The sequence below is a fragment of the Ruminococcus sp. XPD3002 genome (genome assembly GCA_900119535.1).
Classification (GTDB): domain Bacteria; phylum Bacillota; class Clostridia; order Oscillospirales; family Ruminococcaceae; genus Ruminococcus; species Ruminococcus flavefaciens_H.
In genome coordinates this window covers 1-57671 of sequence record FPJT01000003.1, presented here as the reverse complement: position 1 = coordinate 57671, position 57671 = coordinate 1, and the positions used below count along the sequence as shown (strand labels likewise).

Sequence of the window (57671 nt, the reverse complement as noted above, 5' to 3'; positions counted from 1 at the left end):
GAACAGACAATAAAAAGTGATAAGAGTACGGAATCGGGAAACGTAATGTATGCTGTTGCCATGAGAGGACTTGTTGCCTTTCCGAAAATGGTCATGCATTTTGATGTAGCAAGGGATAAATCTGTTGCTTCCATAGAGAAGGCTCTTAAAAATGACGGAAAGCTTTTTCTCGTTACACAGCACGAGACGTATGTTGACACTCCGAAGGCATCAGATCTGTACAAGGTCGGTGTAGTTGCAGAGATAAAACAGGTGCTTAAGCTTCCTGATAATATTATGAAGGTCCTTGTAGAGGGTGTATACAAAGCAAATCTTGTCAGACTTATCGATGACGGAGATGCACTCAGGGCAGAGGTAAAGCGCACCCCAACTTATTCAAGGGCAAAATACGACATGGTAGAAGCGGAAGCACTCATGCGTTCGGTCAAGGACGTTTTTGAGAGATATTCCTCATACTTCCCGAGAATGCCGAAGGAGCTTCTTGTATCTGTAATGACGCAGGATGATCCCATAAAGCTTTTCGAGGCAGTAACATTCAACTGCAACCTGAATTACAGGGATAAGCAGACACTTCTTGAAGAATCCAATATAATAAATAAGCTTTCGGTTCTTTTTGCATGCCTTACATCAGAGGTAGAGATACTGGGACTTGAAAACCTCATCAACGAGCAGACAAAGAACAGCATCGACAAGGGACAGAAAGAGTATTACCTCCGTGAACAGCTGAGAGTTATACAGGAACAGCTTGGCGAGGACGAAGGTGACGAGGCTTTCAATTACATCAGTGATATAATGGCGCTTAAGCTTGATGACAAGAGTCAGGATAAGCTTCTTAAGGAAGCCGATAAGCTTACAAAGCTCCCGCCTTCATCACAGGAAGCCTTTGTTATTAAGAATTACCTTGACACAGTTCTTGACCTTCCGTGGGGCAAGTACACCAAGGCGAAAATGTCCATAGAGAAGGCTGAGAACATACTGAACAAGGATCACTACGGACTAAAAAAGGTCAAGGAACGCATACTCGAATTCCTTGCAGTACATATGCTGAATCCCGAGATAAAGGGACAGATAATCTGTCTCGCGGGCCCTCCCGGTATAGGTAAGACATCTATTGCGAAGTCTATCGCAAAGGCGATGGGTAGAAAGTACGCAAGAGTTTCTCTTGGCGGTGTTCGTGATGAGGCTGATATCAGAGGCCACAGAAAGACATACGTAGGAGCAATGCCTGGACGCGTTATTACAGCACTCCAGCAGGCAGGCTCAGCAAATCCGCTGATCCTTTTTGACGAGATAGACAAGCTTTGCAGTGATATAAAGGGCGATCCTTCATCGGCGATGCTGGAAGTTCTTGATAGTGAGCAGAACAATGCTTTCCGTGATCACTTTATCGAGATCCCGTTCGACCTCAGCAAGGCAGTTTTCATAACAACCGCAAATGACGTTTCAGCTATCCCGGGACCGCTTCTGGACCGTATGGAAGTCATCGAGCTTCCGAGCTATACAGCAGAGGAGAAGTTCCATATTGCAAAGGAGCATCTTATTCCCAAGCAGCTCAAGGAACACGGACTGAAGGCTTCACAGCTCAAGATAGATGACAAGGCTATACACAAGATCATACAGCTTTACACAAAGGAAGCCGGTGTAAGAACTCTTGAACGCTATATAGCTTCACTCTGCCGAAAGACAGCAAAGAAGATAGCTTCAGGTGAGGCAAAGCGCGTGACTATCAAGGAAAAGGACGTTCATACATATCTCGGTGTTGAGAAATATTCGCCTGATCTTTCATCTAAGCAGGATCAGGTTGGCGTAGTCAACGGACTTGCTTGGACTTCCGTAGGCGGTGTACTGATGCCGATTGAGGTAATGGTACTTGACGGAAGCGGCAAGATAGAGGTCACCGGTTCACTGGGCGATGTCATGAAGGAAAGCGCTAAGATAGCGGTAAGCTATGTAAGAAGCGTTGCGGATAAGTACGGCATTGATCCTAATTTCCACAAGGAAAAGGATATCCACATACACGCACCAGAGGGCGCTGTACCGAAGGACGGTCCTTCAGCAGGCGTTACCATGACAACAGCTCTTGTTTCTGCACTTTCAGGCAAGGCGGTAAGAGCTGACATAGCAATGACAGGTGAGATAACACTTCACGGCAAGGTACTTGCAATAGGCGGACTCAGGGAAAAAACAATGGCTGCATATAAGTCTGAGATAAAGACTGTCATAATCCCTTTCGCTAATAAGCCGGACCTTGAAGAAGTGGACGATGTAGTAAAGGATGCCATAGAGTTCGTATATGCTGAGGATCTCAGCACTGTACTCGATACGGCACTGATAAAATAAATACGGAAGGAAGTGCGGCAGGTGAAACTGAATTACAATAAAGCGGAATACATCGCATCCTACGGCAAGTTCTCACAGATCCCGCCGCAGGACAGGATAGAGATAGCCTTTGCGGGACACTCGAATGTGGGAAAATCCACGCTTATAAATAAACTTTTTAACAGGAAGAACCTTGCGAGAGTCAGCTCCGTTCCCGGAAAGACGGCAACTATCAACTTCTACGGACTTGAGCATATATATTTCGTGGACCTTCCCGGTTACGGATATGCAAAGGTTGCTAAGTCCGAGAAGGAGCGATGGGCAGGTCTTATAGAGGGCTACCTCAATTCCGAAAGAGATATACGTCTTGTGTTCATGCTGGTGGATATGCGCCATGCACCTACAAAGGACGATATCCACATGATAAATTACCTTATCGACGCTGAAATGCCCTTTGTACTCGTTCTCACCAAAGCCGACAAGCTGAAAAAGAACGAGCGCATAAAGAGAATGGAAGCTTTCTCTGAAGAGATACCATACTTTGATGAGATGCATGTTGTACCGTTCTCATCCCAGACATACGAGGGCGTGGAAGAACTGAGACAAATAGTTGAAGACATAGCTTTTGATGAAGAAGATGATACAAATACGATAAGTGAGGATGTGTAAATAATGTTATACGAGAATATGGGCGTTACTGCTGAGGGACATTTCACCTTTGGCGGCGCAGATACAACTGAACTTGCAGCAGAGTACGGAACCCCGTTATACGTAATGGACGAGAATATGGTCAGAAAGGCTGTACGCCGTTTTATGGACAGCATGGAGAAGTACTACGGCGGACGCGGTGAGGTTCACTATGCAAGCAAGGCGTTCTCATGCATGGAGATGTGCCGCATCATAAACAGCGAGGGGGCAGGTCTCGATGCTGTATCTATCGGTGAACTCTATACAGCAGTAAAGGCAGGTTTTGACGTTAAGAAGATAGGCTTCCACGGTAATAACAAGACAGATGAGGAGCTTCGCTACGCAGTAGAAGTCGGCGTCGGACACATTATAGTTGACAATATAAGCGAGCTGGAGCGTCTTGAAAAGATAGCTGCCGAGCTTGGAAAGAAGCCTTCTATAATGTTCAGGATAAAGCCCGGTATAGATGCTCATACACATGATTTCGTAAAGACGGGACAGATAGACAGCAAGTTTGGATTCGCACTTGAAACAGGAGAGGCTTTTGAAGCTGTAAAGCAGGCTGTAGCATGCAGCAATGTAGAGCTTACAGGTATCCACTGCCATATCGGTTCACAGATATTTGACATCGCACCTTTCGAGGAAGCTGCAAGAGTTATGATCGGCTTTATTTCCGAGATAAAGAACAAGCTTGATTATGAGATCAAGGGACTCAACCTCGGCGGCGGATTCGGCATCAAGTACCTTGACAGCGACGATCCTTCACCATTCGAGACGTATATGGAGCGCGTATCGAAGGTAGTTGCAGGGGAGTGCGAGAGACTTGGCATTGCACAGCCTTTCATCTACATCGAACCCGGACGTTCTATTGCAGCTCCGGCAGGTATAACACTTTACACAGTTGGTGCCCGCAAGGAGATACCGAATATCCGCACATATGTATCTGTTGACGGCGGTATGCCTGATAATCCGAGATATATACTCTATGGATCCGAGTATTCTGCACTCGTTGCTAATAAGGCGAACGAGGAACGCAGTGAGAAGGTTACTATCGCAGGAAAGTGCTGTGAAAGCGGAGACCTTATCGGCGAGAATATGCCCCTTCAGCATGCTGAAAGCGGCGATATAATAGCGGTACTTGCTACAGGCGCTTATAACTACTCTATGTCGTCGAATTACAACAGACTCCAGAAGCCTGCTGTAGTTTTCGTAAAGGACGGAGCTTCACGCGTTGCAGTAAAGAGAGAGACTCTCGACGATATAATCAGAAACGATATATAAAAGATAAGCCCGAAGGATATTTCCTTCGGGCATTTTGCTGCGTTTTTTTACCATATAAACGGTATAACTTTGTATCTGACCTTCTTTTTATATTCATCATAGCCTTTTAGTCCGTGGGACAGAACCTCTTCTTCGTTTTTAATACGCTTTGCAATGATAGGGATATAGGACAGAAGTATTATAAACGAAAACACCGAGCCGAGTACAAGTCCCATTGACAAAAACAGGATCAGTGTTGAACAGTACATAGGATGACGGACTATCCCGTATAACCCCGAGTCTATAACAGTCTGTTCTTCCTGAACCTCAACAGTTCTTGAAAGATAAACGTTTTCACGGAGAACTTCCGCATACATAAGATAGCCGAGGATGAACACTGCTGCGGAGATATAAAAAACAGCATCAGGCAGGATAAGCCATTGAAAGCGGTGATTCAGACCTGCTGCAACAAATGCAGCTGTGAACATTATGCCGCTCAGCGCTATAACGGACTTCTGCTCGGTTTCGTTTTCTTTTGCATTAAGACGCTTTTTCAGGAGCTCGGGCTGTTTGAACATCATTATGATACCGACGATAAGCATAGGCAGAAACAGAAGGAATATAAAGAGCCATCCGTTACGGTAATCCAGACCACCTGCGGGAATAAACAAAAGCAGAGCGATGATAAGAAAACCGAAGATAAATTTTGTAAATGCCTGTATAAATATTTTCTTGTTCATTATAAACCTCCTTAAATAAAAATGTAAATTAATTATATCATAAGTATACAACTTAGTCAATATAGGCTTTGTATATACTAACATCTATGAAGTATTTAATTTTGGATTTACTTTGTTTAAATCTTGACAAACATACTTTTATGTAGTAAAATAAAATATATATGTATTGAAAGGACTGATTTCATTGGGTTTAACACTTACTGAAAAAATACTCAAGGCACATCTCGTTGACGGCGAGTATGTCAAGGGTCAGGAGATCGGCATCCGTATCGATCAGACTCTCACACAGGACGCTACAGGTACAATGGCTTACCTCGAATTCGAGGCTATAGGTGTACCTCGTGTAAAGACAGAGCGTTCGGTAGCTTATATAGACCACAACACTCTTCAGAGCGGCTTCGAGAATGCCGACGATCACCGCTTCATAGGCAGCGTAGCAAAGAAGCACGGTATATACTTCTCACGTCCGGGCAACGGTATCTGCCATCAGGTACATCTTGAGCGTTTTGGTATCCCCGGTAAGACCCTTATCGGTTCTGACAGTCATACACCTACAGGCGGCGGTATCGGTATGATCGCTATCGGCGCAGGCGGACTTGATGTTGCTGTTGCTATGGGCGGCGGCGCATACTACATAACATGCCCTAAGGTCGTAAAGGTAAACCTCACAGGCAAGCTTCGTCCGTGGGTAGCTGCAAAGGACGTTATCCTTGAAGTTCTGAGAAGAATGTCAGTCAAGGGCGGCGTTGGCAAGGTAATAGAGTACTGCGGCGAAGGCGTAAAGACTCTTTCTGTACCTGAGAGAGCTACTATCACAAACATGGGAGCAGAACTTGGTGCAACTACATCCATATTCCCTTCAGACGAAGTAACAAAGCAGTTCCTTAAGGCACAGAAGCGTGAAGAGGTATGGACTCCTCTTGCAGCTGATCCTGATGCAGAGTACGATGAGGAACTGAATATTGACCTCAGCACACTTGTACCTCTTGCTGCATGTCCTCACTCTCCTGACAACGTAAAGAGCGTTGAAGAGATAGGCAAGCTTAAGATAGATCAGGTTTGTATCGGTTCATGCACGAATTCATCTCTCCTTGATATGCTCAAGGTAGCACATATCCTCAAGGGCAAGACAGTTCATCCCGATGTTTCACTCGCTATCGCACCCGGTTCAAAGCAGGTTCTCAACATGATGGCTGAGAACGGCGCACTTGCTATACTTATCGACGCAGGTGCAAGAATCCTCGAGAGTGCATGCGGTCCATGTATCGGTATGGGACAGTCGCCTAACTCAAAGGGAATCTCACTCCGTACATTCAACCGTAACTTTGAGGGACGTTCTGGAACAAAGGACGGACAGATCTACCTTGTATCTCCTGAAATGGCAGCTGCATCAGCACTTACAGGCTACCTTACAGATCCGAGAGATCTCGGTGATATGCCTGAATTCAAGCTTCCTGAGGAATTCACAATCAATGATAACATGATAGTACCTCCTGCACCTGCTGAGGAAATGGACAGCGTAGAGATCCTCCGCGGACCAAACATCAAGCCTTATCCGGAAACATCTCCGCTCCTTGAAACTATAGATGCACCTGTATCTCTCAAGGTTGGCGACAATATAACAACAGACCACATTATGCCTGCGGGAGCTAAGATACTTCCTCTCCGTTCAAATATCCCGAAGATCTCACAGCACTGCTTTGCTGTCTGTGACGAGAGCTTCCCTGAGAGAGCAAAGTCACTTGGCAAGAGCATAATCGTAGGCGGTTCAAACTACGGACAGGGTTCATCCCGTGAACATGCAGCACTTGCACCTCTTTACCTTGGCGTAAAGGCAGTTCTTGTGAAGTCATTTGCACGTATCCACAGAGCTAACTTAATCAATGCAGGAATCCTTCCTCTCACATTCGTGAACGAGGCTGACTATGACAAGATAGCACAGGGTGACGAGCTTGTGCTTGCCGACGTCAGAAAGGCAGTTGCAGAAGGAAAGTCGGAGCTTACTGTAGTCAACAAGACAAACGGCGCTGAGATCCCCGTACTCTGCGAGCTTTCAGGACGTACAAAGGATATCATGCTTGCAGGCGGACTCCTTGACTATACAAGAGAATCAATGAAGTGATCGGAGAGTGAACATATTGAATGCGGCAGAAGGTGCAGCTGAACTCATAGTATTCTTTATAGTACTTATACTTGCACTTCTCGGGATAAATACCTACAGACATATCAGAAACGGAGTCTGGAAGGGATTCCTGAAAGCAGCGGATATAATTGTTATACTTCTGTTCGCTGCGTTAGCTGTTGCATTTCTTATGCTTCTCCACCATACATAAAAAATGCTTGATTTAATGAACTATGCATTGCTGCGGCGTCACAGCTGGACAGCAAAGGATTATGCAATATCAGCGCTTGGCTTGGCGGTGTATCTGTTTATGAACTGGCTGCTGCCAAAGCTGATAAAGAACGTTGATACGAAGCTGCTGCAAACGATCTCTCTCGTTGCAGCTGCCATCGTTATTCTTGCGATCTATTTTATGACATAGCACCCGTTCGGGAAAAATTTTATTCAGGAGGTCTGAACCAATGGCTAAAATAACTATGAAAACTCCGCTGGTCGAAATGGACGGCGACGAGATGACCAGAATACTCTGGGCATGGATAAAAGAAACTCTTCTTGAACCATATGTAGAGCTGAATACCGAGTATTACGACCTCGGACTCAAACACCGTGAGGAGACCAAGGATCAGGTAACTATCGATTCAGCCGAAGCAACAAAGAAGTACGGCGTTGCAGTAAAGTGCGCAACTATCACTCCTAACGCTGCAAGAATGCCTGAGTATAATCTTACTCAGATGTGGAAGTCGCCAAACGGAACTATCCGTGCTGCACTTGACGGTACAGTATTCCGTACACCTATCATTGTAAAGGGAATAGAGCCATATATCCCTACATGGACAAAGCCCATAACTATCGCTCGTCACGCTTACGGCGATGTATATAAGAACACAGAGATGCGCGTTGAGAAGGGCTGCAAGGCTGAACTTGTTGTAACAGACAAGAACGGCAATGAAACTCGTGAACTCATCCATGATTTCACAAAGTGTGACGGTATAATCCAGGGACTTCATAACCTTGACGAATCTATCGCAGGTTTTGCAAGAGCGTGTCTTAACTACGGACTCGACCTTAAGCAGGACGTATGGTTCGCATCAAAGGATACTATCTCAAAGAAGTATGACCACAGATTCAAGGACATCTTCCAGGAGATCTACGATAACGAGTACAAGGAAAAGTACGAGGCAGCAGGCATCGAGTACTTCTATACTCTCATCGATGATGCAGTTGCAAGAGTTATCCGTTCAAACGGCGGTTATATCTGGGCTTGCAAGAACTATGACGGCGATGTTATGTCCGACATGGTATCTACAGCATACGGCAGCCTTGCTATGATGACTTCGGTACTTGTTTCTCCTGACGGAATTTACGAGTATGAAGCAGCACACGGTACAGTACAGCGTCACTACTACAAGTATCTTAAGGGCGAAGAGACTTCCACAAACTCTGTTGCAACAATATTTGCATGGAGCGGCGCTCTCAGAAAGAGGGGAGAGCTTGACGGAACTCCTGAGCTCTGCGAATTTGCAGATAAGCTTGAAAAGGCTACAATACAGACAATTGAGGACGGAGTAATGACAGGCGACCTCTATCTTATTTCAAAGCTTGATAACAAGAAGAAAGTCGACTCTAAGACATTCCTTGACGAGATAAAGGTGAGACTCGATAAAATGATGTAATACATCATGATAAGATTGAGAGGCGCTAAAAATGTCAAAAAACGCAATATCTAATTCAGTGATAAGACGTCTTCCGAGATACTACAGATTTCTTGGCGAACTTGAAAATAATGACTACATCCGCATTTCTTCAAGGGAACTTGCAGAGAAAATGGGACTTACCGCATCTCAGATCCGTCAGGATTTCAACTGTTTCGGCGAGTTCGGACAGCAGGGCTACGGATACAATGTGAGCGAACTCAGGACTGAGATAGGAAAGATACTCGGACTTGATTCACTTAAGCCTATGATACTTCTCGGCGCAGGAAACCTCGGCAGTGCGATCGCAGCACATCTTGATTTCAAGAACCGCGGTTTTGAGCTTATCGGCATATTTGATGCCAATAAGAGCCTTGTCGGTAAGGAGATAGGAGAACTCAAGGTCACGGATATCGAGGAGCTTGAGGATTTCTGCAAGGAGAGATCACCGGAGGCTGCAATTCTTTGTATACCGAAGGATGCTGCTGTTACGGAAGCGGAAATACTCATCAGCTACGGAATAAAGGCGTTCTGGAATTTCACACACTACGACCTGAAAATGGCTTATAAAGATGTAATAGTTGAAAACGTTCATCTTGGTGACAGCCTTACGACATTATCCTATTGCATTAATTCTCTGGATAAAAAGTAAAATAATAAACTGCACAGCGGTCAGTAACCTGACCGCTTTACAGGAAAAATGTGTGTGATTTTTTTATCAATCTTTTTGAACTGCATATTATTTTGGATATGCAGATATAACTTAAATTACATGTGTATAAATCAAAATGCGTTTTTTTGAAAGCTTGCAGGAAGATAATTCCAATTATTTCTTTTAGTTGTGACTAACAGTCAATTCGGTAGATTCAGTCTATTATTGCGCCTTTCCTGATACTGCTGAAGGCTTCGGCTATCAACTTATACAATTATATATTGATGATTCTCAAAAAATATATGTGATATATTATACTTTCTGAATTATAACAATAAATATATACCGAAGGAAAAAATGGCCTTAGTGCCACAAACATTGTTAATATTATATCAATACAAGAATAACTTTATTCTTAAAGAGCATTTGAAATTATCTCAATTTGCTGATATACTTATATTGTACGATTATAAATTGTTTCACAGAGGACCTTACGTCCTCTGTGACAGACTTTACAGGGGGAGATCAGAATGGATTACCGCATAGAACACGACTCGATGGGCGAGGTTAAAGTTCCTGCCGACAAATACTGGGCAGCTCAGACCGAGCGCAGCCATGAGAATTTCCTTATCGGAGTCGGTATCGAGACAATGCCGAGAGAGATCACACATGCTTTCGGCATACTGAAGAAGGCTGCTGCTATCGCGAATAATAAGCTTAAGCCGGAGAGAATGACAGAGCAGAAGCTTGCTGCTATATCTCAGGCATGCGACGAAGTCATAAGCGGAAGTCTCAACGACCATTTCCCTCTTGTAGTATGGCAGACGGGCAGCGGTACGCAGTCCAATATGAACGCCAATGAAGTTATTGCCAACAGGGGAAATGAGATAGCAGGAGAAAAGCTCCTTCACCCTAACGATGACATCAACATGAGCCAGTCGTCAAATGACACCTTCCCGACAGCTATGCATATTGCAGCTGTTGTTGCCCTTGAAGACAAGGTCATACCTGCCGTTGACACTCTGATAAGCACATTTATCAGACTTGAAGAAGAAAACGAGGGTATCGTCAAGAGCGGAAGAACACATCTTCAGGATGCTACTCCCATCAAGTTCTCACAGGAGATAAGCGGTTGGAGAGCTTCTCTGGAGAAGGACAGAAAGATGATACTCACAGCCTGCGAAGAACTTAAGGAACTCGCACTGGGCGGAACAGCAGTCGGCACAGGACTCAACGCTCCGAGCGGATTCGCAGAAAGTGCGGCAGAAGCTATAAGCGAACTTACAGGAAAGAAATTCATAACCTCTCCTAACAAGTTCCACTCTCTCACATCAAAGGACGAGATAGTATTTGCTCACGGCGCACTTAAAGCTCTTGCAGCAGACATGATGAAGATAGCCAACGATGTCCGCTGGCTGGCATCAGGTCCGAGAGACGGACTCGGAGAGATATTCATTCCCGAGAACGAACCCGGCTCATCGATAATGCCCGGCAAGGTCAACCCCACACAGTGCGAACAGGTAACTATGGTGGCTGTACAGGTAATGGGCAACGATGTCGCAGTCGGAATGGCTGCTTCACAGGGCAACTTCGAGCTTAACGTGTTCATGCCTGTTTGTGCATACAATTTCCTCCAGTCTGCAAGACTCCTTGCAGAGTCGATAACTTCGTTCAATAAGAACTGTGCTGTCGGAATAAAAGCAAATAAGGAAAAAATGCACCACAATCTCTACAACTCACTTATGCTGGTAACTGCACTTAATCCATACATCGGATACGAGAATGCAGCCAAGACAGCTAAGAAGGCTTTCAAGGAAAACAAGTCTCTGAAAGAAGCATGCACAGAGCTCGGATTCCTTACGGAAGAGAAATTCGACGAGGTTTTCCACCCCGAGGAAATGGTTTAAGATACAACGAAAGGAAGCGTACTTATGGAAACTTTCACTTACTATCCGGGCTGTACGCTGAGAACTAAAGCTAAGGACCTTGATACTTATGCAAGGTCCTCTGCCGAGGCTCTCGGGATAGCTCTTGAAGAACCCTCCGACTGGCAGTGCTGCGGCGGAGCTTATACTACTGCAAAGGACGAGATAGCGACCAAGCTTTCGGCAGTAAGAACGCTCAACGCTGCGAAGGAGCTTGACAGACCGCTCATCACAGTCTGTTCCGCCTGTCATAATGTGATCAAGCAGACAAACTATGATATTTCCCGTGATGAGGAAATGGCATCCAAGGTAAACAACTACCTCAAGCTCGCTGAACCGTATAACGGTGAGACAAAGGTTTATCACTACCTGGAGATGTTAAGGGATGTGATCGGATTCGATAACCTTGCTTCAAAGGTGACAAATCCCTTTAAGGGCAAGAAGATCGCAGCTTATTACGGATGCCTTCTTCTCCGTCCCAGCAAGGCGCTTGCAATGGACGATCCGGAGAATCCGACTATCATGGAGGATTTCATCAAGGCTATCGGAGGAACTCCTGTTATATACGCACAGAGGAACGAATGCTGCGGCGGATATATCACGATGGAGGACAAAGCACAGGCTGCAAAGCGCAGCGGAGCTGTTATGGATTCAGCAAAGGACCAGGGTGCAGATATGATAATAACCGCCTGTCCTCTTTGCCTGTACAATCTTAAAAAGAATTCAGGCTCTGATCTTCCCGTTTACTATTTCACCGAACTTCTTGCCGAGGCGCTTGGCTTAAAGGAGGATAACAATGGATAAGAATTTAAAAGAACAGATTCTCCGTGCCAGCGGTGTAAACGTGCTTAAGTGCATGAGATGCGGAAAGTGCTCGGGCACATGTCCTTCTTATGACGAGATGGAATATCATCCTCACCAGTTTGTATACATGGTCGAGAAAGGCGATATAGAAAAGCTGATGAATTCCGCTTCACTTTATAAGTGCCTTACATGCTTTGCATGTGTAGAGAGATGTCCGAGAAATGTTGAGCCTGCAAAGGTAGTTGAGGCTGTACGTCTTGCAGCAATACGTCAGCAGGGCAACAACCACCTCACACCTGCAATGATACCCGATATGATCGACGAAGACATCCCGCAGCAGGCATTAGTTACTGCATTCAGGAAATATACAAAGTAAGGAGGAGATACGATGCAGAGAATAGGAGTATTTGTCTGTCATTGCGGTACTAATATCGCCGCAACCGTGGACGTTAAAGCTGTTGCAGAGGCTCTTGGTCACGAACCGGGAGTAGTTATCTCTCAGGATTACCAGTATATGTGTTCCGAATCAGGACAGAACCTTGTCAAGGATGCTATAAAAGAGCATAATCTTACAGGAATAGTTATCTGTTCATGTTCACCTCGTATGCACGAGAATACATTCCGTAAGGCTGCTGCTTCAGTAGGTCTCAACCCGTATCTTGTTGAGATAGCAAATATACGCGAGCAGTGCTCATGGATACACAAAGAGATAGCAACAGCTACAGAGAAGGCAATAATTCTTGGTAAGGCTGCTGTTGCGAAGGTGCACCTCAACGCACCGCTCACAGCAGGTGAGAGTCCTGTGGTAAAGAGAGCGCTTGTTATCGGCGGAGGCATAGCAGGTATACAGACTGCACTTGATATAGCTGAGGCAGGCTTCGATGTTGATATCGTAGAGAAAGAGCCTACTATCGGCGGTAAAATGGCTCAGATCGATAAGACCTTCCCGACACTCGACTGTGCCGCTTGTATCCTTACACCTAAAATGGTTGAATGTTCACAGAATGAGAAGATACATATCCACTCATTCAGCGAAGTTTCGGACGTAAAGGGCTTCGTAGGTAATTTCACCGTTACAATAAAGAAAAAAGCTCGTTTCGTTGACGAGACAAAGTGTACAGGCTGCGGACTCTGTACCGAGAAATGTCCTATGAAGAAAGTCCCCAACGAGTTCAATATGGGACTTGATAACAGAACAGCTATCTACATCCCGTTCGCTCAGGCTGTACCAAAGGTAGCAACTATCGATCCGAACCACTGCATGATGCTTAAGACAGGCAAGTGCGGAGTCTGCTCAAAGGTATGCTCAGTTGGAGCTATCGATTACAAGCAGCAGGATCAGTTCATTGAGGAGAAGTACGGTGCTATCGTAGTAGCAACAGGCTTCAATCCTATAAAGCTTGATAAGTATGACGAATTCGCATACAATCAGTGTGCCGATGTAGTTACATCACTTGAACTTGAAAGACTTATGAATGCCGCAGGACCTAACGGCGGTACACTTCTTCGTCCTTCCGACAAGACTCATCCGCACAAGATCGTATTCGTTCAGTGTGTCGGTTCAAGATGCGATGACAGCAAGGGTAAGCCTTACTGCTCGAAGATATGCTGTATGTACACAGCTAAGCATGCGATGCTCATCCGTGAGAAATATCCCGATACAGAGGTCTATGTATTCTATATCGACGTTCGTACTCCCGGTAAGAACTTTGATGAATTCTACCGCCGTGCAGTTGAACAGTACAATGTTCACTACATAAAGGGCATGGTAGGAAAGGTAACTCCTAAGAGTGACGGAAAGATAGATGTTCAGGCGAGTGACCTTCTCTCAAACGAGCAGCTCCATATTGATGCTGACCTTGTAGTTCTTGCTGCTGCTATCGAGCCGGACAAGACTGCACGTCCGCTTGCTACGATGCTCACAACACAGATGGATACAAACGACTTCTTCACCGAGGCACACCCGAAGCTCCGTCCTGTAGAGAGTGCTACAGCAGGTATATTCCTCTCAGGTGCATGTCAGGGACCAAAGGATATCCCTGAAACAGTTGCACAGGGAAGTGCTGCTGCTGCAAAGGCTATCGGACTTCTCTGCAAGAACAGCATAACCTGCAATCCATGTGTTGCTCATTCGGACGAACTCATGTGCAACGGCTGTTCATCATGTGAAAAGGTCTGCCCATACGGTGCTATCACATATATCGACAAGGAATTCAGGATGCCTGACAGAACTACTGCAATACGCAGAGTTGCAAGCGTCAATCCTGCTGTATGTCAGGGATGCGGAGCTTGTACAGTTGCTTGTCCTTCAGGCGCTATGGACCTTAACGGATTCTCGAACAGTCAGATTATGGCGGAGGTAGACGCAATATGCAAGTAAATAATAATTTCGAGCCTGTTATCGTGGCTTTCTGCTGTAACTGGTGTTCATATGCAGGCGCTGACCTTTCAGGCACTAACAGACTTAATTACCCGACTAATGTAAAGATCATCAGAGTTCCCTGTTCATGCAGAGTAAACCCGATGTTCATACTCCGTGCATTCCAGAAGGGCGCAGACGGAGTTATAATATGCGGATGCCACCCAGGTGACTGCCACTACACTTCGGGCAACTACTTCACACGACGCAGGATAACGCTCCTTTACAGTATGCTTGATTTCCTCGGCATCGAGAGAAACAGAACGAGACTCGAATGGGTATCTGCCGCTGAGGGTGCGAAGTTCGCAGCGACTATGCAGCAGTTCACCGAGGATGTAAGAAAGCTTGGACCTAACCGCAGATTGGAGGACTTACGATGCAGGAAGCAATGATAAAAAGAGCAAAGGAGCTTCTGGCAGACGGTACGGTAAATCGTGTTATCGGCTGGAAGAAGGGTGAATTCTTCTACGATATAACACCTGCCGTTTTCGAGACTGCCGAAGAGATCGATGCTGATTTCGTATTTGATGATTTCACATCTGCAAATGTATCAAAGTATCTCGTAAAAGAGAGTAAGAAGGAGGGCAAGATACTTGCGTTCCTCAAGCCTTGTGATACATACAGCTTCAATCAGCTCATCAAGGAGCACAGAGTAGTCCGTGAGAACGTTTATATCATCGGCGTTCCGGGCGGTCCTAAGCTTGATATCGAGAAGATAAAGGCAAAGGGAATAACAGGTGTTCTTGGTGTTAAGAACGAGAATTTCACACTTAAGATAGATACACTCTACGGCGAGGAGACTATGCCTTTCTATGAGGCGATTTGCGGAAAGTGTGCAGACTGCAAGAGCAAGAAGCATGTTATCTACGATGAGCTTATCGGCGAGGACGGAGATGTACTCGATTCAAACCGCTTCGATATGGTCGAGAAGCTGGAGAACATGACAGCTCAGGAGAGATTTGAATTCTGGAGAGAGCAGCTCTCAAAGTGCATACGCTGCAATGCCTGCCGTAATGTCTGTCCTGCCTGCACTTGCGAAAAGTGCGTATTCGATAACCCGAATTCAGGTGTAGAGAACAAGGCTGCATCAGACAGCTTCGAGGAGAACATGTTCCATATTATCAGGGCATTCCACGTTGCAGGAAGATGTACAGATTGCGGCGAGTGTTCAAGAGTCTGCCCTCAGAACATACCGCTACACCTTCTCAACAGAAAGTTCATCAAGGACATCAATGCTCTTTACGGTGAATATCAGGCAGGTGCTGATACAACTTCAAGAGCACCTCTTAACACTTATGATACAGAAGATTGTGAGCCTTCGATCGTACATGAAAGGGGTGTTGAGTGATGCTTAAAATAGCTAAGAACAGACTGAATGAGCTTTTTGCTGCGATCGCAGAAAAGCAGACACTGTATATCCCCGTTGACCGTGAGGACGGTGCGGCTGAATACAGAAAGTGGGAAAACGGCTGTGAAATGAGCGGTGCTCTCAATACAGTACGCAGTGCAAAGGATTTCTTCTTCCCTCAGACCGAGAATCTTGTGGACTTCAAAATGGAGGGCAAGAATATCGAGGTCATCGATATACGCAAGGAGTCAGAGGACTTCGTTATATTCGGCGTTAAAGCCTGCGATGCAAGAAGCTTTACTATACTCGACAAGGTTTTCCTTGTTGATCCTGTGGATTCATACTACAAGACAAGACGTGACCACGGTACAGTTGTTACTATGGCTTGTACACGTCCATCCGAGACATGCTTCTGCGGAGTTTTCGGCATAGATGCTACTGCTCCCGAAGGTGATGCAGCATGCTTCAGTGACGGAGAGAATATCTTCTTCAAGGCAAACACTGAAAAAGGTCAGGCTTTCATCGATTCAATTTCCTCTATGCTTGAGGAAGGCGATACAGCTAAGCTTGACGAGGTTCAGGCAAAGACAAAGAGCATACTTGAAAAGCTCCCTCTTGCTAACCTCTCCACCGATTCATTCGGCGGCGCCAGACTTAAAGAGCACTTCAACTCTGATAAGTGGGGAGAGCTTTCCGAGGCTTGTCTCGGATGCGGTACATGTACCTTTGTATGCCCTACATGTCAGTGCTATGATATCAAGGATTTCAATACAGGTCACGGCATAAAGCGTTTCCGCTGCTGGGATTCCTGTATGTATTCAGACTTTACCAAAATGGCTCACGGAAATCCGCGTCTAACTCAGCTGGAGCGTTTCCGTCAGAGATTCATGCATAAGCTTGTATACTTCCCTGCAAACAACGAGGGAGAATTCGGCTGTGTAGGATGCGGAAGATGTCTTTCCAAGTGTCCTATATCCATGAATATAGTCAAGGTAATGAAAGCATTGGAGGTAAAGTGATGAATAACGATACATTGATACCTTACGTGGGAGTAGTTACCGACATCAGACAGGATACTCCCGATGTAAAGACTTTCAGAGTTGTTTCACCTGAAGGCGGAAAGGTCTTCGAGCATATGCCCGGTCAGTGTGCTATGCTTTCTGTACCGGGAGTAGGCGAGGGAATGTTCTCAATAACTTCATCTCCTACTAACAAGGAGTTTATGGAGTTCAGCATAAAGAAATGCGGATGCCTTACAACATGGCTCCACGCTATGGAGGTAGGACAGCAGATAACTATCCGCGGACCATACGGAAACCACTTCCCTGTTGAAACAGAACTCAAAGGCAAGGATCTTCTCTTTATCGCAGGCGGTATCGGTCTTGCACCGCTCCGTTCTGTTATAAACTACGTTCGCGACAAGCGTGAGAACTACGGCGATATCCAGATAGTATACGGTTCACGTTCCAAGGACGACCTCGTCGATTATCAGGAGATACTCGATGAGTGGATGAATGACGATGGCGTAGAGGTTAACCTCACCATCGATAACCCGCAGGAGGGATGGGACGGACATGTTGGATTTGTTCCTAATTACGTCAAAGAGCTCAATCCTTCCACCAACAAGACAGTTCTTGTCTGCGGACCGCCTATCATGATCAAGTTCACCCTTGCAGGTCTTAAGGAGCTTGGCTTCACAGAGACTCAGGTATATACTACTATGGAGCTTCGTATGAAGTGTGCTGTAGGAAAGTGCGGAAGATGCAATATCGGCAATAAGTATGTATGCAAGGACGGTCCCGTTTTCCGTTTCGACCAGCTTGACGAGCTGCCTGATGAATATTAAGGAGGAGAATTCGCATGGAAAATATGTTAAATGTATACCTGTTCGGCAAGAAGTATGAAGTGCCTGCAGGACTTACAATAATGACAGCAATGGAATATGCAGGCTATGAGCTTGTCCGCGGATGCGGATGCCGTAACGGTTTCTGCGGCGCATGTGCCACTATATACAGAATAAAGGGCGAGATAGAGCTTCACGGATGTCTTGCCTGTCAGACAGAAGTACAGGAGGGCATGTATGTTGCAACACTGCCTTTCTTCCCGCTTGAAAAGAGAGTTTACAACATCGAGGAGATAAAGCCGGATCAGCAGATAATGATGCAGCTTTACCCCGAGATATACAGCTGTATCGGATGCAATGCATGTACAAAAGCCTGCACACAGGAACTGAACGTTATGCAGTATATCGCATACGCTCAGAGAGGTGAATACGAGAAGTGTGCAGAGGAGAGCTTCGACTGCGTAATGTGCGGAGTATGTTCATCACGCTGTCCTGCAGGCATCTCACATCCACAGGTAGCAATGCTTGCAAGACGTCTTAACGGTAAGTATATCGCTCCCGAATGCGGACATCTCAATGACCGCGTAAACGAGATAAACGAGGGCATTTTCGATGAGAAAATGGCTGAGCTCATGTCCAAGGCAGTAACAAACGTTGAAGAGCTTAAGGACATGTACAACAACCGCGAGATCGAGAAGTAAGGGGGAGCAAAGTATGTATAAGATAGACAGACTCAATGAACTTGCAAAGGTCGTAGCTGCCAAGAGAGCAGAGAATACTCCCATGGAGCCGAGAAGAATGACTGCCGAGGAGAAGGACGAGCTTCTTGCAAAGTTCCATCCCGATTATAAGGAAGGGGAGTTCTCGATACTCTCAGCAGGCGTTAACAAGGGTTCAAAGGTGCCTACACAGCTTGCTGATCTGCTTCAGGGCAAGAGCCGTATCGCTCCTTCCGATGTTGACCTTTCTGCTCCTGATTATGATACTGATGTTCTCATCATCGGCGGAGGCGGTGCAGGTGCATCGGCTGCAATAGAGGCTGACGAGGCAGGAGTAAAGGCAATGATCGTTACAAAGCTCCGTATCGGCGATGCAAACACAATGATGGCAGAGGGCGGAATACAGGCAGCTGACAAGCCGAATGATTCTCCTGCTATCCACTTTATCGATGCATTCGGCGGCGGACACTTCGCAGCAAAGCCTGAGCTTGTAAAGAAGCTCGTTACAAAGGCTCCCGAAGCTATACAGTGGCTCAACAAGCTTGGTGTAGAGTTCGATAAGGAACCTGACGGCACAATGGTAACTACTCACGGCGGCGGTACTTCACGCAAGCGTATGCACGCTGCAAAGGACTACTCAGGTGCAGAGATCATGAGAACTCTCCGTGATGAGGTAATAAACAGAGGTATCCCTGTTATCGACTTCACCGCAGCTATCGAGATAATCCTTGACGAAAACGGCAAGGCAGCAGGTGCTGTACTTATGAACATGGAAACAAAGGAGCTTCTCGTAGCAAGAGCAAAGGTTGTTATCATTGCTACAGGCGGTGCAGGACGTCTTCACTATCAGGGCTTCCCTACATCCAACCACTACGGTGCAACTGCTGACGGACTTATTCTCGGATACAGAGTCGGCGCAAGCCTTCTTTACGCAGATACTCTTCAGTATCACCCGACAGGTACAGGCTATCCTGAGCAGATATTCGGTGCTCTCGTTACAGAGAAGGTACGTTCTCTCGGTGCTAAGCTGGTCAATATCGACGGTGATGTATTCATGCATCCTCTCGAGACTCGTGATGTTACAGCAGCTTCTATTATCCGTGAGTGTACAGCAAGGGATAAGGGCATCGAGACTAACCTCGGCAAGGCAGTATGGCTCGATACTCCAATGATAGAACTTAAGCACGGCGAGGGAACTATCGAAAAGAGGATCCCTGCAATGCTCAGAATGTTCGGCAAGTACGGCATAGATATCCGCAAGGAGCCTATCCTTGTTTATCCTACACTTCACTACCAGAATGGCGGTCTCAATATTACTGACGAGTGTGCTACCGATGTAGAGAACCTCTATGCAGCAGGAGAAGTTGCCGGCGGTATCCACGGACGCAACAGACTTATGGGCAATTCACTTCTTGACGTTATAGTATTCGGCAGAAATGCAGGCATATATGCGGCAGCAAAGGCAAAGGAAACAGCAGTTCCTTCAAAGCTCACACTGGAGCACATCAACTCCTTCAACAAGGAGCTTGAAGCTACTGGAGCAGCAACAGAGACAGTTTCACCAATGCTCCTTCCGCACTATGCAAGAAAGACAAAATAAGCATAATAAATATCGGGACGCAATTTGCGTCCCGAAGCTGTGTAAAAATTAAAAGAAAGTTAAGTGATTATAAATGGATTTTTTTAATGGGATACTATCTGTTCATGGTGTATCTTTTCTTATGATATCTGTTATCGCCATAGCTGCACTGGGCTATATTCTTGGACGTATAACCATTAAAGGCGTATCTCTCGGTACAGCAGGTGTATTCATCGTTGCACTTCTTTACGGATGTCTTTTCTACAAGCAGCTCTCTGACGAGATAAATACTGATTTCGTAGGAAATGCTCTGAAGATAGTCGATAACCTCGGACTTATCCTCTTTGTTACGGCGGTCGGATTTATTGCAGGTCCGAATTTCTTCGGCAACTTCAAGAAGAATTTTAAATCATACGTGCTTCTTGCAGTGATAATCATTCTCAGCGGCGGAATTACCTGTGCGGGATGTATCCTTGTTGGAAGAAACTTCACAGACCTCACTACAGAGGAGTTTACTGCAATGCTCACAGGAATCCTCTCAGGAGCCCTTACAAGTACCCCCGGATTCTCCGCAGCTAAGGACGCTGTAGCTAATGACCACTTACAGAGCATCGTATCTGTAGGCTATGCTATAGCTTATATATTCGGCGTTATCGGAGTTGTTCTCTTTGTACAGATCATACCTAAAATGCTCAAAGCTGATATGCCGAAGGAAAGAGAGCTTCTCGGAGCAACAGCAAAGAAGTCCGAGAAGGCAAAGGGAAAATCCACATTCATCGAAATGGACGATTTCGGTATAATGCCGTTTGCACTTGCAGCAGTTATCGGAATAATCGTAGGTTCATTCAAGTTCGGTAACTTCTCGCTCTCAACTACAGGCGGATGTCTGCTTGTGTCCCTTATTTTCGGACATTTCGGACACTTCGGAAAGCTTTCTGTAACTCCAAAGGATACTACACTTAAGGTGTTCCGCGAGCTGGGACTTATGTTCTTCCTTATCGGTGCAGGAGTTTCAGGCGGAGCGAAGTTCGTACAGTATTTCGATGCTGTATATTTCGTATACGGAATGGTAATGACAATAGTACCTATGATACTCGGATTTATTTTCGCAAAGTATGTGCTGAAACTGAGTCTTCTCAACAACCTCGGATCTATCACAGGAGGTATGACTTCAACTCCTGCGCTCGGAACTCTCATAAGTACAGCAGGTACAGAGAATGTTGCTTCTGCTTATGCGGCAACTTACCCTGTAGCTCTCATTTCTATCGTACTGGTGTCACAGTTCCTTATTATGTTATTCTCGTAAATGTAACTGACAATAAAAGGCTGTTGATTGCAGTACTGATACCCGTATAAAGGTTTTGCCCCGAAGCATTTAAAGTGCTTCGGGGCGTTGTGTTTAATTACAGCTACATCTATAACACACTCCATAGTCTGCACGGTCACCATTTACTAAACGGTTATCCTCTGCAAAAGCGCCCTTAAAGCGTTCCATTCTCATGCTGTAATCATATACGCCTCTGCCCGATATCCCAACAAAGGGCAGGGGTTCAATTCCCTTCGCCGACACCATAACCCATCTCCACCATTTCGCCATCAATTTCAAGAGAAAGTGTGCTCCTGAGAATAGGTATCATTTTAGGTAGGTCACGTTCATTTGCACGTTGAACCCGCAAACTTTTCATGCAAATCAAATCAAAAAAGAATCCCGATATACCGTTTAATCACAGTATATCGGGATTCTTGTAACCTTTTCGGTTACGAATTTTTGATTGGTGGAGGCGATGCACCTCCCTCTGGAGATGCGTATTTTTAAGATTTCCGAAGTGCGACACCTCGGTGTTTCGGCGTTTTTGGGGGGGTGTCAGAAGCGCTTCTTTGTCGTCACAGCGAAAGGGCAGGTACCGGTTTATTCTGTGTAAATCTCAACAATGATCTTCCTGGCATTATTGTCATTCAAGTATACGGGATTGATCTCTTTTTTCGCATATTGGAACGGTGTATCAACAGTTACTTCGATCAGATAATGCTCAAAGAAGTTTTCCCAGCTGAAGTATTCAGAGCATTCTATATATGAAGATGGGTTATCAAGGATCTCTGTCATGTTCTCTGATTTGATCAAGCCTGATCTCAGGATCAGCCATTCAAATGATTCCGGCAAACAAAGTCGAATATTCGCAGCCGAACGCATTTTCAGAATTCTGTCAATTTCAGAACCAAATGCAGCACCATCTGCGATCACAAAAACCTTCTTGTCTTCATGTTCAAGAAGCCATTTGAATATAGCGGAGTTGGACGAAGATGTGAAGCACTCGATGCTGCTGTCACGAAAGTAATGCTGATAAAACTGAAAACCCGATTTGGAATCCTCTGTCAGCAAAGCGTCAAATGTCAGTTTTGAGCCTGCCTTTTCCTTATAGTAGACGTGCTTGCTGTTTGATCTGTATATCTTCTTAAAGCTGTGATACTTTCCGCTTGCTTTGATCTCATATATCTCTTCAACGCTGTACGGAAGTTCATGCAGGCTCTCTCTGTTGAAGATCACATAGTAGTTATCCGTGGCTTTGATCGTATGTGCAAATTCTTTTGTTTTCAGAAATTCTGCACCTTCATCTATGAACACGATGCTGTCATGGATGCCAACAAGCTGATGTTTCCAGTCAAGGTCTATCAGCGCAGCACATGGCTTGTCACAGGATATATTGACACCGCTCGCTTCATGGAGTCTGGTATAGTCTGCGATCATATCATACAGAGTTGTCTTTCCGGTCCCACTGTCTCCACGGACGATTGTGATATTCCTATGCAGATCAAACTTGAAAACAGCGTCTCTGTTTTTTACTTCAACATGATGTGTTCCTGTCATAGCTGCCTCACACAAATTCTCCGGCTTCTGCAACGAGATCGCCCATATTCTTTACGATCTTACCGGTATTAAGCACTCTGATCTTAAACTCGCCCTTGCCGAAATCCATCAGATGACGCAGATTGATGATCACTTTCTTATCATCTGCGATTCTCAGTATCCACTCTGCACAGTTATCACCGCAGGTGGAAGCGTTGAAGACCTTTGTTTTGTCATAGGCGATCAGCAGAAGTGTCTTCACACCACCAGACAGTTTTTTAGGGCTCATATTTCCAAAAACAGGACTGGCAATGGTCTTTTCATCAATGACCTCAGAATGGTCTACGGCTTGTATGATCTCTCTTGACAGCGGTTTGGTGATCCAGCTGTCCTTATATGTGTTATTAAAGTAGATATTGGTATTGTAGATCGCATCAGGCATATCTCCGAAATAAACATTCAGCATTGCGTATCACCTCTGTATATACTATTGTCCTATATCGTCAAAGTATTCTAATGCTATTATACCACATCGTCCTCAGAAACGCAATATATTTGTAAAAGAATTATCAATGAACTTTTCGTAGGTTTTCCAGAATCAGAAAAAAGCACCTTTGTTAGTTTCGCAAATCTTCTTCAAAAGTAATTGCATTCCATACACCATGCTGATAAAATAATGATGACCGGTCCAAAAATGCGAAAGGAATGCAGACAATGGATAACAAACCGCTAAGAGTAGCCTGTTATGCAAGGTACTCAACAAGTATGCAGAGAGAGGAGTCGATATCAGCACAGCTCAGGGCAATCGTCTACCCATGTTCCGTCCTCCACTTTGATCTCGCAGCCGCAGATGTCGCAAACTCTTACGTTTTCTTCCATTTCAATTACCTCCAAATATATATTTGATAAGGTAGGAAACACCCTATCATGACTATAATACATATTTAGAGGACGGATTTGATTCGGTTCAATGCAAAAATCGCCCTATGAGATCAGTTCTCATAGGGTGTTGATCGTTTTTCGCCATTTCGCCATCAGTTTTTAATGAAAGAGTAATATATATATTCTTGATCTTATATAGGTTAATAAAAATATATAGTAATGTATAATATATAAATAAAATAGATTATATATAGTCGTGAGATTATTAGAAAAAACACTACAAAAATAAATACTCCCAATAATTGAACGCCCGTTAGGGCTGACACTGTGACGACCGCAAGGGAGGAACGGTGGCATAGCCCAGCGCAGCTGCCTGCACGGAGTGCCACTGCCCGTGTAGGGCGTTTATAGTTCTTCTTTTGCAATAGGAATGTAAACCATCTTCAACGGTATCATCTTCTTATATTTTTCACTAAGGCTATCATAATATTTCAATATGAGGTCTACAAGTTCTTTGCCGTTGATCCCACGAATAATAGGTGTATTATCAAGATATTTCTGAGCCTTCTTGGTGTAGTTGGATAATGTAACAAATAAGCCATAATCGCCTTCACGCATTGCGCCTTTCAGGGATTGTATAGTAGTCTCTTTTATATCACTATCCTGGCTTTTCACTTGTACAAGGATTCTTGGGGGCAACTCATCTTTGTAAGCAGTGATATCTATACCGCTATCGCCGCCATGAGCTGATACACTTGTTCTATATCCCATTGCATTTAGAAGGTCGGCAACAAATTCTTCAAGATCATATCCTTTAAGATTTCGGCTAAGTTCTTTAAGAATATAATCCTTGGTATTCTCAATAATCTCATCTGCTGTAGCGGCAACTGTTTCATCGTCCATATTATCAGCAGCTGATATTCCGTTAAAGTTGTTATCCAAAGCTGAAAGAAATTCATCAGCGTAGTTCTTTACTGAAAAGAAAGATAATGCTGAGCCAATTTCATATAAAGCTCCTTGTGAGAAAAAAGTTCGTGGGAAATGCTTGAGCCATTTTACCGTATGTTGTTGTACATATCTTTCTGAATCAGGATTATGATAATACTCGCCTGTTACTTTACCAATATAAATCTCTCTGTTTATTTTAGAGGGAAAAACAACGTAATCATCAATTTGAACTTCATGAGCAAATCTATAAAGCATACCTGCACAATTGGCAACTCTCATTTTTTTATCATTTGGAAATGTGTCGGCGTATTTTTTCTTGAAAGCATCACGATCGGGAGCAATCTTGTTGAGGTCGCCAATTTCTTTCCATCCAATAGCTATCACATTTTCTTTCAAGAACAGATTATCATCAAGTGTATGTATTCCCCATACTCTTTTTTCGTCGGTCATTACTCTAACTCCTTCCCACTAAAATTAAAATGGTACTTCGGTATCTGTGATAATATCTACTTCTTCATAGTTTTCATTTAGCTTTTCAGTTACAGTTTTTATGAGTGCTGAAAGATGCTCAGGGAAATTCGAGGATGTTTCTTTGTAAAGCTTATTAAGCTTTTCGATGATAGTTATATCTATTTTTCTATCGTTATAGATTCGGTTATCATTATCCAAAAACACAGATACCTTAATCTTATCACTAAAAATATGATCCTGTATTACATTCTCTAAGTTATCCATTATTGATTTGATGTAAATCTCATCGAACTGTATACTTGTTAAGAAACCTCTATAGTATTCTTCATCGCCATAATAATTATACTCTGTAGTCCAACAAATACTATCAAGTGTATCTCGTAATTGTTCCCTTATTTTTTCTATATTAGGGATCTCCTTTTTCGGAGTTGATTCTGTCGATTTCCTATTTTCTAAAAGAGTGCCGAACATCGAGTTTTCCATAATCTTTATCTTTTTCTTAGTGTATTCTTCAAATTCTTTATTTAATGCATCTGATTTTTCCGTGAAACATTTATCATTTGTCAAAAACACTATTTCATCTTCACCATTATTTTTAAAGAATTCAATTATAGACAGCCACATTAAGGTATCTTTAAATCCCTTATCACTTGCTTTATCGTTATCGTTAAAAGGAGGTATTTTATTGTATGCTCTTGTTAATATTCTATCGAATAATTCCGATGATGTTTCATAACCTATTATATGATTATTAAATAATGATTCGTAACAATGCTGAATGAATTCTTTGCGCTTGATTAATTCCGTTTCAAGATCATTATTGCTTTTTAGTGTGAGAAGCGATTTTATTTCTTTACGTAGTTTTAGAGCTTTTTCATAGGCTGTTTTCTTCACTGCACATTGTTGCGCTTTTCGTTCTTCAATTGATACCTGCGTAACATAGGGTATGTATTTCTTGTCTAATTTTTTTATTACTTCACTTAAGTTTTGATTCTGTACAATAAAATTTGTATCAAATACAAAAGCTAATTTTTCTTCCATAATATTACCTCGATTCTTAATTTTACAAAGCATCGTATATCAGGAGTAAAGAATCCCTACTTCGATATCTTCGGGGCGATCCTACTGAGATCATCTATCTCATCTCAACCGATAGCTATAATAATCCTTTCAAGAACAGAGTGTCGTCAAAGGTGCGTATTCCCATACTTATGTTTCCGCAGTTTTCTTAATCGCTACCTAAGCATTCTGCGATAAACAACTTAGGAAATTGTAATTATGTAACTTAGATTTGTCTGCTAAATATTTGATTTGGTGACCAATTGGTACTGAGTCTTTATGATCTGATGATTCTATATATGTATTTACAAACCAAGGCGTAGATAATGGAATTATTCTATTAATAGCCATAATATCATTATTTAAATCCGGTTTTATCGCATTCCACAAATCTATCTGCCATTTTTTAAAAGCAGTTACAAAATCCGCTGTAACATCATAAATGTTGACCTTTTCGACATTCATCTTAAGAAGTTCGTCTCTGAATTTTCCGTTTATACCACTATCCTTTGCTGTCAAGTCAGAGACTTTAGCCAAAACGTCTACCTTACCTTTTAATGCATCCGTCGTAATTAGCTTAATAGGAAGAGAGTTATGAGCAGTATAGGTTCTTATGTTATATAGGAATCTATAACAAAAATCTGTATCATAAAATCCGAATTTAAGTTTCTTAAAGACAGTAGCATAATGCCTTTCATTATAACTTATCCACATATAGAAAGAATTAACTAAATTGGAAAACAGTCTGTTTATATTTATAAAGTCGTTGTCACCCTGCTGGAGTGTAGTCTCACAGTAACGATTGAATTCTTGACAATTCATAAGGATCAAAGGATAATAGTCAATTTCATTAAGCAATTTTGAGATTTTCTTGGATTTATCTTCTATAATTAGGAACTCATTCTCTGTTATAGACTTGTTATCATATATGCCTCCGAAGCAAGAAATGTGATATCTTTTGTTGTCACTCATTATTTCCCCTCCGTGAGCCTCTGATACATCTTCATCAGCTCGGCAACGCACTCGCTCTCGGTGTTGAGCTTGCCCCAGAAGCCGTAAGCCTCCATGACGGCACGGTCGTTCGCCTGATGAGCCTTGCGAAGTTCGGGCGGCATAGTGAGTTCGTCGTAGAGGTCGGCGAGGGAACTGTCAGGGTAGAGAGCTCTTGCGTCGAGGATAGCTTGTGCAGTTTTCTCGATTTTAGCTTTCTGCTCTGGTGTAGGGGCACACCACGGGAAGTTGTTGTAGACTATATCCTTTGAATAACGGTAGTCGCTTTTGATTCTTCCGCAAACAGCTCTTGTCCATGCCATGTGAACATTTGACATTAAGATACCAAAATGATAAAGTTTCGCATTTGGGATAATCTGGACAGCGTCATTAACGATTATATCAGGCGACACAAAGCCAAAAGGAATGTACCGTCTTGTTTCGGATGAATGACGTGGAATAAGAATATATGTTGTGTTAGGTTGCCTTACTTCTTGGAATAGCATTGCTGTATCTGCACTACGTCTTGTAGCTTCTTTTGGACTGTTAAGTCTGAATTCTTTTACTCCTGCAACTCGTTCAGACAAAAATTTAGAGTTTCTAATATCAGAAGGAGAGGCATTTACAAGCCATATACAGAATCTCAGCTTATTGTTGATAAATTCAGTGGCGCCATATATTTGCTTTATATATTTTTCGATTTTAGGCTCTTTTGATACCGCCTCTTCTCTTTCTTCAGGTGTTAGAAATAAGAATCCGCCATCTGTCGGCTTATTTCCATAGATCATTTCAGGGACAGTTGATATAGGTGTACCTTTACTTTCAATAAATACATTGGGCGCTTCCACAAGAAACGGATTTATATTACTAACGATCTTATCAGTACCATTATCAAAAAGATGTCTATCCGCCTTATTATCCGCAATACTATAACCAACGATAACACAATGAACATGAGCTTTCAGACTTGCTTCACTGTCCCAGCGGAATGTGCGGTGTGCAAAGTCGATATGGATACTGAAACGATCATACAGCGGTTTCCATACACCTGCAACTTGTTCACCCTGCGTGATACTGTTGGTAGAAACAAAAGCGGATCTGATATTTGTGTCCACCATAAGCTGTGAAGCCTTGAAATACCATGCGGCAACATAATCTATCTTACCTGCGGTTTTGTAAGGCTTGCCTTTTTCGTCAACATAAATGGAAAGCATATCGTCTTTCTGCTCTTTAGATTGCAGAGAATAACCAACAAACGGCGGATTCCCCATAATATAAGACAGCTTCTCCTTCGGTACAACGCTCTCCCAGTCAATACGCAGAGCATTGCCCTCAATGATATGATCTTTATAGGATTTCAGCGGCAGGAAGTCGAGATTCACCTGCATAATATCTTCTGTCTCACGCAGCATTTTATGCTCAGCTATCCAAAGAGCTGTCCTTGCAACAGCCACAGCGAAGTCGTTTATCTCAATTCCGTAGAACTGGTTAATGCTTACCTGTATCAGATCATCAAGTCCCAGCATTGCCTGTCCACGGTTTTCCTCGAACAGAGCCTCGTTTTCAAGCTTACGGATCGAGAGGTACGTTTCCGTGAGGAAATTTCCGCTTCCGCAGGCAGGATCAAAGAACACAAGCGACGCAAGTTTGCTGCGGAATTCGCTCAAACGCTGTTTACGGGTACGCTCGTCCTTGTAAGCGATATAAGTATCGAGTTCCTTGCGGAGATCGCTGAGGAACAGCGGATCAATGACCTTGTGAATATTCTCGATAGAGGTATAGTGCATACCGCCGCTGCGTCTTGTTTCGGGGTTCAGCGTGGATTCAAACACCGCTCCGAGGTAAATGGCGGAATTTCTATCTTTTCGTCAGCGAAGAGTCCACCGTTAACGTATGGGAATGCTGAAAGCTCATCGTCCATATACGGATCGTACTCGTCACGCTGCTCCTGTGTCATATCCAACACCTTGAACAGCTCACGGAGCTTCTTGTGAACTTCCTTTACCGGAAATTGTTTGAGGTACTGACCGAACATCTCATGCTTCGGGAAAATCTGCGAATCCTCAGCGTACAGGCAGAAAACGAGTCTTACGCAAAGCATATTGAGACTTTTCAGCGTTTCGGGACTGTCTGGATTCTTGTACTGCTTTATGAGAGCATTGTACAGCTTTCCGACAAGTTCACCTGCATCAATGGATATCTGTTCCTCTTTTTTCAGTATTTCCGACTTTTGCTCAACGATAAACTGTAACTGGTAGAACTGCTTCGGCAGGTCTTTCAGCAGTATCTCGTCAGGCTCACCGTTTGGCTTGTTCATGTTATAAATGAGGATACGCTCGAAGTTCGAGACGATTATCCACCTTGCACGATCCTCATAGGGGAGATAGTTATTGTAGCGGAATGCCTGACCGTAGGGAGTGAGCTTCTCACCATCGGACTGCACAGCGGTCTTGCCGAGCTTCTTTTCAATGCTCTTTTGCTCTATCAGCACCTTTGTTGAGGGGATAAAGCCGTCTATGAACTTTGTGTTCTTCTCTATCACAACAGGCTTTTCAAACTGTATAATCGAAGTGGGATTCTCAACTCCCAGTACGTTCTGTAGTAAATCTATCCAGAAAAGCTGTGTTTCCTGCTTCTCATCGCCTTTGCCTTCCCAGCGTGCTGAGAATTCCTTGGCAGCTTTTATTTGTTGCTTTTCGGTCATTCCAACCATCCCCTTATATTACCATATTTTATTTATTATATCACACTTTGCTTAAATATTCAAGTGGAAAAGGCTCATTTTTAAACGATTTGTCAATCAGAAGTACAAGTTTAATTCGTTTTATTATGGACAGGGGTTCAATTCCCCTCGCCGACACCATAACCCGTCTCCGCCATTTCGCCATCAATTTCAAAAGAAAGTGTGCTTCTGAGAATAGGTATCATTTAAGGTAGGTCACGGTCATTTGCACGTTTAACCCACGAACTTTTTCAGGGCATCAAGATAAAACAAAATCCCTAAATACCGTTATTACATGGTATTTAGGGATTTTTGCAACCTTTCCGGTTACGCATTTTTGATTGGTGGAGGCGAACACAGTTGAATCCGTGCCAGAAAGTTTACAAAAGGCTATATATAGCCATTTGCAGCACTTTTGAACTGCCTGATTTTGAGCATCTTTCAGGTCGTAACCATCTGAAAGTGAGTATTTTTATAACTGCGCCAAAAACTCAATCGATGCAGCTGTGTGGGAAGGCATGGTAGCGGTAGCCTAATTGAACCCCTGTCACCGAAAATTTGGCTATTTTAAGCCGAAAACAAGTGCTTTGAACAGCAGGTAAAATTGCACAAATATTAGGAGGGGGACGTCCGCTTTTTGAAAGGTTAAAAGGGAGAAAACCGCTTAGCTACGGTTTTCTCCCTTTTGTAACATTTGCATATACGCATTTTAAGATGGTGGAGGCGAGGGGAATTGAACCCCTGTCCGAAAGCTCATTCATGCAACTTTCTACGAGCGTATTTTACCTATTATGATTCCCTGAGACGACCGCCGATAAACGGGCTGAAGAATCAGGTAGTCCGTATACAACCGTGGGACACGGACACTTCCCACGATCGTTCACCGCTCATCGATGCCCAAGCGAGAGCCGCGGTACTCTCCCGGTGGACAGAAGCTGACTTAAGCAGCTACCAGTTCGCTATTTCTAGAAACTGTAATGTTATTTCTTGCGTTTATATTTAAACGTGGCGAGGATTAAGGAGATCACGCCGTACTCCGCTCGCTTATCACACTTCAAAACCCCCGTCGAAACCTTTACGCCCCCATAATAATGAGGGATAATGGTTGAGGAATGAAATGTTCCGAATAATATTATACACCTTATTTAGTGATTTGTCAACTATGAAAGATAGTGTAAATCGTCGGGAAATGTAAGTTCACTTGGTAATAACAGCGACAGCACAGGGCATACGTCCGTCTATGACGAAAAATTCGGTATTTGTCAGTGACATATCGGCGAAGAACTGTTTATATGAATCGAAAGTAAACTCCTTTGTGAATCTTACGCCTATTTTTTCAAGGAGAGCGACAAGGAGTTTATCGGTGTTTTCAGAATTGTTGATATAGGTAGGTATGATGACTTTTCCACCTGTTTTGCATACTCTCAGAAGCTCGCTGACAGCTTTGCATGGATCATCAAGAAGGTGTATGATGTTGCCTGCTATGACCTTATCAAAGCTTTCGTCGTGTGCCTTTATATTGGTTATGTCTGTACGTTTGAAGGTAACATTTGAAAGGCCGCGGCAGTTTTTCTCTGCACGTCTCAGCATAGCAGGGGAGAAATCAGTAGCGACGATACATCTGCACTTCTGGGCTACCTTACGGGTTATAGCTCCCGTACCGCATGCACATTCGAGGACTGCGTCGTTTTCACTGACGTACTCGGAGGTACGCAGACCAAGCTCTCTGTACACCTTACCGTTTACTATCAACTCAAAACGGTCATAAAAACCTGATACCTTATCCCATATCATTATTTGTCTTCTCCTTACAGTAAGAATTAAATTGTCATCACGGCAAAATCCTGTCATAGCTTGCTAACGATGATTATCTTTCGATCAGCCACTGAACAAAGGCTTTTTTGTCATTCGGATCATATCCTGCCCTCTCATAGAAATCAAGGGTGGATCTCTCTTTTGAACCTGTCATGAGCATCAGTCGTGTGCAGTTTTCACGCATTGCGATATCTTTTGCAAAATTCAGACAGGCGGTAGCTATCCCTCTTTTGCGGTAATCTTTATCGGTGATCACATTTTCCACTAAAGCGTAGGGACGCTGACCTCGTGTGAGATTCGGGATAATAATACATATACATGATGAAACTATTTTCCCGTCTTCTTCTGCGACGATAACGTGATGTGAATCATCAGACATAATAGTTTCCCACACGTTCAGAACACGTTTATCCAGTTCCGGAAAAGGATTGTCGTGGAGTTGCATATAGAGTGTGAGCAATCCTTCAAGGTCTGTTCTGACAGCTTCTCTAACCATACTCAGACCTCATTGATTACGTATCTTGATATTTCGGTCGATCTCACGTTTGGCGTCACGTTTAGCCATATCCGCACGTTTATCGTATAGTTTTTTACCTTTGCAGAGTCCCAGCTGTACCTTTACCCTTGAATCTTTGAAATAGAGGCTGAGTGGGATAAGAGAGAGACCGTCCTGTTTAAGAGTACCATACAGCTTGTTTATCTCACGCTTATGCATGAGGAGCTTTCTTACTCTCATTGGATCACGGTTAAAGATATTTCCTTTTTCGTATGGAGAGATATGCATACCTCTGATAAAGAGTTCGCCTTTATCCACGGAGCACCAGCTGTCCTTCAGGTTAACTCCGCCCTGACGGATAGACTTTACTTCGGTACCGACGAGTTCGATACCTGCTTCATATGTCTCAAGGACGAAATATTCGTGACGTGCTTTTCTGTTTTCGGCTATAGTTTTAGTACCTTTTGAACGCATTTTCACAGCTCCGATCATTAAAAATCACTGTTGTTACAGTCTTATACGTATTAATTATACTTTATTTTAATATGATTGTCAACTCGAATTATAATTAAAAGGGAAGCAAAAAGAAGAAATCCGCAGTCTGAATTTCGTGCGGATGAGAAAGTGGAGGTCTGAGATAAAAGTATATAATTTTACAAGAAAAAACTATTGCAAAATTCTCCGCAACAGGGTATAATAGAAAGGAAAGTGTTTTGAAAAACAATTGCCTTGTATGGCGGAGTGGAGATCATATGGAGAAAAAAAGAACTATACAGCGCAACACCGGTAAAAAAAGCGGAAAACCGAAAATGCGCTTCAATTTCTGGGTAATGGTACTTATCTTCGTTTTCTCGTTCCTTGCTTGTTTCGCCCTTTACATGCTTGCTGCGAACCTAAATGATAATTTCTTCAAGGACGAGTTCAACGCTACTGTAGCAGAGCTTGAAAGCCGAAAGGCGAATGAAGGTACAACTTCGGAAGCTTCCGAGGAACAGATAGAGGAAAAAACTGATACAGCAATAACAAATCCCGTACCACAGTCAGAGAAAGCTGACGGCAACTATCTTGAAGAAAGTGCGCTTTTTACTGACGGTACACTTCTCGGTATGGCGGATAACGGCGGATTCGGATATGTAGTAGGAAACGCTTCGCTCAATGCGAAAAACTGTACAACAGCCCAGGCTGACAGCAGTTTCGGAAGCGGTACACTTACAGAGATCGCAGGAAAGATGAAGCCCAAGAGACTGTATATAATGCTCGGAAGCGATATTACAACCGACAAGACCGATGAGATGATAAAAAGCTATCAGGAGCTTGTAACATCACTTAAGAATTCGCTTCCTGATACTAAGATATTTGTGATGCAGCTTCCGCCTGTACCGGAGGGATTCGAGACAGTAACCAATGAAAAAGTGAATGAATATAATACAAAGCTGCTTTCTATGGCAGATCAGGCAGGTGTATACTGTATCGACACCAACACAGCACTTAAGTCGGACAGTGGAGTATTGTCACCTGATTACTGGTCGATAGCAAACCAGAACTATACATCACAGTTATATTCAGTGCTTACGGACTACATACTTTCACATACTGTATAAATTATACCCAACACAATATATTGTGTTGGGTATTTTGCTTTCAATACTGTTTGTATAGATGTCGAAATATAGCGCTAAAAGCCGCAAAACAGGGTGAAAAGCATACAAAACACACAAAATTCTGACTGTAAATCGGCTCTTGATTGTCATAGTATCCAATTGACTTTATCCATGAATTGTTTTATACTTATATATGGTTTTGAAAATCGGAACACAATATATAGATTTCGGAGGTTGGAGTTATGATAATTCACATCATCAAGCGAGACGGCAGAAAAGTGCCTTTCAATATGGAAAAGATCGCTAACGCTATCTTCAAGGCAGCTCAGAGCTGCGGAGGTACAGATTTCAATGTGGCTATGGAAACTGCCGCTGACGTATGTACTACTTACGAGGCAGAGAATCCCGGTAAGGTGCCTACAGTTGAAGAGATACAGGACCTTGTTGAAAAGACTCTTATTGAAAAAGGACATGCCAAGACTGCAAAGGCTTACATTCTTTATCGTTATGAGCGTACACGTTCCCGTGAGATGAAGACCAACCTTATGTGTGTTCTGAACGAACTTACATTCAGCGCTGCAAAGGACAGTGATATCAAGCGTGAAAATGCAAATATCGACGGCGATACAGCTATGGGTACCATGCTTAAGTACGGCTCTGTTTCGGCTAAGGAATACTACGAGATGTACGTTCTTGAACCGAAGCATGCCAAGGCTCACCGTGAGGGCGATATTCACATCCACGATCTTGATTTCTATACTCTTACCACAACATGCTGTCAGATCGACCTGAAAAAACTTTTCACAAACGGTTTCTCTACAGGTCATGGCTATCTCCGTGAACCAAATGATATTTCAAGCTATTCAGCACTTGCATGTATTGCTATCCAGTCCAACCAGAACGATCAGCACGGCGGACAGAGCATACCTACATTTGATTACGCAATGGCTGATGGTGTTAAGAAGACCTACGCTTCAAGATACATCCAGAACGTTGCAAGAGCACTTTCCCTTATCGGCGGCGCAGAAAATGAGCAGGAGATCGCAGACAGCATAAAGAAGGAACTTTTTGAAAAGTATTCACTTAAGCCTGTTCTTGCTGACAACAACGGTTACAGTGAAAAGGAGAAGGAACTCCTCCTTAACTACACTGACGCTGATACAGTAGATAAAATACAGGCTTTCGCAAAGAAGAACGCTGAAAAGGAAACTGACAGAGCCACATATCAGGCTATGGAAGCTCTTATCCACAACCTCAATACTATGAACAGCCGTGCAGGCGCTCAGACACCATTCAGCTCCATAAACTACGGTACTGATACATCTCCCGAAGGAAGAATGGTAATAAAGAATGTTCTCCTTGCACAGGAGGCAGGTCTCGGAAACGGCGAGACTCCTATTTTCCCGATACATATTTTCAAGATAAAGGACGGCATCAACTACAATCCGACCGATCCGAACTATGATCTCTTCAAGCTGGCTTGCAGAGTATCAGCAAAGCGTCTTTTCCCGAACTTCTCATTCATCGACGCTCCTTATAATCTCCAGTACTATCACGAGGGAGATCCTGATACAGAGATCGCATACATGGGATGCCGTACACGAGTTATAGGTAACGTACACGATCCTTCAAGACAGGTAGTAACAGGCAGAGGAAACCTCAGCTTCACTTCTATCAACCTGCCGAGACTTGCTATCAAGGCTGACCACAATGTGGGACAGTTCTTCGACATGTTGGATGAGATGATGGATCTTGCTATAGATCAGCTTCTCCACCGTTTCAAGATACAGTCACAGAAGAAGGTAAGAAACTTCCCGTTCCTTATGGGACAGGGCATATGGATCGATTCCGATAAGCTTGCATCCGATGATACAGTGGGCGAAGTTCTCAAGCACGGTACTCTTTCCGTCGGATTTATCGGACTTGCAGAAGCTCTTAAGGCTCTGATAGGCTATCATCACGGTGAGAATGAGGATGCAAGAGAGCTTGGTATTGAAATAGTAACAGCAATGCGTCAGCGCCTTGATGAAGAGTCAAAGCGCACAGGACTTAACTTCTCACTTCTCGCAACACCTGCCGAGGGACTTTCAGGCAGATTTGTCCGCATGGATGCAAAGAAGTATGGTATAATTGAAGGCGTTACTGACCGTGACTACTATACAAACTCATTCCATGTACCTGTTTACTATCCGATCAGCGCATTTGAGAAGATAAAGATAGAGGCTCCGTACCACGAGCTTACCAATGCAGGTCATATCAGCTATATCGAACTGGACGGCGATCCGCTCGAGAACCTTGCAGCATTTGAAAAGATAGTACGCTGCATGAAGGAATCGGGCATAGGCTACGGCGCTATCAATCATCCGGTAGACCGTGATCCATGCTGCGGATACACAGGTATAATCGGCGAGACATGCCCATGCTGCGGACGTAAGGAACACGACGACAAGAATGTCGCATTTGACAGGATACGCCGTATTACTGGCTACCTTGTAGGTACTCTGGACAGATTCAATAACGGTAAGCGTTCGGAAGAACACGACCGTGTAAAACATAATGTGTAAGGTGATCTAATGGAACTCAGAATAGCCGGAACTGTCAACGATTCGATCGTTGACGGTCCCGGTATAAGATTCACGATATTTACTCAGGGCTGTCCCCACAATTGCAAGGGTTGCCACAATCCACAGACTCACGCATTTGACGGGGGAGAGCTGACAGATACTGATGTTCTTCTGGAGAAGATAAAGTCAAATCCGCTTCTGGACGGCGTTACATTCAGCGGCGGAGATCCATTCTGTCAGGCAATTCCGCTTGCGTATCTCGGAAGGCAGATAAAGGAACTTGGACTTAATATCGTGACATATACAGGATATGATTTCGAGGAACTCTATAAAAACCGTGAACATAACGGGTGGGGGGAGCTTCTTGAAGTTACGGATATACTCATCGACGGCAAATTCGTTGAAGAGTTAAGAGACTGGAACATAAAGTTCCGCGGAAGCAGTAATCAGAGATATATCGACTGCCCTGAGAGTTTAAAGCATGGTAGAGCGATAGAAGCAGAACCATAATGTATTTATCGGGGGAAAACCTTTCTGAGGAAAGGTTCCCTCTGGCGGAGGCGGTCCCCTCTGTCCTTCGGACATCTCCTAACAGGAGCGATGATCCTCTGTCAGCTTTGCTGACATCTCCCTACACTGTAGGGAGTTACCCCGCACTGCGGGGAGTCACCCCCGAACCCCTTTTCCATAGACTTTTTGCTTCAAATTTTCAGCCTGACATAGCACTTTATTACAGATAATTAAAACTGTAATACTAAAAGAGTGCTATGTCAGGCTGAAAATTTATAGTAAGAGTATTGAAACGAAATGAGGGAAACCCTTCTTCAAAAGAGTTCCCCTCAATGAATACATATGTCAGCAGATCTTTGAGCCTGCAGGGATAGTGTCGCTGAGCATGAGAAGCTCGAGCTTTTCTTCGCCGTTTTCCTTATGAACAGCAGAGAACAACATTCCGCAGGAATCGAGTCCCATCATCTTTCTTGGTGGCAGGTTAACGATAGCTGCAATTGTCTTTCCGACAAGCTCCTCAGGTTTATAGAATTCAGCGATACCCGACAGTATCTGTCTGTCTGTGCCTGTACCGTCGTCCAGAGTGAAACGCAGGAGCTTCTTGCTCTTCTTTACGTTCTCACAAGCCTTTACCTTAACTGCACGAAGGTCCATTTTTACGAAGTTATCGAACTCAACGAACTCCTCGGAAAGAGGCTCTGTTTCAACAGCAGCGGGACCTGCTTCCTTCTTTTTGAGTTCTGTTTCGATAGCAGCAAGCTCTTCAAGCTCCTTAGCAAGGTCGATACGAGGGAAGAGATTCTCACCGCTTACGACCTGAGCTTCCTTAGGAAGTCCTCCCCATACAGTATCATCCCATGTGCTCTTGTCCGAGCCTACCTGAGCTGTGATCTTTGCAGCAGTATCAGGCATGAAGGGAGTAAGAAGCAGTGAACAGATACGAATGGATTCAAGCAGATTGTACATAACGCATGCAAGGCGAGGGAGATTAGCTTCATCTCTTGCAAGTACCCACGGCTCGTTCTCGTCGATATACTTATTGGACATATCGATAACCTTGAATACCTCTGAAACAGCGTTCTGGAACTTATACTTCTCCATATAATCGGTATAAGTGTCTCTCAGAGCAGAAACGGCAGATATGAGATTATCGTCCTTTTCGGGGATGCTCAGCTGATCGGCAGGGAGCTTTCCGCCGAAGTATTTGTTGACCATTGCAACAGTACGGCTCACAAGGTTGCCGAGGTTATTAGCAAGGTCTGTATTTATACGGTTTATAAGGAGTTCATTTGAGAAGTTTCCGTCACTTCCGAACGGGAATTCTCTCATGAGATAGTATCTGATAGCGTCAACGCCATAGCGCTGAGCGAGGATCATCGGATCAACAACGTTAACAGTAGTATTCTCCTTACTCTTTGATATCTTGCCGCCGTCGATAAGAAGCCAGCCGTGACCAAATACCTTCTTAGGAAGAGGAAGCTCGAGGCTCATAAGGATAGCAGGCCAGATGATGGAATGGAATCTTACAATTTCCTTACCAACGAAGTGAACATCAGCAGGCCAGTAGCGGTCGAAGTCGTTATACTTGTCGTTCTCATAGCCGAGAGCGTTGATGTAGTTTGTAAGAGCGTCTATCCATACATAAACAACGTGCTTGTCATCGAAGTCTACAGGGATGCCCCATGAGAATGAGGTACGTGATACGCAGAGGTCTTCAAGTCCGGGATTGATGAAGTTATTGATCATTTCGTTCACACGGCTCTTAGGCTCAAGGAAGTCTGTGTTAAGGAGGAGATCCTTTATCTTATCCTGATACTTTGAAAGCCTGAAGAAGTAAGCTTCCTCCTCAGCCTCCTTTACTTCGCGTCCGCAGTCAGGACACTTTCCGTCAACGAGCTGACTGTCTGTCCAGAAAGACTCGCAGGGAACGCAGTATTTGCCTTTGTATTTGCCCTTGTAGATATCGCCCTTGTCGTACATCTTCTTGAATATCTTCTGAACCGACTTGCAGTGATAATCATCTGTAGTACGGATAAAGCGATCGTTTGATATATTCATCAGCTTCCAGAGGTCGAGAACTCCGCCGGGAGCAGAAACGATACTGTCAACGAACTCCTTAGGAGTAACGCCTTTTTCTTTGGCTTTTGTTTCGATCTTCTGACCATGCTCGTCTGTACCTGTCAGGAAAATAACATCAAAGCCGCGCATTCTCTTATAGCGAGCCATAACGTCTGTAGCAACAGTGCAGTAGGTATGACCTACATGAAGCTTGCTTGAGGGGTAATAGATCGGCGTAGTGATATAAAAAGTATCCTTCATAATCATCTTCCTTTTTAAAATAGTATTGCCTTTAAAGTATAGCATATTGCGCTGAAAAAGTCAAGGAAAGGACTTATTTGCAGTACAAATCATAGGAAAGAGTTCCCTGCTTTTATATCGTTCACGCAAAAAGGTCCGCTTCCCGAAGGAAACGGACCTTAGCTGTTTTATCAGAAGCTCTGGTGGAATGTACGAGAGATAACGTCGTCCTGCTGTTCTTTTGTGAGCTTTACGAAGTTAACTGCATAGCCTGAAACTCTTACAGTGAGCTGTGGGTACTTTTCAGGGTGAGCCTGAGCGTCAAGAAGAGTCTCACGGGTGAAAACGTTAACATTGAGGTGGTGACCGCCTTTTTCAACATAACCGTCGAGAAGCTCTACGAGGTTATCTATCTGCTTATCGTTTGCCATAATAATTATCCTCCTTAATATTTATCAGTCTTCATCATCGTCGATAGCGTCCTCGGTGGGCTGACAGCATGCGCCTTTAGAGCCGCATACGTCAGTACTTTTCACAGTGTCCACCTTAAGACCAACGCCATTTTCCGATGATACAATATTAACATGACCGCTGCCCTTTGACATTAACTGATCTATAAGTTCAGCAAGTTCATCGGGATCAGTGGGAGCTTTGATCGTATCCTGATCTTCCATTAGTTTTCTCCTCTGAGTGTTTCAAGGTCGAGATCGCCTGCAAATACCTGCATATCCTTACCGAGAGCATCAGGAACTATAGAGAATGTATTTGAGATACCGTCCTGAGCGTGGCGGAACGGGAGCTTTGCAACAGATGAAAGTGAAGCAACAGCACCGTGAGTATCTCTGCCGTGCATCGGGTTAGCACCTGGTGCGAGTGGAACGCCCTGCTTACGTCCGTCGGGAGTGTTACCTGTCTTCTTACCGTAAACAACGTTTGAAGTGATAGTAAGGATAGACATTGTAGGAACACCGTCACGGTAAGTGTGGTGCTTTCTGATCATATCCATGAATGTGCGTACAACTGTAACAGCGATCTGGTCAACACGGTCATCATTATTACCGTATTTCGGGAAGTCTCCTTCGATCTCATAGTCAACAACAACATTCTTGGCAACGTCAACTACATTTCCAGCCTTGTCCTTGATCTCAAGATCCTTGCGGATAGGCTTTACCTTAGCGTACTTGATAGCAGAGAGTGAGTCTGCAACAACTGAAAGACCTGCAATACCTGTAGCAAAGTAACGTTTAACATCTCTGTCGTGGAGAGCCATCTGAAGTCTTTCATAGCTGTACTTATCGTGCATGTAGTGGATAACGTTGAGGGTATTGACATAAAGACCTGCGAGCCATTCCATCATATCGAGGTACTTGTCCCATACGTCATTGAAATCGAGGTATTCAGTATCAACCGGTCTGTATTTAGGACCGACCTGAAGTCCGAGTCTCTCATCAACACCGCCGTTTATAGCGTAGAGAAGGCACTTTGCAAGGTTAGCTCTTGCACCGAAGAACTGCATTTCCTTGCCGACTCTCATAGAAGATACGCAGCAAGCGATAGCGTAGTCATCGCCGTGGATAACTCTCATCATATCGTCGTTCTCGTACTGGATAGAAGAAGTCTGGATAGACATCTTAGCGCAGTATCTCTTGAAGTTCTGAGGAAGCTTTGTGGACCAGAGAACTGTCATGTTAGGCTCTGGAGCAGTGCCGAGGTTTTCGAGAGTATGGAGGTAACGGAAGCTGTTCTTTGTAACAAGGTGATTACCGTCAACACCTACACCGCCGATAGACTCGGTTACCCATGTAGGATCGCCTGAGAAGAGTGAGTTGTACTCGGGAGTACGTGCGAACTTTACGATACGGAGCTTCATGATGAAGTGGTCGATAAGTTCCTGAGCCTGTTCCTCAGTGATGAGACCTCTTTCAAGGTCACGCTGGATATATATATCAAGGAAAGTAGATGTACGTCCGAGAGACATAGCAGCACCATTCTGCTCCTTGACAGCTGCAAGGTATCCGAAGTAGAGCCACTGTACAGCTTCCTTTGCATTAGCAGCAGGCTTGGAGATATCGAAACCGTAGATCTCGCCGAGCTTCTTAAGATCCTGGAGTGCGCGGACCTGTTCGGAAAGCTCTTCACGGAGACGGATGTTCTTAGAAGTCATTCTTACGAGAGAAGTATCTATCTGGTGCTTCTTGTCAGCGATAAGGATATCGATACCATAGAGGGCAACTCTTCTGTAGTCGCCGATGATTCTTCCTCTGCCGTAAGCATCGGGAAGACCTGTGAGTATAGCTGAATGACGAGCCATACGCATCTCGGGAGTATAAGCATCGAAAACGCCCTGATTATGAGTCTTTCTGTACTTTGTGAAGATATCAACTACCTCCTGATCGACTTCATAACCATACTCCCTGCAAGCCTGCTGAGCCATTCTGATACCGCCGAAAGGCTGGAGAGAACGCTTGAAGGGCTTGTCAGTCTGAAGGCCGACGATCTGTTCAAGGTCCTTGTTGAGGTAACCTGCACCGTGGGAAGTAATAGTTGATATGATCTTAGTGTCCATATCAAGAACTCCGCCTGCCTCACGCTCCTGACGAGAGAGGTCCATAACCTGGTCCCAGAGCTTCTTGGTAGCCTCAGTAGGTCCCTGGAGGAAGCTTTCGTCACCGTCATAGGGGGTATAGTTTTTCTTGATGAAGTCACGTACATTTACTGATGAATTACACCAGCGGCCATGTTCAAAGCCATCCCATTCTTTTGGAAATTCATTTAAATAGTGTAACATGATTGATCAGGACTCCTTTAAATATAATTTGCTATACATAATAGTATCACATTGTAGATTTTTTGTCAATCTCCTTGTTAGCCGAGTGCAATCGAATTGATCGCAATTTTTTTATTTTTCAGGAACACACGGTTGCTTTTCTGATAATTTTTGAAAAAAAACGGCAAAAAAACAGTAGCAATTGTCTAACTAATTTTTTTGCCGAAATAATTTTTTTTAAGTTTGTTTGACGTATTTGTGTAATAAGGAGAAATTTAATGCTTTTTATTCTGTTTGTTCTTATTATGTGCCGAACCTGAATTACGTATACGTTTTTCTTTTTTATTCTTTTTTGTCACTTTTGGAGTGTCAGTTTTTTTATCAGTGGAGACGTTGATTATACCTTTTTCCGCTTCTTTATTTTCAAGGCTGTCAAATACAAGTTTGTATACAGTAGCTGCAAGCGGGACACCTACCATCATTCCAAGGATTCCGAATAGTCCGCCTCCGACTGTAACTGCCGCAAGCACCCATATACCGGGGAGTCCGATAGAATTTCCGACAACCTTCGGATAGATGATATTACCTTCAAGCTGTTGGAGGATGATAAGGAAGATGATAAAAATAAGTGCCTGCATAGGGTTTTCCGTAGCGATTATGAAAGCACTTATACCTGCACCGAGGAAAGCCCCGACTATTGGGATAAGTGCGGTAACTCCGACGAGAGTACCGCTCATTCCTGCATACGGCAGACGAAGTATGGTCATACCTATGAAACAGAGCGAGCCGAGTATTATAGCTTCAACGAACTGTCCGATAAAGAAACTCTGGAAAGTTGTATTAGCGGTAGCGAATACGCGGTTGATGCGTGCATTTGTTTTCTCACTGCAGTAGACCTTTTGGAATCTTCCGATATCGCAAAGGAGTTTGTCTTTTCTCAGAAGAAGGTATATAGCGAAGATGACTGCGAGTACGATATTTGTGACTGTGCCCGTAAGAGCGCCGAGGAAGCCGACTGCCGAGCTGATTATTCCGAGAAGTCCCGATTTCAGTACACCTGTTACTTTTCCGGTAATAGAAGCCCAGTCTATCTGACTGGTATCAAATTCGTTAAATAGTTCGGTAGCCTGTGCCTGTATCTCAGGGTATTCTCTGAGCTTGTGGAGTATGTATTCTTTTCCTGTTACAACCAGCGGAGGTATCTTGGCTGAAATGAGTTTGACAGCATTGATAAGTTCCGGGATAACAATGTTCAGTATCAGTACTACCACACCAATTGCGATCAGAAACGAGATAACAAGACAAACGGGACGTCTCGAAAATTGGATGAAGCCTGTTTTTGTCTTTGGAAAAAAGTGCTTCTCGAACCAGCTTAGTATGATATTGAAAATGTAAGCTATTATAGCGCCAAGGATAAGCGGAGTAAGCGCCCCGAGAGCGATACCTGCGGCTTTTTCAACGAGTGCGAAGTGCTGGATGATATAGCATACGATTATTGCCGTAAGCCCGAAGGCGGCATAATGTTTTATTTCTTTTTTGTCCATTGGTTAAGATCTCCTGTAAGTTTATACACTATTATTATACACTATATATGTGAGGATTCAACATATAGATATGTTAATTTTTTGTTAATAAGTTGTGATGACTGTCTTGACCGTTATTTCCAATTGTGTTATAATATACTAAAATAACTGTTGGAGGTGCGTAATGGAACATTCTCTTGATAAGACAATTTGCAGGATAGGAAGAGTTGTTGTGGATGAAAGTCTGCATACTCAGAATGCAGATGAAGCGTTTTTTTCCTTTTTCGGCAACGATGCTATTTATTCTATACGCCGTACTATCGAGGAAGAGGACTATCCGCGCCTTGAAGAATCCCTTCGGCTTGCTGATATTGGCGGCATCCGCCGTACAGTTGTCCGTATGTGCGGTATCAGCGGTGAAATGAGCTGGGTACTTGCGTCCGTAAAGCGGATCACAGCAGAAGGCGAACCGCCGCTTTACGAGATAACTCTCAGTGATATCTTTTCATTGGGTGAGAGAACTTTTTCAGCTGAGAGAAGCGCTTCTGAACTCAGGTACTACCTCAGTCTTATCAGCGACCTTGCATTTGAATACAGCTTTGAAACGGGACGGATAAAGATATTTATGTTTGATGCCTGCCGTAGCATCACAATAGCTGATGAACTGCTTGATAAGTGGCAGAAGGATGCGATAGACTCAGGTATGATCCTTTCACGGTATACCGACACATTCAGCCGTTTATGTGATGATATAAGAAACGGAGTATACAGGTTCGATCACGAGCTTGAAACCTCGCTTCTGACATTCGGAAAAATCAGGGAAATGTGTCTTTTCAGGGGCGTTACGAGATACACCGAACCTAAAAAGAAACTTGTCAGCGGAATAATATCGGTAGTAAGCGCAAGACTCCGGACTAAAGAGATCAATCTTGCGATCGAAGCGAACAGAGATCAGCTCTCGGGACTTCTCAGCAAGAACACCGTTACTGCAGTTGCTATGGACATACTTGCAGGACGTCCTTCATATAACGTCAACCTTGTTATACTTGATATCGATGATTTTACGGACATCAATAAAAGCTACGGACATCTTTTCGGCGATGAGGTAGTTTATACAGTGGCAGGGATAATCAAAAAAGAGATAGGTGAGAGGGGATACGCAGGAAGAATAAGCGGAAGCAGTTTCCTTATTATAATAGAAGACACAAGAGACGAGACCGATCTTCGCGGAATCCTTAGGGCAATACGCACTAATACAGAATCCGCTTTTTCCGAACGAGCAGATAATTTTCAGATGACGTGTTCCATGGGTATTTCAACTTATCCCGTAGACAGCACAGAATATGATGAACTTTTCATGCAGGCTGATAAAGCCCTGTATATAGCGCAGCAGAAGGGTAAGAACAGGTACGTTATCTACGACATAGAGAAGCATGGACCTGTAGAGAAGGACATAGAAAACAAAATAGCTTTCCTCAGCAGCAAGAAGGATGCTACGGAAAAGCTTGTGTTTGCAGGTGATATCGCAGAATCCCTTGTTTTCGGAAGCCTTCCCGATATTTCGGTACTTCTTGAACAGATACGCAAGGAGTTTGCAATAGATGATATATGCATATACGCAGGCAATGAAATGAACCTGATACTCAGCTGCGGAAACAGTAACTCGAAGAGAGCGGCATATCTCCTTGAAAATCGTTATACCGAACGTTTTTCGGGAGACGGTATCTTCACTATCGATAATGTAAACGAGCTTGAAGGACGTGATGATAATGCGTTTGCACAGCTTACCGCTGAGAATACAGGCGGAGCGGTGCAGTATCTTATGACTGATGAAAGCATAGTAAAGGGAATGATCTCGTTCTGTTACATAGGACGTTTCAAGAAGTGGTCGGTCACAGATCAGAATTACTTTGCAATATTGGGACGGATGATATTTGCGATACTGAAACGTCAGGCGTTCATATAACAAAAAAGAGCCATATGGCTCTTTTTTTACTTTATAGCTGTAAAAGCGGAAACTCCTGCAAGTGTAAGAACTGTGATTATGATCGCAGCAAGGAGAACTCCGCAGGTAACTGCAAGAATACTTTTCTTGAAATCGAGATCAAGGAGACTTGCAGCAAGAGTGCCTGTCCATGCTCCTGTTCCGGGAAGCGGAATACCAACAAAGAGGAGAAGTGCAAGGAACATTCCCTTACCTGCTTTTTCCTGAAGCTTTTCACCGCCGTGGTGTCCTTTTTTCAGACACCAAGAGAAGAATTTACCGATAACAGGCTTGTCCTGTCCCCATTCAAGCACCTTTCTTGCAAAGAAGAAGATAAAAGGCACAGGGATCATGTTACCGATCATACTTATAAGAACAGCCTGCTGCCAGGGCACACCATTTGCAACTCCAATCGGTATAGCGCCGCGGAGTTCAACGATAGGCACCATAGATACAAGAAAAGTTAGAATGTATTTCCACATATTATAGACTCACTTTCATATTTATTCCTAAGATATTATCGCATTTTTTCGGTAAATAGTCAATAGTTTGCGTAAAAATCGGCAAAATCCCGATAATCAGGTAGAATTATCGGGATTTTTGTTAAATTTATCAGACGGTAACAGGACTTTCGGAGTTCAGTATCCCCATGAATTCGTCACCTGTGATCGTTTCTTTTTCAAGGAGATAGTGTGCAAGTTCATGAAGCTTTTCAATGTTCTCACGCAGTATCATTATAGCTTTCTCGTGAGAGCGTTTTACAATATTGTTGACCTCATCATCGATCTTTGAAGCCGTTTCGGGAGAGCAGGCGAGAGTAGGATCTCCGCCGAGATACTGGTTTGAAACAGTTTCAAGCGCGATCATATCAAATCCAGAGCTCATTCCGTAACGTGTGACCATTGCCCTTGCAAGCTTTGTTGCCTGTTCTATGTCATTTGAAGCTCCGCTTGTACAGCTGTTGAAGATCAGTTCTTCTGCGGAACGTCCTCCTGTAAGAGTACATATCCTTGCAAGTGCTTCTTCCTTGGTCATAAGGAACTTTTCTCCCTCGTCCACCTGCATAGTGTAACCGAGTGCACCCGAGGTACGTGGTATAATTGTGATCTTATGTACGGGAGCGGAATTCTTCTGTTTTGCAGCAACAAGAGCGTGACCTATCTCGTGGTATGCTATTATTTCCTTTTCCTGCTGTGAGATAACTGCGTTTTTACGCTGATAACCGGCGATAACCACTTCTACGCTTTCTTCAAGGTCAAACTGATTCACGGATTTTCTGCCGCCTCTTACTGCTCTGAGTGCGGATTCGTTGATTATGTTTGCAAGCTCTGCACCGGACGCACCTGCTGTAGCTCTTGCAATAGCATTGAAGTCGATATCGCTGTCATATTTGATTTTAGCTGCGTGGACTTTAAGGATTGCTTCACGTCCGCCAAGATCAGGAAGCTCAACCGGAATTCGTCTGTCAAATCTTCCGGGACGGAGAAGTGCGGGATCAAGTGACTCGGGACGGTTTGTAGCTGCAAGAATAACAACTCCTTTTTTACCGTCAAAGCCGTCCATCTCGGTCAGAAGCTGGTTCAGAGTCTGTTCACGCTCATCATTGCTGTTGATACTGCCGTCACGCTTTTTACCGATGGTATCGATCTCGTCAATAAATACGATACATGGAGCTTTTTCATTTGCCTGCTTGAAGAGGTCACGAACCTTTGCCGCGCCCATTCCTACAAACATCTCAACGAACTCCGAGCCGGATATTGAGAAGAAGGGGACATTAGCCTCACCTGCGACTGCCTGAGCGAGAAGTGTCTTACCTGTACCGGGAGGTCCTACAAGGAGAGCACCTTTGGGGAGAGATGCTCCGATTTCAGCATATTTTTGCGGATTATGAAGAAAATCGACAATTTCTTCGAGTGCCTCCTTTGCCTCGTCCTGACCTGCAACATCGTTAAAAGTTTTGCCTGTCTGTGCCTTTACATAAATCTTGGCGTTACTTTTACCAAAGGTCATTGCATTGGTTCCGCCCATTCGGCTGGTGATACCCTTGAACAGTACATTGCTCAGTACTATTATAAATATAAAAGGGAGAACCCAGCTTACAAGAAAAGTAAAAAGTGCGTTGTCCTTCTGATAATTTTTTGTAAATACAATTTTACTGTTCTCGTGAAGGCGTGAAACAAGATCGGGATCGTCCATAGCACCTGTTACGTAGCTATGAAATTTTCCGCTTTCATCTCTAACCTTGAAGTGGACCTCGGTATCATCGAGTTTAACTTCAGTTACGTTTCCCTCATCCACTTGCTCTAAGAAATAGCTGTAGTCTGTTTCGGTAACTTTGCTGTTGCTTATCATAGGAAGCAGAACAGCATTGAATACCAGAAGAAGAATAAGGGAAATGGTCAGATAGATGAGCACCTGTTTCAGAATATTGTTTTTATCATCCTTCATATTTATCAACTCCTTTTCGTGTGACAAAATTATAACACATCTAAGGCGAAAAAACAACTGTAAAATTGTGATAATTGTGATAGATAAATGAAAGGACGCACAGAGTACGTCCTTTGATAATAAATGTAAAATTAAAATTGCAATTTCTGTATAATAAATTTTACTTTGTATTATTTATTATACCGGTTCTTATGTATAATTAATTTGCATGTAAAATTTATTCTACCATTTTCATCCTGTCGATGAGTCCTCTTTTCTGCATACTCCTAAGTGTTATCAGCGTGGAAACTATAGCAATTATAAGTGCAGCAACAGATGCAACAGCGATTACTGGGAATGGAGTTCCGATATTAACATTCATATAAGTGAACATTTCATCTGCATCCAGCTGTACCGCTTTGAGGAATGCTTTGGTACCTAACATTGTTGCTGAGCTTATGATAACCGAACCGATCGCAGCCGGAATCACATACTGTAAACATTCTATGATGCTTTCCTTGTAGAGCTGACCTTCAGTCATTCCTACGCACTGCATGGAAGCTATTTCCGAGTTTCTATTGATAAGTCCCGTGGTTATTATGTTTATCATATTAACAGCTGCGATAAGAGCAATTATGACACTGAGGAAAGCAACTGCCGTTCTGATTATGAACATTTCAAGGTCAGCTTCAGTTTTTATCTTGCGCCAGTCTATGTCCAAAGTCACGTAATGACTATTATCGAGGTAGTGAAGAGCTTCGTTTACGTCGTCACTGTCTTTCAGATCACAGCTGATAAGGTAGTTGAAAGGCGTGAAATCATAGTAGTATGAATGATCGTTTTTTTCGTATCTGTCTACTGTACTTACAAGAATGGCATTCAAGTAGGTATCTTCAGCGAGGTTTATCCGCGGATTAATAATATCATCTGCATTTAATTCGGAGACAATATCGAAATTCTGTTCGTATGTTTTTTTGCTTGTACGTCTCTTGTTTGATTCGTCCATATTTATCCGGGATGAAGATGTTTTTACTTCTTTTTTCTCATCTTCGCTCATTTTTTCATACTCTTCATCTGAAATGTTATGCACGAAAGTGAGTTCTAATTTCAGATCCTCTATTTTATCGTTTTTGATCTGTTCTTTATTTCGCTGACTGATGAGTAAATATCCTTTTTCTGTCATTTCGTCATAGGAAATACCTGTTTTTTTCTCTATGAATTTATTGTATTTTTCTCTTGTTACATATTGTATCTCACAATGTCCTGACAATCCGGTTTCTTCTTCGTTAGTTATTTTGCCGTTATTTCCGTAATCGTAATTAATGTTTTTAAAATAGCCTGAAGCTTCAAGCTCCTTTACAGCGTTTGAAAGAGCGAGCGGATCATCTAAGCTGTTGTAGGATTTATCGTTAGTCACATGTATAAGCCGCAATTCAAAGTCTTGAAAGTCTTCCTGACCGAACAAGCCGATATTAGAGATATTCATCATACTTGTGAAAGCTTTCATAACGATGGATGAGCTTGATATCAACGTTATAGAAACAACGATCGATAACAATGTAATGATATAGCGTTTTTTCTGTCTGCGGACGTTGCGTGAAGCAAGCTTTCCTTTCCAGCCGAATAGAACTCCGAATAGTGAATGTTTCTTTACCTTGACTATCTTGTTGCTTCTGTTGCTTATAGCCTGTATGGGGCTCATTTTGATTATTCTCATGCCTACGCCGTATGCAGAGAAAAGAACCCATACAACGGAAAGTGACGCTGCTGCTGCGAGCGCAAGCCAGGAAATGTGGAAATGAATAAGTTCTTCGGTTTTTTTCACGGTTAAAAGCTCCTGAAGAAGTCCGCTATTTATGACGTTGTGATACGCTATATAGGACAGACCTACGCCCAGTGCAGTGCCGAGGGGAACAGCAGCTATGCACTGAAAGATTGCTTCGGATGTTATTATGCGTACTATCTGCTTAGGTGTTGCACCAACGGACTGAAGAACACCGAACTGTTTCTCTTTCTCCTTGGATGACACTTCAAAAGCTGTATCGATTATCATTCTGAGGCATGAAGCGAAAAACAGCGCAAATATGTATAGGAGACATATAACCGTGAGCCAGTTGAAGCGAGCCGTATCATCAATGAGGTCTTTATTCATCAGTGGACGGTTTATCTCGAACTTTCCTTCATCGGTTATATTGAATCCAAAGTCATATTTAGCGAACAGTTCGTCAAGATAGACGTTTATATCCTTGATACCTTTTTTCAGCATTATCCTTGCAGAGGAGCGGCGCTGTATATCATTAGGGATAGGTTTTAGCTTAATAGACTCTATCATGGATTCTTTAGCGAGCTCAGAAGCCTGTTCAGTGGTTATCTCGTAGATAAGCACGTGATAGGGAGTTTTATCATATGTAACGGCTCTGGAGCATTTGGATACCGTTGTAAAACAGGTGAAGACCATTGCCATAAAGGCTGCTGCGATAGCTATACTGCATATAGTCAGGAGCGTGTGGCGTTTCTGGGAGAAAATATACCGTCTTGCAAGAAGTCGTTCAAATTTCATTGTATATCCCTCCTTACTTGATACCTGTGGTCACATCACGCACGATCTTACCGTCTGATATGGTGATTATACGGTCGCACTGGAGGGCAATATTCTCGTCGTGTGTGATGATAAGTATAGTCTGGTCGAATTCACGGTTGGACTGACGCAGCAGAGAAATTATTTCGGCAGAATTCTTGCTGTCAAGATTACCTGTTGGTTCGTCCGCGAGAATTATCTGGGGAGAAGTGAACAAAGCGCGTCCTATCGATACACGCTGCTGCTGACCGCCTGATAGCTGGGATGGAAGATGATGCCGTCTTTCTTCTATGGAAAGCAGTTTCAGGAGCTGTTCAAGACGTTCCTGGTCAGGCTTTCTGCCGTCCATAACAGACGGAAGTGTAATATTCTCCTCTGCGCTGAGGACGGGTATAAGGTTGTAGAACTGGTATATGAGTCCGACCTGTCTGCGGCGGAATATAGCAAGATTTTTGTTATTCTGAGCGTATACATCCTGCCCGTCGAGAAATACCTTACCAGAAGTGGGACGTTCTACACCGCCGATAACGTGAAGTAATGTTGACTTACCCGAACCGCTTGGACCGATTACAGCGGTCATCTGTCCTTTTGGGACAGTAAATGATACATTATCAAGTGCTTTAACTTCATTTTCGCCTTTGCCGTATGTTTTACAAAGGTTTTCGATTTTTAACAGTTCCATTTTATTACCTCCGTAGAAGTTATTTTATGATCATATTATAACATATGAGAATAACATTTGTGTGACTTTTAAATTACAATTATGTCACTTTCGTTGAGAACAGCCTTGAAAGAGGTGCAAAAATATGCTATAATCAAAGCAGAGAAAAGGAGGGGATAATGATGCCTTTGATACTCATCGTGGAGGATGACGAAGACCTAATGCGAAATTTGACCAAGTTTTTAGCTTCTGAGGGCTATCAGACTGCTTCGGCGTGTGGAGAGTGCGACGCAAAAGAAGCTTTGAAAAACGGCAATTTTGACTGCGTTTTGCTCGACCTATCACTTAAGGACGGAAATGGCTTCTCAGTCTGCTCATATATCAAGGAAGAAATGAACATTCCGGTTATATTTCTTACTGCTTCGTCAGACGAATCCTGTACGGTAGCAGGCTTCAATCTTGGAGCAGATGACTATATAAGCAAGCCTTTCAGACCTCGTGAGCTGCTTGCTCGTATCAAAAACGCCATGAGAAAGTACAATAAAACTGAAACAGTGTACAGATGCGGCAACGTGGTTCTCGACCAGACAAGAGGCATGGCATCCAAAAACGGACAGGACCTGTATCTTTCAGCGCTGGAGTACAGATTGTTGCTTATTCTTATGTCCAACAAGGAGAAACTCATGTCAAGGGACAGGATAGCTGATGAACTCTGGTCCTATTCGGGGGAGTTTGTGTCGGACAATACACTGAACGTATATATGAAGCGATTGCGTGAAAAGGTTGAGGATGATCCCCAGCACCCGAAAATAATCATTACAGTCCGCGGATTGGGCTACAAGGCGGTGGACAGATGAGCAGATTGCCTTTTGCAGTGTATTTTATACCGATAATCGTCGGAGCCGGAATATGCATGTATATCAGCGTTCCATGTGCAGTTGTGCTTATTGTTGCTTCACTCGTGATACTCGGGATACACGCTGTTGAAATGTTACTGAGGAAAAAATGCGTACTTGAAATGTGCAAAGAGATAGACAGTATACTCATGGATGCAGAGCGCTTCAGGATATCGGATTACAGCGAAAGCGAGCTGAGTCTTCTTGAAACAGAGATCAATAAAATGACCATTAAACTGCGTGAACAGAATGCGAAGATAAGCGAAACTAATATGCTTCTGAAAGAGTCGATGGAAGATATCTCACATCAGCTTCGTACCCCTTTGACGTCCATGATGCTGCTTGTAGATATGCTGCATGATCCGCAATTAGGGAACAGCGAACGAAGACAGTACATAAATGAGATAGGACAGCTCAACGATCACATGAAATGGCTCATAGAAACACTGCTGAGCCTGTCACGTCTTGAAGCAGGTGCAGTGACGTTCAACAAGGAGCATATCAGCAGCAGTGAACTTGTAAGAAACACAGTTGAACGTTTCATGATCTCCGCAGAAGTAAAGGGAGTTGAGCTAATTACGGAAACGGAAGGGGAGCCGTATATTGATTGTGATATCAGGCAGACTTCCGAGGCTATAGGAAACCTGTTGAAAAACAGCATAGAACATACAGATGCGGGCGGGACAATAAAAGTATACTGCTATGATAATGCTATATATTCGGGAATAGAGATCTCCGATACAGGATGTGGCTTCACTGAGGAAGAAATTCCGCATGTTTTTGAGCGCTTTTACCGAAACGGTGAACGAGAAAAGTCTGGGTTCGGCATAGGTCTTGCGTACTCGAGGAAGGTTATCGTTTCGCAGAATGGCAGTATACAGGCAAAAAATACAGCTTCACACGGAGCTTTGTTCGATATCAGATTCTATAAGACAATAATTTAGGCGTACAGAAAGATCTGTACGCCTGTTTTAATAAATAAAAATGACTCCTTGCGGAGTCATTATCGCTTGTACATATTACCCGAATACCCGAATCATGAGAAGTGGTTATTGCGTCCGTCACCGTAGAAGCTTAAGTATCCCTGAGTGAAAGACGAGGGTTCATTAAAGTAAAGGTTTACAGCGTTCTTAACACTTTCGGTCACCTGACCTGTAAATGTTCCGGAATAAACGTAGCTGGAAGAACCGCTGAACTGGTAAGGCTGTGTAAGCACGCCTTCGATGCTGTTTGGATAAAGTGAACTGTTGACACGGTTCATGATAACTTCAACAACATAAGCCTTCTGGTACTCATCTATCCAATAAGAACCGGCTTCGTGTGCAACTGCATTGCAGAGCATTATGTACTCACTGTCTGAGATAGGGAGTGAATTAGTCGAAGCGGCTTCTGCTGCATTGTTCTGAACAGGCTCCTCAACAACAGGTGCAGGAGTTTCTGCCTGTACAGGTGTTTCAACAGGAGTATCTGCAACAGGTTCTGCATAAACAATTTCAGTATAAGCTGAATTGTCTTCTGAATAAACAGGCTCATCATAGGAAACAACACGTTCCGGAACGGTTTCCTGGATATCTGCCTGAGTTGCGGTCACTACCGGAACAGTTTCATAAGCAACTGTTGTGACAGTGGACCAATCTGTAGGAACATTTACCGCCTCTGTTACAGCCATAGTAGTTTCAACAGGAGCGGAATAAGTAACTTTGTTTGAAGTAGAATAGGCGCTATAGGAATAGCCTGCCTTTTTATTAGTCGCCTTAGTAGTGGTAGTTACTTTGCTTGATTTGGTTACGGCTGTTGTTCTGATCGAAGTAAATGCAGCGGAGTTTGCGAGTTCTTCGTTATTAACTTCATAGACCTCGACGCTGCTCTCTGGGTCAGCATTGCTGACAATAGGTGCTTTAGCATAAACAGCGAAGAAGCTGCCGAAGATGCATGTTGTAACACTTCCAAAGATCATGGCTGCAGTTTTAGCTTTTCTCATCAACTCATCCTTTCCTCGAAAAGCATTCGTATTTACCCCTTTTTCGGGATGTGACTATAATACCACATTTGCTCGGATATGGCAACACTTTTCAAAACTTTTCCATTTTACAACCAAAAAGTTTTCAACAAATTCCCATAACTTGTGAAAAGTAACGTAAAAATAGTTAAGGAATTATTAACATTAAATTGACGAAAGATGAACTTTTCAAATTAAAAAACAACCAATAATTACAAACCTGTAACAATCGTAACGAAAAGTTGTTCAACATTTCGTAATAATTAGAGGCGTTTATACGTCACAAATAAAACTGTTTGCTTCTTGTATGTCACAAATGCCTAAACACCGTTACGGCACTCAGACTAACAGAAAATGTTGAGATTGTGGAATTGTTTTCACGCTGTAATAATTTGAAAATTGAAATAAAATGCGTGCGGGGTTTAAGCGTGAAAAATGTCAAGAATTCAAGATTTGCTGAAATAAATGAACGAATGACAAACAACCGCAATTTCTGGTCAGTGTACTTATGGCAAAGAAAAGACCGAATTATCGGTCTTTTCTGGGATTATTTTTTTGGCTTTTTCCCTCCGTTTTTCAAATCGTCGAGTTTAGCATCATATGAAATACCTGTTCCGGGAAGACTTGCGGTGACTTTTTTCTTGTTGAGTGTCAGTTTGAGTTTCTTTCCGCCGATCGTTACACTCGGACCTGTTTTGTTTGCGTTGATCTTCAGGAATTTTCCGAGCTTGATACTTTTTCTGAAATGTAATCCCATATTTAAAACCTCCATTTGAAATTTATACTATTATAATAGTATAGGAAATATTAATCCGGGTTTATACTATTTTAATAGGGATGATTTTTTCGAAGTCACTTCAGCTCTGAAAGCTGATGCATAATGTCTATAATCATTCTATCACAATAAGTTCTTTATTGCAATAGTATTATTTTATATAAATGTTTTTTCAAATTTTTATTTAAACCGATAATTTTTAGAACAGATAGGATAGTTTGTGATATTTTATTGTCTCAATATTGAAAAAGTTATATTAATTGATAACGGTTGAGAGATATATTTCCGATAAAGCGTATAATAATGCGTTAGTGTACTGATAAAGATTAAACTTTAGCGTTGTATTTTTATTTTTAAAATATACCAAAGGTATATAATTCTGTGTAAAATGCTGTAAAACTGATGTAATTCAACAAATATTTCCGACAAATTTAATGCATTTCAACAAAAATCGTTTTTCACTTAAAAAAATTGCAACAAACTATTTATTTTACATGAATTTAGTGATATAATATAGGTATAAAGGACAACTGCGGGGCTATAGAGTTACGGACAAGTAATTCCCGTTTTGATCCGGAAACCATACGTCAACAAACCAAGAGAGACAGAAAAAAACATTTCAAGGAGGATTGAACCATGAAGAAATTGCTAAATCCTGTCGGGAAACCGATAGGTAGGCGGTGGCTCAGCGGAATCGCTTCTGCGGCTCTCGTCTTAACAAGCGTATTTTCGAGCACGGTTTCAGGTGCGGAAGGCGATGGCCCGCCTGCTGAATTGCCGTCTCCCAAATACAATGGCTCATATGAAGTTGAAGACCTCTTGTCCAACTTCCAGATCTTCACCCGCGGTGACGCTACACAGATGAATGACACCATAGGCGCGGTTGCAGTCGGCGGAACTGGTAAGATTGGTCCTTTCAGCAAGGCCGGTACAACTTCGAGCTACATAAAGAACGTTGATCCTTCAGCCGGACTCAGTTTCGAGCATAACGATCAGTTTATTAACGGCGACTTTGCAGAGAATTACGAAAACGTACAGTTCTACTACAATACGTCTGTAGGTGATGCTTCGATAGATGAAGGCCAGAAGATCAAGGGCGATTATATTGATTTCAACAAAGCATTCCAGAAAATCGAACAGTGGTCAAAGGACAAGAAAGAATCTCCGACAGCTTGGGTAGTGACCAGAGATGATATTACTCATCCGGGTGGAAGACCCGCAATAGAGTTGGGCGCTACTACTCCTAAAGAAGTTATCATTCCTGCTGATATTTTTAAAGAAATCAATCAGATCAAATTTACTGGTACTCCTGAAGAGATAGCTACAAGAGGGTATTCAATTACTATTCCTGATATGGATGAAGTTAACTTTTATTTTGGTATGATACCCAGCGAGCCTCATGAAGGACGTGAACTTCCTGATCCTGAAACACAGGTTAGTATTACGTTTAATGACGGGGGTAAGGATTCCACATTCTTCCATGATATTGATCGAAATGGTTACAGTGCAACACTTGAGTCAAACATCGATGTCGGAATGAATTTGGTATGGAATATACCTGATGCACAAAATGTATCTACAGCTTTCTTATCAGGCCATATAGTTGCTCCTAAAGCACATGCAGAACTTTGGAGCGGTAACGGTGAAGGTAACTTCATTTGTGATTCATTCTATGATAAAGGATCCGAAACTCACTTCTATCCTTACAATTCTTACACAAAGAATATTGCTGTAAAGGCTAAGAAGACTTGGACAGACGGCGATACAGTTGATCACTCTAATGATGTTATCGATGTAACATTATACAGAGTTAAGTCAACAGCTAACACAACAGATATCAATGAGATCGTTGCTAAAGCTAAGCCTATGCCTGAGAAGAGTGAGGTACCTGCAGAGGGAGAAGTTGAGCGTATTGCTCAGGAGAAACAGGCACGTGAAGATGCTAAACGGCAGATCAGGGAGAAATATCTTGAAGCAGTTAATGAAGCTTTGAATAATGATAATCCGGCGGCTAAGTTTACTTTTGAAAGATCTGACATGTCATATTCTGCTATTATCGGTGATGATGGTTCAATATCAATTCCAAACCCTCCTGGTACTATTAAGGCTACTTCCATTGATGAGGACACAGGCTCAATCAGAGTTACTGTTCCTGACGGCGATAATACTTATTCATTTAAAAAGAATGTTGGATATGTGTGGGATGGCGGAACATCAGATACGCTTTTCTCGATTACATCCAATAAGGGTAAGGTTGTAAGTATGACTTATACTGATTCTGAATCAGGTGAAGAAGTTACGATCAATGTCCCTGAAGTAAATTACATCGTTCAGATGGAAGCTAACGATCCTGATATCGTTAAGGTAAGCACACAGCAGATGGGTGCAGATGTTATCCTTGATGGTTCAGGCGAGTGGACTTACAGATGGGATGTTCTTCCTAAGCAGGATGCAGACGGCAACGAGTATAAATATTATGTAGTTGAGTCACCTGTTCCCGGTTACACTGCTACTTACAGTGGCAACGGCATAAGCGGTGAAGAGGGCGAAGTTGAAATTACAAACGCTCCCGGTGATGCACCTGTTGTAACAACTGCAACCACTGAGGCTGCTACAACAGCTTCTACAACTACTACATCTACAACTACAGAGGCTACAACAAGCACAAGTACTTCAACAAGTACTGAGGCTACAACAAGTACAAGTACTTCAACAAGTACAGAGGCTACAACAAGTACAAGTACTTCAACAA

General features: G+C 43.3%; 47 protein-coding genes and 1 other RNA gene (1 of these 48 running past the window's edge). 25 read left to right on the top strand and 23 right to left on the bottom strand.

The window, feature by feature from the left end:
• The 3 genes in view from lon to lysA are tightly spaced (at most 27 nt apart) and all read left to right on the top strand, a layout consistent with a single transcriptional unit that may run on beyond the window.
• Nucleotides 1-2340: the 3' portion of an endopeptidase La gene (gene lon / locus BT127_RS03310; protein WP_075423613.1), read on the top strand. It extends 3 nt beyond the left edge of the window; 2340 of the gene's 2343 nt are visible here — the last part of the coding sequence; the start codon falls outside the window, past its left edge; its stop codon occupies nt 2338-2340.
• A 27-nt stretch (nt 2341-2367) separates the two neighbouring features.
• Nucleotides 2368-2988, top strand: a complete 621-nt coding sequence (yihA, locus tag BT127_RS03305; RefSeq protein ID WP_075423804.1) for a ribosome biogenesis GTP-binding protein YihA/YsxC — start codon at nt 2368-2370, stop codon at nt 2986-2988.
• A gap of 3 nt (nt 2989-2991) precedes the next feature.
• On the top strand, nt 2992-4287 hold the full coding sequence (gene lysA / locus BT127_RS03300; RefSeq protein WP_139275385.1) for a diaminopimelate decarboxylase: 1296 nt from the start codon (nt 2992-2994) through the stop codon (nt 4285-4287).
• A 47-nt stretch (nt 4288-4334) separates the two neighbouring features.
• On the opposite strand, the gene BT127_RS03295 is transcribed toward lysA, so the two are convergent.
• Nucleotides 4335-5006 carry a methyltransferase family protein gene (locus BT127_RS03295; protein ID WP_075423611.1) on the bottom strand — a complete coding sequence of 224 codons (672 nt, stop codon included), beginning with the start codon at nt 5004-5006 and terminating at the stop codon, nt 4335-4337.
• Nucleotides 5007-5190: 184 nt separating this feature from the next.
• Here BT127_RS03295 and BT127_RS03290 point away from each other — a divergent pair, with 184 nt between their 5' ends.
• The 15 genes from BT127_RS03290 (at nt 5191) to BT127_RS03220 (ending at nt 21414) form a co-directional block, all read left to right on the top strand.
• Nucleotides 5191-7128, top strand: a complete 1938-nt coding sequence (locus tag BT127_RS03290; protein WP_075423610.1) for an aconitate hydratase — start codon at nt 5191-5193, stop codon at nt 7126-7128.
• Between the two features lie 16 nt (nt 7129-7144).
• Complete coding sequence (locus BT127_RS03285; protein ID WP_075423609.1) at nt 7145-7339, top strand: hypothetical protein; 195 nt, start codon at nt 7145-7147, stop codon at nt 7337-7339.
• 250 nt (nt 7340-7589) lie between these two features.
• Nucleotides 7590-8801: an NADP-dependent isocitrate dehydrogenase gene (locus BT127_RS03280; protein ID WP_075423608.1), complete on the top strand. Its 1212-nt coding sequence runs from the start codon at nt 7590-7592 to the stop codon at nt 8799-8801.
• 31 nt (nt 8802-8832) lie between these two features.
• Complete coding sequence (locus BT127_RS03275) at nt 8833-9471, top strand: redox-sensing transcriptional repressor Rex (RefSeq protein ID WP_075423607.1); 639 nt, start codon at nt 8833-8835, stop codon at nt 9469-9471.
• Nucleotides 9472-10001: 530 nt separating this feature from the next.
• Nucleotides 10002-11378 (top strand): class II fumarate hydratase, encoded by a 1377-nt coding sequence (fumC, locus tag BT127_RS03270; RefSeq protein WP_075423606.1) that lies wholly within the window; start codon nt 10002-10004, stop codon nt 11376-11378.
• 24 nt (nt 11379-11402) lie between these two features.
• Nucleotides 11403-12200: a CoB--CoM heterodisulfide reductase iron-sulfur subunit B family protein gene (locus BT127_RS03265; protein WP_075423605.1), complete on the top strand. Its 798-nt coding sequence runs from the start codon at nt 11403-11405 to the stop codon at nt 12198-12200.
• A complete protein-coding gene (locus BT127_RS03260; protein ID WP_075423604.1) occupies nt 12193-12576 on the top strand; it encodes a 4Fe-4S dicluster domain-containing protein in 384 nt (127 codons plus the stop codon). The genes BT127_RS03265 and BT127_RS03260 overlap by 8 nt, the downstream gene beginning before the upstream one ends.
• A gap of 12 nt (nt 12577-12588) precedes the next feature.
• Complete coding sequence (locus BT127_RS03255) at nt 12589-14580, top strand: CoB--CoM heterodisulfide reductase iron-sulfur subunit A family protein (RefSeq protein WP_075423603.1); 1992 nt, start codon at nt 12589-12591, stop codon at nt 14578-14580.
• Nucleotides 14571-15011, top strand: a complete 441-nt coding sequence (locus BT127_RS03250) for a hydrogenase iron-sulfur subunit (RefSeq protein WP_075423602.1) — start codon at nt 14571-14573, stop codon at nt 15009-15011. The genes BT127_RS03255 and BT127_RS03250 overlap by 10 nt, the downstream gene beginning before the upstream one ends.
• On the top strand, nt 14996-15967 hold the full coding sequence (locus BT127_RS03245; RefSeq protein WP_075423601.1) for a 4Fe-4S dicluster domain-containing protein: 972 nt from the start codon (nt 14996-14998) through the stop codon (nt 15965-15967). The genes BT127_RS03250 and BT127_RS03245 overlap by 16 nt, the downstream gene beginning before the upstream one ends.
• Nucleotides 15967-16986, top strand: coding sequence for a 4Fe-4S dicluster domain-containing protein (locus BT127_RS03240; protein WP_075423600.1), 1020 nt, complete (start codon nt 15967-15969; stop codon nt 16984-16986). Before BT127_RS03245 ends, BT127_RS03240 begins: the two co-directional genes overlap by 1 nt.
• Nucleotides 16986-17813, top strand: a complete 828-nt coding sequence (locus tag BT127_RS03235; protein WP_075423599.1) for an FAD/NAD(P)-binding protein — start codon at nt 16986-16988, stop codon at nt 17811-17813. Before BT127_RS03240 ends, BT127_RS03235 begins: the two co-directional genes overlap by 1 nt.
• A 14-nt stretch (nt 17814-17827) precedes the next feature.
• A complete protein-coding gene (locus BT127_RS03230; RefSeq protein ID WP_075423598.1) occupies nt 17828-18511 on the top strand; it encodes a 4Fe-4S dicluster domain-containing protein in 684 nt (227 codons plus the stop codon).
• 13 nt (nt 18512-18524) lie between these two features.
• On the top strand, nt 18525-20129 hold the full coding sequence (locus tag BT127_RS03225; protein WP_075423597.1) for an FAD-dependent oxidoreductase: 1605 nt from the start codon (nt 18525-18527) through the stop codon (nt 20127-20129).
• A gap of 73 nt (nt 20130-20202) precedes the next feature.
• Nucleotides 20203-21414: an aspartate-alanine antiporter-like transporter gene (locus BT127_RS03220; protein ID WP_075423596.1), complete on the top strand. Its 1212-nt coding sequence runs from the start codon at nt 20203-20205 to the stop codon at nt 21412-21414.
• Between the two features lie 603 nt (nt 21415-22017).
• On the opposite strand, the gene BT127_RS03215 is transcribed toward BT127_RS03220, so the two are convergent.
• The 11 genes from BT127_RS03215 to smpB all read right to left on the bottom strand — a co-directional run bounded on the left by BT127_RS03215 (nt 22018) and on the right by smpB (nt 32810).
• Entirely contained in the window at nt 22018-22974 is a 957-nt protein-coding gene (locus tag BT127_RS03215; protein WP_075423803.1) for a hypothetical protein, read from the bottom strand.
• 7 nt (nt 22975-22981) lie between these two features.
• Entirely contained in the window at nt 22982-23419 is a 438-nt protein-coding gene (locus BT127_RS03210; protein WP_075423595.1) for a DUF4869 domain-containing protein, read from the bottom strand.
• Nucleotides 23420-24240: 821 nt separating this feature from the next.
• Entirely contained in the window at nt 24241-25233 is a 993-nt protein-coding gene (locus BT127_RS03205; RefSeq protein ID WP_075423594.1) for a restriction endonuclease, read from the bottom strand.
• A 24-nt stretch (nt 25234-25257) separates the two neighbouring features.
• Nucleotides 25258-26295, bottom strand: a complete 1038-nt coding sequence (locus tag BT127_RS03200; protein ID WP_075423593.1) for a PIN domain-containing protein — start codon at nt 26293-26295, stop codon at nt 25258-25260.
• 198 nt (nt 26296-26493) lie between these two features.
• Complete coding sequence (locus BT127_RS03195) at nt 26494-27285, bottom strand: hypothetical protein (protein ID WP_075423592.1); 792 nt, start codon at nt 27283-27285, stop codon at nt 26494-26496.
• Nucleotides 27285-29135, bottom strand: coding sequence for a class I SAM-dependent DNA methyltransferase (locus tag BT127_RS03190; protein ID WP_350339272.1), 1851 nt, complete (start codon nt 29133-29135; stop codon nt 27285-27287). Before BT127_RS03190 ends, BT127_RS03195 begins: the two co-directional genes overlap by 1 nt.
• Nucleotides 29117-30007 carry a type IIL restriction-modification enzyme MmeI gene (locus tag BT127_RS17125; protein WP_350339271.1) on the bottom strand — a complete coding sequence of 297 codons (891 nt, stop codon included), beginning with the start codon at nt 30005-30007 and terminating at the stop codon, nt 29117-29119. The genes BT127_RS03190 and BT127_RS17125 overlap by 19 nt, the downstream gene beginning before the upstream one ends.
• Nucleotides 30008-30740: 733 nt before the next feature.
• Nucleotides 30741-31110: a transfer-messenger RNA gene (gene ssrA, locus BT127_RS03185) on the bottom strand.
• Between the two features lie 112 nt (nt 31111-31222).
• Complete coding sequence (locus BT127_RS03180; protein WP_075423591.1) at nt 31223-31819, bottom strand: class I SAM-dependent methyltransferase; 597 nt, start codon at nt 31817-31819, stop codon at nt 31223-31225.
• A 73-nt stretch (nt 31820-31892) separates the two neighbouring features.
• Nucleotides 31893-32336: a GNAT family N-acetyltransferase gene (locus BT127_RS03175; protein WP_075423590.1), complete on the bottom strand. Its 444-nt coding sequence runs from the start codon at nt 32334-32336 to the stop codon at nt 31893-31895.
• 9 nt (nt 32337-32345) lie between these two features.
• The gene (gene smpB / locus BT127_RS03170) at nt 32346-32810 is read right to left on the bottom strand and encodes an SsrA-binding protein SmpB (protein ID WP_075423589.1); all 465 of its coding nucleotides are present in this window, start codon (nt 32808-32810) and stop codon (nt 32346-32348) included.
• A 278-nt stretch (nt 32811-33088) separates the two neighbouring features.
• On the opposite strand from smpB, the gene BT127_RS03165 reads away from it, so the two are divergent.
• The 3 genes from BT127_RS03165 to nrdG all read left to right on the top strand — a co-directional run bounded on the left by BT127_RS03165 (nt 33089) and on the right by nrdG (nt 37011).
• Entirely contained in the window at nt 33089-33937 is an 849-nt protein-coding gene (locus tag BT127_RS03165) for a GDSL-type esterase/lipase family protein (protein ID WP_075423588.1), read from the top strand.
• Nucleotides 33938-34179: 242 nt separating this feature from the next.
• The gene (locus tag BT127_RS03160; RefSeq protein ID WP_075423587.1) at nt 34180-36501 is read left to right on the top strand and encodes an anaerobic ribonucleoside triphosphate reductase; all 2322 of its coding nucleotides are present in this window, start codon (nt 34180-34182) and stop codon (nt 36499-36501) included.
• A gap of 9 nt (nt 36502-36510) precedes the next feature.
• Nucleotides 36511-37011 (top strand): anaerobic ribonucleoside-triphosphate reductase activating protein, encoded by a 501-nt coding sequence (gene nrdG / locus BT127_RS03155; RefSeq protein ID WP_075423586.1) that lies wholly within the window; start codon nt 36511-36513, stop codon nt 37009-37011.
• A gap of 345 nt (nt 37012-37356) precedes the next feature.
• On the opposite strand, the gene metG is transcribed toward nrdG, so the two are convergent.
• The 5 genes from metG to BT127_RS03130 all read right to left on the bottom strand — a co-directional run bounded on the left by metG (nt 37357) and on the right by BT127_RS03130 (nt 43620).
• On the bottom strand, nt 37357-39336 hold the full coding sequence (gene metG, locus BT127_RS03150) for a methionine--tRNA ligase (RefSeq protein WP_082334880.1): 1980 nt from the start codon (nt 39334-39336) through the stop codon (nt 37357-37359).
• Nucleotides 39337-39500: 164 nt separating this feature from the next.
• Nucleotides 39501-39740, bottom strand: a complete 240-nt coding sequence (gene grcA3 / locus BT127_RS03145) for an autonomous glycyl radical cofactor GrcA3 (protein ID WP_075423584.1) — start codon at nt 39738-39740, stop codon at nt 39501-39503.
• A 24-nt stretch (nt 39741-39764) separates the two neighbouring features.
• Complete coding sequence (locus BT127_RS03140) at nt 39765-39983, bottom strand: hypothetical protein (protein ID WP_075423583.1); 219 nt, start codon at nt 39981-39983, stop codon at nt 39765-39767.
• On the bottom strand, nt 39983-42097 hold the full coding sequence (pflB, locus tag BT127_RS03135) for a formate C-acetyltransferase (RefSeq protein ID WP_075423582.1): 2115 nt from the start codon (nt 42095-42097) through the stop codon (nt 39983-39985). The genes BT127_RS03140 and pflB overlap by 1 nt, the downstream gene beginning before the upstream one ends.
• A gap of 254 nt (nt 42098-42351) precedes the next feature.
• Nucleotides 42352-43620 (bottom strand): AI-2E family transporter, encoded by a 1269-nt coding sequence (locus BT127_RS03130; protein WP_075423581.1) that lies wholly within the window; start codon nt 43618-43620, stop codon nt 42352-42354.
• Between the two features lie 163 nt (nt 43621-43783).
• Here BT127_RS03130 and BT127_RS03125 point away from each other — a divergent pair, with 163 nt between their 5' ends.
• Nucleotides 43784-45565: a sensor domain-containing diguanylate cyclase gene (locus tag BT127_RS03125; RefSeq protein ID WP_075423580.1), complete on the top strand. Its 1782-nt coding sequence runs from the start codon at nt 43784-43786 to the stop codon at nt 45563-45565.
• Between the two features lie 26 nt (nt 45566-45591).
• On the opposite strand, the gene BT127_RS03120 is transcribed toward BT127_RS03125, so the two are convergent.
• The 4 genes from BT127_RS03120 to BT127_RS03105 form a co-directional block, all read right to left on the bottom strand.
• On the bottom strand, nt 45592-46065 hold the full coding sequence (locus tag BT127_RS03120; protein WP_075423579.1) for a COG2426 family protein: 474 nt from the start codon (nt 46063-46065) through the stop codon (nt 45592-45594).
• A gap of 130 nt (nt 46066-46195) precedes the next feature.
• Nucleotides 46196-48031, bottom strand: a complete 1836-nt coding sequence (gene ftsH, locus BT127_RS03115; protein ID WP_075423578.1) for an ATP-dependent zinc metalloprotease FtsH — start codon at nt 48029-48031, stop codon at nt 46196-46198.
• 217 nt (nt 48032-48248) lie between these two features.
• Nucleotides 48249-50570: an FtsX-like permease family protein gene (locus BT127_RS03110; protein ID WP_075423577.1), complete on the bottom strand. Its 2322-nt coding sequence runs from the start codon at nt 50568-50570 to the stop codon at nt 48249-48251.
• A gap of 13 nt (nt 50571-50583) precedes the next feature.
• The gene (locus tag BT127_RS03105) at nt 50584-51270 is read right to left on the bottom strand and encodes an ABC transporter ATP-binding protein (RefSeq protein WP_075423576.1); all 687 of its coding nucleotides are present in this window, start codon (nt 51268-51270) and stop codon (nt 50584-50586) included.
• Nucleotides 51271-51431: 161 nt separating this feature from the next.
• Between BT127_RS03105 and BT127_RS03100 the strand changes: the two genes are divergently transcribed.
• Together BT127_RS03100 and BT127_RS03095 are read left to right on the top strand one after the other, a co-directional pair.
• Nucleotides 51432-52106 carry a response regulator transcription factor gene (locus BT127_RS03100; RefSeq protein WP_075423575.1) on the top strand — a complete coding sequence of 225 codons (675 nt, stop codon included), beginning with the start codon at nt 51432-51434 and terminating at the stop codon, nt 52104-52106.
• Entirely contained in the window at nt 52103-53089 is a 987-nt protein-coding gene (locus BT127_RS03095) for a sensor histidine kinase (RefSeq protein WP_075423574.1), read from the top strand. Before BT127_RS03100 ends, BT127_RS03095 begins: the two co-directional genes overlap by 4 nt.
• Nucleotides 53090-53181: 92 nt before the next feature.
• Here BT127_RS03095 and BT127_RS03090 read toward each other — a convergent pair whose 3' ends face one another.
• Entirely contained in the window at nt 53182-54126 is a 945-nt protein-coding gene (locus BT127_RS03090) for a cell wall hydrolase (protein WP_075423573.1), read from the bottom strand.
• A 565-nt stretch (nt 54127-54691) separates the two neighbouring features.
• Nucleotides 54692-54901 carry a DUF4236 domain-containing protein gene (locus BT127_RS03085; protein ID WP_175541906.1) on the bottom strand — a complete coding sequence of 70 codons (210 nt, stop codon included), beginning with the start codon at nt 54899-54901 and terminating at the stop codon, nt 54692-54694.
• A 654-nt stretch (nt 54902-55555) separates the two neighbouring features.
• On the opposite strand from BT127_RS03085, the gene BT127_RS03080 reads away from it, so the two are divergent.
• Nucleotides 55556-57671: choice-of-anchor A family protein (locus BT127_RS03080; RefSeq protein WP_139275383.1), on the top strand; the 2116-nt coding region annotated here is incomplete at its 3' end.

Bases quoted from the DNA above. Each gene is read 5' to 3' on its own strand.
- BT127_RS03265 (WP_075423605.1), top strand. From the start codon at position 11,403: ATGGAAACTTTCACTTACTATCCGGGCTGTACGCTGAGAACTAAAGCT.
- BT127_RS03200 (WP_075423593.1), bottom strand. From the start codon at position 26,295: ATGGAAGAAAAATTAGCTTTTGTATTTGATACAAATTTTATTGTACAG.
- BT127_RS03245 (WP_075423601.1), top strand. From the start codon at position 14,996: ATGCAGGAAGCAATGATAAAAAGAGCAAAGGAGCTTCTGGCAGACGGT.
- nrdG (WP_075423586.1), top strand. From the start codon at position 36,511: ATGGAACTCAGAATAGCCGGAACTGTCAACGATTCGATCGTTGACGGT.
- ftsH (WP_075423578.1), bottom strand. From the start codon at position 48,031: ATGAAGGATGATAAAAACAATATTCTGAAACAGGTGCTCATCTATCTG.
- BT127_RS03090 (WP_075423573.1), bottom strand. From the start codon at position 54,126: ATGAGAAAAGCTAAAACTGCAGCCATGATCTTTGGAAGTGTTACAACA.
- BT127_RS03255 (WP_075423603.1), top strand. From the start codon at position 12,589: ATGCAGAGAATAGGAGTATTTGTCTGTCATTGCGGTACTAATATCGCC.
- BT127_RS17125 (WP_350339271.1), bottom strand. From the start codon at position 30,007: ATGACCGAAAAGCAACAAATAAAAGCTGCCAAGGAATTCTCAGCACGC.
- BT127_RS03215 (WP_075423803.1), bottom strand. From the start codon at position 22,974: ATGACAGGAACACATCATGTTGAAGTAAAAAACAGAGACGCTGTTTTC.
- BT127_RS03225 (WP_075423597.1), top strand. From the start codon at position 18,525: ATGTATAAGATAGACAGACTCAATGAACTTGCAAAGGTCGTAGCTGCC.
- BT127_RS03095 (WP_075423574.1), top strand. From the start codon at position 52,103: ATGAGCAGATTGCCTTTTGCAGTGTATTTTATACCGATAATCGTCGGA.
- BT127_RS03140 (WP_075423583.1), bottom strand. From the start codon at position 39,983: ATGGAAGATCAGGATACGATCAAAGCTCCCACTGATCCCGATGAACTT.
- BT127_RS03110 (WP_075423577.1), bottom strand. From the start codon at position 50,570: ATGAAATTTGAACGACTTCTTGCAAGACGGTATATTTTCTCCCAGAAA.
- BT127_RS03120 (WP_075423579.1), bottom strand. From the start codon at position 46,065: ATGTGGAAATACATTCTAACTTTTCTTGTATCTATGGTGCCTATCGTT.
- BT127_RS03205 (WP_075423594.1), bottom strand. From the start codon at position 25,233: ATGACCGACGAAAAAAGAGTATGGGGAATACATACACTTGATGATAAT.
- BT127_RS03125 (WP_075423580.1), top strand. From the start codon at position 43,784: ATGGAACATTCTCTTGATAAGACAATTTGCAGGATAGGAAGAGTTGTT.
- BT127_RS03210 (WP_075423595.1), bottom strand. From the start codon at position 23,419: ATGCTGAATGTTTATTTCGGAGATATGCCTGATGCGATCTACAATACC.
- BT127_RS03230 (WP_075423598.1), top strand. From the start codon at position 17,828: ATGGAAAATATGTTAAATGTATACCTGTTCGGCAAGAAGTATGAAGTG.
- BT127_RS03235 (WP_075423599.1), top strand. From the start codon at position 16,986: ATGAATAACGATACATTGATACCTTACGTGGGAGTAGTTACCGACATC.
- grcA3 (WP_075423584.1), bottom strand. From the start codon at position 39,740: ATGGCAAACGATAAGCAGATAGATAACCTCGTAGAGCTTCTCGACGGT.
- BT127_RS03275 (WP_075423607.1), top strand. From the start codon at position 8,833: ATGTCAAAAAACGCAATATCTAATTCAGTGATAAGACGTCTTCCGAGA.
- BT127_RS03085 (WP_175541906.1), bottom strand. From the start codon at position 54,901: ATGGGATTACATTTCAGAAAAAGTATCAAGCTCGGAAAATTCCTGAAG.
- smpB (WP_075423589.1), bottom strand. From the start codon at position 32,810: ATGCGTTCAAAAGGTACTAAAACTATAGCCGAAAACAGAAAAGCACGT.
- BT127_RS03180 (WP_075423591.1), bottom strand. From the start codon at position 31,819: ATGATATGGGATAAGGTATCAGGTTTTTATGACCGTTTTGAGTTGATA.
- BT127_RS03165 (WP_075423588.1), top strand. From the start codon at position 33,089: ATGGAGAAAAAAAGAACTATACAGCGCAACACCGGTAAAAAAAGCGGA.
- BT127_RS03240 (WP_075423600.1), top strand. From the start codon at position 15,967: ATGCTTAAAATAGCTAAGAACAGACTGAATGAGCTTTTTGCTGCGATC.
- BT127_RS03220 (WP_075423596.1), top strand. From the start codon at position 20,203: ATGGATTTTTTTAATGGGATACTATCTGTTCATGGTGTATCTTTTCTT.
- lysA (WP_139275385.1), top strand. From the start codon at position 2,992: ATGTTATACGAGAATATGGGCGTTACTGCTGAGGGACATTTCACCTTT.
- BT127_RS03160 (WP_075423587.1), top strand. From the start codon at position 34,180: ATGATAATTCACATCATCAAGCGAGACGGCAGAAAAGTGCCTTTCAAT.
- BT127_RS03195 (WP_075423592.1), bottom strand. From the start codon at position 27,285: ATGAGTGACAACAAAAGATATCACATTTCTTGCTTCGGAGGCATATAT.
- BT127_RS03175 (WP_075423590.1), bottom strand. From the start codon at position 32,336: ATGGTTAGAGAAGCTGTCAGAACAGACCTTGAAGGATTGCTCACACTC.
- BT127_RS03280 (WP_075423608.1), top strand. From the start codon at position 7,590: ATGGCTAAAATAACTATGAAAACTCCGCTGGTCGAAATGGACGGCGAC.
- BT127_RS03295 (WP_075423611.1), bottom strand. From the start codon at position 5,006: ATGAACAAGAAAATATTTATACAGGCATTTACAAAATTTATCTTCGGT.
- BT127_RS03130 (WP_075423581.1), bottom strand. From the start codon at position 43,620: ATGGACAAAAAAGAAATAAAACATTATGCCGCCTTCGGGCTTACGGCA.
- BT127_RS03250 (WP_075423602.1), top strand. From the start codon at position 14,571: ATGCAAGTAAATAATAATTTCGAGCCTGTTATCGTGGCTTTCTGCTGT.
- BT127_RS03260 (WP_075423604.1), top strand. From the start codon at position 12,193: ATGGATAAGAATTTAAAAGAACAGATTCTCCGTGCCAGCGGTGTAAAC.
- metG (WP_082334880.1), bottom strand. From the start codon at position 39,336: ATGATTATGAAGGATACTTTTTATATCACTACGCCGATCTATTACCCC.
- BT127_RS03100 (WP_075423575.1), top strand. From the start codon at position 51,432: ATGCCTTTGATACTCATCGTGGAGGATGACGAAGACCTAATGCGAAAT.
- fumC (WP_075423606.1), top strand. From the start codon at position 10,002: ATGGATTACCGCATAGAACACGACTCGATGGGCGAGGTTAAAGTTCCT.
- pflB (WP_075423582.1), bottom strand. From the start codon at position 42,097: ATGTTACACTATTTAAATGAATTTCCAAAAGAATGGGATGGCTTTGAA.
- BT127_RS03105 (WP_075423576.1), bottom strand. From the start codon at position 51,270: ATGGAACTGTTAAAAATCGAAAACCTTTGTAAAACATACGGCAAAGGC.